At 69.1% G+C, this 51,199-nt stretch carries 47 protein-coding genes; 30 read left to right on the top strand and 17 right to left on the bottom strand.

What is annotated here, in order from left to right:
* Positions 1–102: 102 nt before the first annotated feature.
* The 3 genes from ACWCO2_RS29130 to ACWCO2_RS29140 form a co-directional block, all read right to left on the bottom strand.
* Positions 103–714 carry an SWIM zinc finger family protein gene (locus ACWCO2_RS29130; RefSeq protein WP_450130982.1) on the bottom strand — a complete coding sequence of 204 codons (612 nt, stop codon included), beginning with the start codon at positions 712–714 and terminating at the stop codon, positions 103–105.
* A 135-nt stretch (positions 715–849) separates the two neighbouring features.
* The gene (locus ACWCO2_RS29135; RefSeq protein ID WP_450130983.1) at positions 850–3,597 is read right to left on the bottom strand and encodes a DEAD/DEAH box helicase; all 2,748 of its coding nucleotides are present in this window, start codon (positions 3,595–3,597) and stop codon (positions 850–852) included.
* Positions 3,598–3,869: 272 nt separating this feature from the next.
* Complete coding sequence (locus ACWCO2_RS29140) at positions 3,870–4,193, bottom strand: alpha/beta fold hydrolase (RefSeq protein WP_450130984.1); 324 nt, start codon at positions 4,191–4,193, stop codon at positions 3,870–3,872.
* On the opposite strand from ACWCO2_RS29140, the gene ACWCO2_RS29145 reads away from it, so the two are divergent.
* Positions 4,183–4,272 carry a CGNR zinc finger domain-containing protein gene (locus tag ACWCO2_RS29145; RefSeq protein ID WP_450130985.1) on the top strand — a complete coding sequence of 30 codons (90 nt, stop codon included), beginning with the start codon at positions 4,183–4,185 and terminating at the stop codon, positions 4,270–4,272. The genes ACWCO2_RS29140 and ACWCO2_RS29145 overlap by 11 nt on opposite strands.
* Positions 4,273–4,397: 125 nt before the next feature.
* Here the strand turns inward: ACWCO2_RS29145 and ACWCO2_RS29150 are convergent, their stop codons facing one another.
* The 3 genes from ACWCO2_RS29150 to pruA form a co-directional block, all read right to left on the bottom strand.
* A complete protein-coding gene (locus ACWCO2_RS29150; RefSeq protein ID WP_450130986.1) occupies positions 4,398–5,174 on the bottom strand; it encodes a thioesterase family protein in 777 nt (258 codons plus the stop codon).
* 146 nt (positions 5,175–5,320) lie between these two features.
* The gene (locus ACWCO2_RS29155) at positions 5,321–6,250 is read right to left on the bottom strand and encodes a proline dehydrogenase family protein (protein ID WP_450130987.1); all 930 of its coding nucleotides are present in this window, start codon (positions 6,248–6,250) and stop codon (positions 5,321–5,323) included.
* Between the two features lie 238 nt (positions 6,251–6,488).
* On the bottom strand, positions 6,489–8,117 hold the full coding sequence (gene pruA, locus ACWCO2_RS29160; RefSeq protein WP_450131025.1) for an L-glutamate gamma-semialdehyde dehydrogenase: 1,629 nt from the start codon (positions 8,115–8,117) through the stop codon (positions 6,489–6,491).
* 146 nt (positions 8,118–8,263) lie between these two features.
* Between pruA and ACWCO2_RS29165 the strand changes: the two genes are divergently transcribed.
* The 3 genes from ACWCO2_RS29165 to ACWCO2_RS29175 all read left to right on the top strand — a co-directional run bounded on the left by ACWCO2_RS29165 (position 8,264) and on the right by ACWCO2_RS29175 (position 10,506).
* Entirely contained in the window at positions 8,264–9,916 is a 1,653-nt protein-coding gene (locus ACWCO2_RS29165; RefSeq protein ID WP_450130988.1) for a PucR family transcriptional regulator, read from the top strand.
* Between the two features lie 63 nt (positions 9,917–9,979).
* Entirely contained in the window at positions 9,980–10,405 is a 426-nt protein-coding gene (locus ACWCO2_RS29170; RefSeq protein ID WP_450131026.1) for a DUF5753 domain-containing protein, read from the top strand.
* Positions 10,315–10,506, top strand: a complete 192-nt coding sequence (locus ACWCO2_RS29175) for a Scr1 family TA system antitoxin-like transcriptional regulator (RefSeq protein ID WP_450130989.1) — start codon at positions 10,315–10,317, stop codon at positions 10,504–10,506. Before ACWCO2_RS29170 ends, ACWCO2_RS29175 begins: the two co-directional genes overlap by 91 nt.
* Before the next feature lie 65 nt (positions 10,507–10,571).
* Here ACWCO2_RS29175 and ACWCO2_RS29180 read toward each other — a convergent pair whose 3' ends face one another.
* From ACWCO2_RS29180 to ACWCO2_RS29190, 3 genes are all read right to left on the bottom strand, one after another.
* The gene (locus tag ACWCO2_RS29180; RefSeq protein ID WP_450130990.1) at positions 10,572–11,021 is read right to left on the bottom strand and encodes an SDR family NAD(P)-dependent oxidoreductase; all 450 of its coding nucleotides are present in this window, start codon (positions 11,019–11,021) and stop codon (positions 10,572–10,574) included.
* A gap of 62 nt (positions 11,022–11,083) precedes the next feature.
* Positions 11,084–12,016, bottom strand: coding sequence for a type I pantothenate kinase (coaA, locus tag ACWCO2_RS29185; protein ID WP_450130991.1), 933 nt, complete (start codon positions 12,014–12,016; stop codon positions 11,084–11,086).
* Positions 12,017–12,242: 226 nt separating this feature from the next.
* A complete protein-coding gene (locus ACWCO2_RS29190) occupies positions 12,243–13,688 on the bottom strand; it encodes an amino acid permease (protein ID WP_450130992.1) in 1,446 nt (481 codons plus the stop codon).
* 336 nt (positions 13,689–14,024) lie between these two features.
* Here ACWCO2_RS29190 and ACWCO2_RS29195 point away from each other — a divergent pair, with 336 nt between their 5' ends.
* From ACWCO2_RS29195 to ACWCO2_RS29210, 4 genes are all read left to right on the top strand, one after another.
* Positions 14,025–14,477, top strand: a complete 453-nt coding sequence (locus ACWCO2_RS29195; RefSeq protein WP_450130993.1) for a universal stress protein — start codon at positions 14,025–14,027, stop codon at positions 14,475–14,477.
* A complete protein-coding gene (locus ACWCO2_RS29200; protein WP_450130994.1) occupies positions 14,458–15,435 on the top strand; it encodes an adenylate/guanylate cyclase domain-containing protein in 978 nt (325 codons plus the stop codon). Before ACWCO2_RS29195 ends, ACWCO2_RS29200 begins: the two co-directional genes overlap by 20 nt.
* A gap of 260 nt (positions 15,436–15,695) precedes the next feature.
* Entirely contained in the window at positions 15,696–17,075 is a 1,380-nt protein-coding gene (locus ACWCO2_RS29205) for an FAD-binding oxidoreductase (RefSeq protein WP_450130995.1), read from the top strand.
* 60 nt (positions 17,076–17,135) lie between these two features.
* On the top strand, positions 17,136–18,365 hold the full coding sequence (locus ACWCO2_RS29210) for a class I SAM-dependent methyltransferase (RefSeq protein ID WP_450130996.1): 1,230 nt from the start codon (positions 17,136–17,138) through the stop codon (positions 18,363–18,365).
* Between the two features lie 62 nt (positions 18,366–18,427).
* On the opposite strand, the gene ACWCO2_RS29215 is transcribed toward ACWCO2_RS29210, so the two are convergent.
* Positions 18,428–19,807, bottom strand: a complete 1,380-nt coding sequence (locus tag ACWCO2_RS29215; RefSeq protein WP_450130997.1) for a lipase maturation factor family protein — start codon at positions 19,805–19,807, stop codon at positions 18,428–18,430.
* Between the two features lie 243 nt (positions 19,808–20,050).
* On the opposite strand from ACWCO2_RS29215, the gene ACWCO2_RS29220 reads away from it, so the two are divergent.
* A complete protein-coding gene (locus ACWCO2_RS29220; protein WP_450130998.1) occupies positions 20,051–20,896 on the top strand; it encodes a putative RNA methyltransferase in 846 nt (281 codons plus the stop codon).
* A gap of 75 nt (positions 20,897–20,971) precedes the next feature.
* Here the strand turns inward: ACWCO2_RS29220 and ACWCO2_RS29225 are convergent, their stop codons facing one another.
* The 3 genes from ACWCO2_RS29225 to ACWCO2_RS29235 all read right to left on the bottom strand — a co-directional run bounded on the left by ACWCO2_RS29225 (position 20,972) and on the right by ACWCO2_RS29235 (position 24,747).
* On the bottom strand, positions 20,972–21,436 hold the full coding sequence (locus ACWCO2_RS29225; RefSeq protein WP_450130999.1) for a winged helix-turn-helix transcriptional regulator: 465 nt from the start codon (positions 21,434–21,436) through the stop codon (positions 20,972–20,974).
* 377 nt (positions 21,437–21,813) lie between these two features.
* Positions 21,814–23,277, bottom strand: a complete 1,464-nt coding sequence (locus ACWCO2_RS29230; RefSeq protein WP_450131000.1) for an aldehyde dehydrogenase (NADP(+)) — start codon at positions 23,275–23,277, stop codon at positions 21,814–21,816.
* 120 nt (positions 23,278–23,397) lie between these two features.
* Positions 23,398–24,747, bottom strand: a complete 1,350-nt coding sequence (locus ACWCO2_RS29235) for an FAD-dependent oxidoreductase (protein ID WP_450131001.1) — start codon at positions 24,745–24,747, stop codon at positions 23,398–23,400.
* A 330-nt stretch (positions 24,748–25,077) separates the two neighbouring features.
* Between ACWCO2_RS29235 and ACWCO2_RS29240 the strand changes: the two genes are divergently transcribed.
* From ACWCO2_RS29240 to ACWCO2_RS29255, 4 genes are all read left to right on the top strand, one after another.
* A complete protein-coding gene (locus ACWCO2_RS29240) occupies positions 25,078–25,887 on the top strand; it encodes an SAM-dependent methyltransferase (RefSeq protein ID WP_450131002.1) in 810 nt (269 codons plus the stop codon).
* Between the two features lie 5 nt (positions 25,888–25,892).
* Complete coding sequence (locus ACWCO2_RS29245) at positions 25,893–27,998, top strand: putative bifunctional diguanylate cyclase/phosphodiesterase (protein WP_450131003.1); 2,106 nt, start codon at positions 25,893–25,895, stop codon at positions 27,996–27,998.
* Between the two features lie 142 nt (positions 27,999–28,140).
* Positions 28,141–30,156, top strand: a complete 2,016-nt coding sequence (gene thrS / locus ACWCO2_RS29250; protein ID WP_450131027.1) for a threonine--tRNA ligase — start codon at positions 28,141–28,143, stop codon at positions 30,154–30,156.
* Positions 30,157–30,242: 86 nt separating this feature from the next.
* Positions 30,243–30,722, top strand: coding sequence for an HIT family protein (locus tag ACWCO2_RS29255; protein WP_450131028.1), 480 nt, complete (start codon positions 30,243–30,245; stop codon positions 30,720–30,722).
* A gap of 172 nt (positions 30,723–30,894) precedes the next feature.
* Here ACWCO2_RS29255 and ACWCO2_RS29260 read toward each other — a convergent pair whose 3' ends face one another.
* A complete protein-coding gene (locus ACWCO2_RS29260; RefSeq protein WP_450131004.1) occupies positions 30,895–31,422 on the bottom strand; it encodes a YceI family protein in 528 nt (175 codons plus the stop codon).
* A gap of 225 nt (positions 31,423–31,647) precedes the next feature.
* Between ACWCO2_RS29260 and pgsA the strand changes: the two genes are divergently transcribed.
* The gene (gene pgsA, locus ACWCO2_RS29265; protein WP_450131005.1) at positions 31,648–32,265 is read left to right on the top strand and encodes a phosphatidylinositol phosphate synthase; all 618 of its coding nucleotides are present in this window, start codon (positions 31,648–31,650) and stop codon (positions 32,263–32,265) included.
* Between the two features lie 151 nt (positions 32,266–32,416).
* Here pgsA and ACWCO2_RS29270 read toward each other — a convergent pair whose 3' ends face one another.
* On the bottom strand, positions 32,417–33,169 hold the full coding sequence (locus ACWCO2_RS29270) for a hypothetical protein (protein ID WP_450131006.1): 753 nt from the start codon (positions 33,167–33,169) through the stop codon (positions 32,417–32,419).
* Positions 33,170–33,505: 336 nt separating this feature from the next.
* Complete coding sequence (gene pdxS, locus ACWCO2_RS29275; RefSeq protein ID WP_450131007.1) at positions 33,506–34,423, bottom strand: pyridoxal 5'-phosphate synthase lyase subunit PdxS; 918 nt, start codon at positions 34,421–34,423, stop codon at positions 33,506–33,508.
* A 183-nt stretch (positions 34,424–34,606) separates the two neighbouring features.
* Between pdxS and ACWCO2_RS29280 the strand changes: the two genes are divergently transcribed.
* The 3 genes from ACWCO2_RS29280 (at position 34,607) to ACWCO2_RS29290 (ending at position 38,813) form a co-directional block, all read left to right on the top strand.
* Positions 34,607–35,167 carry a TetR/AcrR family transcriptional regulator gene (locus ACWCO2_RS29280; RefSeq protein WP_450131008.1) on the top strand — a complete coding sequence of 187 codons (561 nt, stop codon included), beginning with the start codon at positions 34,607–34,609 and terminating at the stop codon, positions 35,165–35,167.
* Positions 35,164–36,564 carry an MFS transporter gene (locus ACWCO2_RS29285; RefSeq protein WP_450131009.1) on the top strand — a complete coding sequence of 467 codons (1,401 nt, stop codon included), beginning with the start codon at positions 35,164–35,166 and terminating at the stop codon, positions 36,562–36,564. Before ACWCO2_RS29280 ends, ACWCO2_RS29285 begins: the two co-directional genes overlap by 4 nt.
* A gap of 134 nt (positions 36,565–36,698) precedes the next feature.
* Positions 36,699–38,813: an elongation factor G-like protein EF-G2 gene (locus ACWCO2_RS29290; protein WP_450131010.1), complete on the top strand. Its 2,115-nt coding sequence runs from the start codon at positions 36,699–36,701 to the stop codon at positions 38,811–38,813.
* Positions 38,814–38,875: 62 nt separating this feature from the next.
* On the opposite strand, the gene ACWCO2_RS29295 is transcribed toward ACWCO2_RS29290, so the two are convergent.
* Positions 38,876–39,448 carry a helix-turn-helix domain-containing protein gene (locus ACWCO2_RS29295; protein WP_450131011.1) on the bottom strand — a complete coding sequence of 191 codons (573 nt, stop codon included), beginning with the start codon at positions 39,446–39,448 and terminating at the stop codon, positions 38,876–38,878.
* A 69-nt stretch (positions 39,449–39,517) separates the two neighbouring features.
* Here ACWCO2_RS29295 and ACWCO2_RS29300 point away from each other — a divergent pair, with 69 nt between their 5' ends.
* The 13 genes from ACWCO2_RS29300 to ACWCO2_RS29360 all read left to right on the top strand — a co-directional run bounded on the left by ACWCO2_RS29300 (position 39,518) and on the right by ACWCO2_RS29360 (position 51,090).
* Positions 39,518–40,219: an AzlC family ABC transporter permease gene (locus ACWCO2_RS29300; protein ID WP_450131012.1), complete on the top strand. Its 702-nt coding sequence runs from the start codon at positions 39,518–39,520 to the stop codon at positions 40,217–40,219.
* Positions 40,216–40,527 (top strand): AzlD domain-containing protein, encoded by a 312-nt coding sequence (locus ACWCO2_RS29305; RefSeq protein ID WP_450131013.1) that lies wholly within the window; start codon positions 40,216–40,218, stop codon positions 40,525–40,527. Before ACWCO2_RS29300 ends, ACWCO2_RS29305 begins: the two co-directional genes overlap by 4 nt.
* 142 nt (positions 40,528–40,669) lie before the next feature.
* Positions 40,670–42,094 (top strand): amino acid permease, encoded by a 1,425-nt coding sequence (locus ACWCO2_RS29310; RefSeq protein WP_450131014.1) that lies wholly within the window; start codon positions 40,670–40,672, stop codon positions 42,092–42,094.
* On the top strand, positions 42,091–42,750 hold the full coding sequence (pdxT, locus tag ACWCO2_RS29315) for a pyridoxal 5'-phosphate synthase glutaminase subunit PdxT (RefSeq protein ID WP_450131015.1): 660 nt from the start codon (positions 42,091–42,093) through the stop codon (positions 42,748–42,750). The genes ACWCO2_RS29310 and pdxT overlap by 4 nt, the downstream gene beginning before the upstream one ends.
* A 13-nt stretch (positions 42,751–42,763) precedes the next feature.
* Positions 42,764–43,516 (top strand): YebC/PmpR family DNA-binding transcriptional regulator, encoded by a 753-nt coding sequence (locus ACWCO2_RS29320; protein WP_450131016.1) that lies wholly within the window; start codon positions 42,764–42,766, stop codon positions 43,514–43,516.
* Between the two features lie 88 nt (positions 43,517–43,604).
* Positions 43,605–44,114, top strand: a complete 510-nt coding sequence (locus tag ACWCO2_RS29325) for a DUF4262 domain-containing protein (RefSeq protein ID WP_450131017.1) — start codon at positions 43,605–43,607, stop codon at positions 44,112–44,114.
* A 105-nt stretch (positions 44,115–44,219) separates the two neighbouring features.
* Positions 44,220–44,804: a crossover junction endodeoxyribonuclease RuvC gene (ruvC, locus tag ACWCO2_RS29330; RefSeq protein ID WP_450131018.1), complete on the top strand. Its 585-nt coding sequence runs from the start codon at positions 44,220–44,222 to the stop codon at positions 44,802–44,804.
* 54 nt (positions 44,805–44,858) lie between these two features.
* A complete protein-coding gene (gene ruvA / locus ACWCO2_RS29335; protein WP_450131019.1) occupies positions 44,859–45,455 on the top strand; it encodes a Holliday junction branch migration protein RuvA in 597 nt (198 codons plus the stop codon).
* 221 nt (positions 45,456–45,676) lie between these two features.
* Positions 45,677–46,729: a Holliday junction branch migration DNA helicase RuvB gene (ruvB, locus tag ACWCO2_RS29340; protein WP_450131020.1), complete on the top strand. Its 1,053-nt coding sequence runs from the start codon at positions 45,677–45,679 to the stop codon at positions 46,727–46,729.
* Between the two features lie 334 nt (positions 46,730–47,063).
* Entirely contained in the window at positions 47,064–47,438 is a 375-nt protein-coding gene (gene yajC / locus ACWCO2_RS29345) for a preprotein translocase subunit YajC (protein WP_450131021.1), read from the top strand.
* A gap of 357 nt (positions 47,439–47,795) precedes the next feature.
* A complete protein-coding gene (gene secD, locus ACWCO2_RS29350) occupies positions 47,796–49,367 on the top strand; it encodes a protein translocase subunit SecD (protein ID WP_450131022.1) in 1,572 nt (523 codons plus the stop codon).
* Complete coding sequence (gene secF, locus ACWCO2_RS29355; RefSeq protein WP_450131023.1) at positions 49,364–50,539, top strand: protein translocase subunit SecF; 1,176 nt, start codon at positions 49,364–49,366, stop codon at positions 50,537–50,539. Before secD ends, secF begins: the two co-directional genes overlap by 4 nt.
* Positions 50,536–51,090: an adenine phosphoribosyltransferase gene (locus ACWCO2_RS29360; RefSeq protein ID WP_450131024.1), complete on the top strand. Its 555-nt coding sequence runs from the start codon at positions 50,536–50,538 to the stop codon at positions 51,088–51,090. The genes secF and ACWCO2_RS29360 overlap by 4 nt, the downstream gene beginning before the upstream one ends.
* Positions 51,091–51,199 lie beyond the last annotated feature (109 nt).

Here is a 51,199-nt window from a genome sequence, read left to right on the forward strand (position 1 = left end):
ATAACAACCCCCAATCCGCAACTCCCGTTTCGGTTCTTTGTGTTTCGAGTTCTGAGGTGTGGACTTCCGATCTCGTAGCAGTGTTCGAACACTGCTACGCACTCACGACCCCTCGGCGAGCTCCCAGGCGCGGAGGCGGGCTCGCTGGGCAGCGATGATCAGCTGATGCCAGGTGTGCTCGTCGAGGCCTGGTGCCGGGCCGAGCAGGTGCAGTGCTTCGGGTGTCCGGTCGTCGGGCCGGTGCGGGTGTACCTCGATCGCCGCGAGGTCGCCGCGTGCGGTGAACAGCGCCGACGGGTCCAGCTCCGGGTTGGAGCGCGCCGCGCGGAGGTCTGCGAGGAGCGGGTCGCGGTCGCGGCCGCGCAGCCGGGTCAGCAGGAACGGGTCGTCGTCGAGCCTCGGTGCCAGCACGTAGTGCACGGCTGTCGCGTGCGCGCAGGGTTCGGTGCGGCTGGTGCAGGTGCACGTCGAGTGGAGTTCGCCGGTCTGCGGGAACAGCGACAGGTCCACTTCGCGCAGCGTGTCGTCCACGTCTTCCGGCAGTTCGCCCCGCAGGAGCGCGGCGGCGTGTCGGAGCTGGCCGGCCAGCGCCGTGACCGCGGTTCGCCATTCGGCGTCGGTGAACGCCGGCAGCATCAGCACCACGTCGAGGACCTTGCCGCGTGCGTGCACCTGGGCGCTGACCGACCCAGGAGCGACGACGAGATTCTGCACCGCTCCGTTGCGGGCCAGCGAACGTCCGTGCGGCAGGCGGGGATTCGGGTAGCTGGCACCGAGCGATTCCAGCGCGCGCCGCCAGCGCCGACCCCACCAGGTGGCGCCGAAAGCCGTTGCGTCCGTTCTTCGACATCAGTCCTCCGTGGACAGTTCGACGAGTTCGCGCAGCGCCTCGTCGGTCAGCTCGGTGAGCCAGGATCCGCCGCTGCCGATCACCGAATCGGCCAGCGCTCGCTTCTGCTCCAGCAGTTCGGTGATGCGCTCCTCGAGCGTTCCGTGCACGACCAGCTTGTGGACGTGCACGCTGCGGGACTGGCCGATCCGGTGCGCGCGGTCGGTCGCCTGGTCCTCCACCGCGGGGTTCCACCAGCGGTCGTAGTGCAGGACGTGCGTGGCGCGGGTCAGGTTCAGGCCGGTGCCGCCGGCTTTGAGGCTGATGATGAGCACCGGGGGAGCGGTGCCGTCGTCCTGGAAGGCGTCCACCATCGCCTGCCGCCGCGCGGTGGTCAGCCCGCCGTGCAGGAACGGCACCTCGGGCAGGCCCAGTTCGTCGGCGAGGTGACCGGTCAGCAGCTCGCCCATCACCCGGTACTGGGTGAACACCAGTGCCCGGTCACCGGCGGCGACCACCTCGCCCAGCATCTCGGTGGCGCGGGTGAGCTTGCCGGAGCGCCCGGGCAGCGGGCCGGATTCGCCGAGGTAGTGCGCCGGGTGGTTGCAGATCTGCTTGAGCGCGGTCAGCAGCTTCAGGATGCGGCCGCGCCGACCGATCCCGGTGCCGAAGCCCGCGTCCAGCGAGTCGCGCACCGCCTTCCGGTACAGCGCGGCTTGCTCGTCGGTCAGCGCGCAGGTGACCACCGATTCGACCTTGGGCGGCAGATCGGTGGCGACCTCGGTCTTGCGGCGGCGGAGCAGGAACGGCGCGACGATCGAGCGCAGCCGTTGGGTGGCCTCGGCGTCGTGCCACCGCTCGATCGGGACCGCGAACCGCTCCTTGAAGCGGTTGAAGCCGCCCAGCAGACCAGGGTTGGCGAAGTGCATGATCGACCACAGTTCGGCGAGCCGGTTCTCCACCGGCGTGCCGGTCAGCGCCACCCGGGTGCGGGCGCGCAGCCGACCGGCGGCCTGCGCGGTCTGCCCGGACTGGTTCTTGATCTGCTGCGCCTCGTCCAGCACCACGACTTCCCAGTCCACATCGGACAGAAGTCGGAGGTCGGTGCGCAGCAGGGGATAGGTGGTGATGGCCACGGATCCGGGGGTGAACGCAGCCGGGTCGAGCGGGCGTCGCGGGCCGTGGTGGCGCACCACCGGGAGCTTGGGCGCGAACCGGTGGAGCTCGCGCTGCCAGTTGTCCAGCACCGAGGTCGGGCACACCACCAGTTGCGGCCGGTCCCCGGCGCGGGTAGCCAGCAGCGCGATGGTCTGCAGCGTCTTGCCCAGACCCATGTCGTCGGCGAGCACCGCGCCGAAGCCCAGCTCGGCCATGTTCTGCAACCACGCGGCACCGCGTTGTTGGTAACTGCGCAGCGTCGCATCGACACCGGTCAGCACAGGCTCGGATGTTGGCTCGCCCAGCCGTTCCACCAGCGCCCGCAGTCGGCCACCGGCGGAGACGTCGACCTCGCCGAACTCGGTGGACCGCCGTCCTTCCAATACCGCGGCCAGGGCTTCGGACTCCGAGAACGCCTGGGCTTTCCCAAGCCGGGCACGGACTTCCGCGGCTTCCCGCACATCGACGCTCACCCAGCGACCGTGCCAGCGCACCAGTGGACGGCCCAGCGCGATCAGCTCGTCGAGCTCCTCGGCGCGCAGTACTTCGTCGCCGATCACGGCTTGCCAGCGGAACTCCGCGCCGTCCTCGGCGTGCAGGCGTCCGCGCAGTCGACGGACTCCGGCGAGGTCGGTCGGCACCTTGACGGCGATGCCCGCTGCGGTCAGTTCCGGTCTGGTCGCTAGGAACTCGGCGGCTTGGTTGACGTCCAGACGTGCTTGGGTGGGGCGTTGCTCGAACAGGGCTGCGTCCAGCGGGCGGAAGATGCGCGCGGCTTCGGCCAGGCCTTGCACCAGTGCATCTTGTGGCGAACCGATGGTGGTGCCGGGGAGTTCCAGGGTGGCGTTGCCAGCTGACCAGACGCGTTCGGCGGATACCGAAACCCGTGGATCGGCGGCGGATTGCAGGTGGAAACTCACCATCCAGGGTTCGTCGTCATCGGCGGGGACTTCCAGGTGGAGCTCGAGGTTCCCGCCGAGTGGTTCGACCGGTTCCGACGGCAGTGCTCGGGCCCATTCCTGCAGCGCGGACCGCGTGGCCTCGTCCAGTTGCCCGGTTGGATCCGCGCTGGTCAGCGCGGTGACCCACGCGCCAGCGTCGGTGATCGCCTCGCCACGCGCGCACGTGTCGGCGACGGCGTCACCGAAGGCGGCCAGCATCTCCGGCGCGGTCCACGTCCCGCCGTCGCGGCGCAGCGCGTGCGCGGCCGGAGGCATCGCGCCGGCCAGCGCGGCGAACCGGCTGTCGTGCAGGTTCGCCAGCCGCCAGCACGCCGCCTCGCCGCGCACGTCGGGGACCAGATGTCCGGCGGTGACGTGCTCCAACGCGAGTTTCGCGGCCACGCTCCAGGCGATCAGCGAATCCCCGGGCCGCTGCCACGTGGGCCAGCGGTCCGGGGACGGCAGCGCGGCCAGCGGCGCGAGCGCGTCGACGATCGGCACGACGACGGAGGGCAGATCCGCTGCGGCGACCTTGCCGTCGTCGGGCAGCACGGTGGCCAGGTCGTCCTCCCTGCCGTTCGGGAAGCCGAGTTCGCGCGCCGCTTTCGCCGGATCTGCCGTGCCCCAGAGGGCGAGCTCGGCTTCTCCTGGGCGGAACGTCGCCTGCAATCGGTCTGGAATGCCGGATCGTCGAGCGGAAATGTCAGTCCTCCGTCCAGCGGCCGTCGAAGGGCACAAGACACCCCCGACTGCGATTTCCCCGTGCGCCGAACAGTACCGGCAACAATCCGGAATTTCCAAAAACGCAGTTCACCGAAGCAATTTGACAAATTGCCGGCACTGGTGTCAGTCGCGCACTTGACTTTTTCGCGAGAAGGTGGCCTGACCTGGTGTTTCGCGGAGTCGTGAGTGGCGATGGCGGTTCTAGAACCCATCGCCACTCACGAGTCAGGAACGGCTCTAAAAAATCGGATCAGCTCAGCGGCGGTATCTCGCGGGTTGTCCTCGGCAACGAAGTGCCCGGCACCAGGAACGGTTGCTCGGCGGGCGCCGGGAATGGCCGCGGTGAGTCGATCATCGACCGATGGGGCGAGCCATTCGTCGTGTTCGCCCCACAGCACCAGCGTCGGCCCAGTCCTCGGCCGAGATGCCGACGACCGATGGCAATGGCAGGTAGAAACAGCCCCGCACTCACCCCTGGTCGACGAGCTCGCAGCGCTCGTCGGCCTCGGCCTGCTCGGAGCGCTACGCGCGTTGGGCCACAACCGCTTCCGCCACTGCGCGTCGCCGCACTGCGAAGGTGCGTTCGTCGACACCAGCAAGGCGGGCCGCCGCCGCTACTGAACCCCGGACCTCTGCGGCAACAGGATCAACGTCGCCAACCGCAGAGCCAGACATCGCACGAAGTGACCTCGCGCAAAAAAGGGGCTTCCAAATTTCCCTAAATTTGGAAGCCCCTGGTGGCGGAGCTACTGCGCCAGGGAACGGACGGTGAGCATCTGCTCTGCTCGGCCGACCGGGCCTCGGGTGTCGTGGAGGACCGTGCTGGTGATTCCCCGGCCGTCGTCGCCGAAGACGACCGTGGTGTCCAGGCCGGTCCAGTCGCCCTCCGGCTGGCGGTGGAAGTGGATCGTCAGATCGACGTTGGGGAACATCCACTCCGTCGGGTGCTGGCGGACGGCGATGCCGTTGGCCGTGTCGACGAGCGCGACGTAGGCCGCCACCGGGCTGGCCTGCTCACCCGCGACCAGGTCGTACGAGGTCGATATCCACGCCGCGGTGCGTCCGGGCTGCGGCTCCTCGACCGTGCGGGCGTCCAGCGACGCGATGAACCCGCCGTCCCACAGCGAGCTCATCGTCCAGCGCTCCAGCGTGTCCGGGTGCGGCATCAGTTCGGGCTGGCCACCGGAGACGACGCTGGTGTCCTGCGCCGAGAGGTACCAGACGCGGGCGCGGACCACGGGGCGTCCATCGATGATCGCGGTGGCCTCCACCAGCTCGATGGTGCGGCCCGGGCGCAGCGTCTCCACCTGCACCTCGAACTCGTCGAGGTCGATCTTGCCCAGGATGTCGAAGCTGATCCGGCTGATCAGCAGGCCAGGGCGCGCACCGGAGCACTCGATCGCGTGGACCAGCAGTCCGCCCAGCGGGCTGAAGTGCTGCTCGTCGCTGCGCCACGCGCCGCTGGCGTGGGCGGTCGGCTTGAACCGGTTCGCGTCGAGCCGTTCGAAGTAGCTGGGCTTCAACGAAAATCCCTCTTCCCGCTCGTGGTCATGCCGTTCCAGGGTATTTGCGAGGAAGGCCCGGCCGAACGGGCTGTGTCGATCCCCACGCGAACAGGCCCGGCACCGGAAGGGAACCGCGCCGGGCCTGTTTCGTCGGGGGTGCCGCGTCAGCTCTGGGTGATCAGCGAGCGCAGGAAGAACGCCAGGTTCGCCGGGCGCTCGGCGAGGCGGCGCATGAAGTAGCCGTACCACTCGTCGCCGTAGGCCACGTAGACCCGCAGCTTGCCGCCCTCGGCCGCGATCCGCCGCTGCTCCTCGGCGCGGATGCCGTACAGCATCTGGTACTCGAAGCTGTCCGCGTCGCGCCCGGCCCGCGCCGCCAGGTCGGTGGCGATCGAGACCATCCGCGGGTCGTGGCTGGCCACCATCGGGTAGCCCTCGCCGTTCATCAGGATCTTCAGGCAGCGCACGTAGGAGCGGTCGACCTCGCCTTTGTCCTGGTAGGCCACCGAAGCCGGCTCGGAGTAGGCGCCCTTGCACAGGCGCACCCGCGAACCCTCGGTCGCCAGGTCGCGGCAGTCCTGCTCGGTGCGGTGCAGGTAGGCCTGCAGCACCGCGCCGACCCACGGGAAGTCCACCCGCAGGTCGCGGAGGATGCCCAGGGTGGAGTCGGTGGTGGTGTGGTCCTCCATGTCCAGGGTGACCGTGGTGCCCGCGTCGGCCGCTGCCTCGCAGATCAGCCGCGCGTTGTCCAGCGCGATCTTCTCGCCGTCGCTGGACAGGAACTGGCCCACGGCGGAGAGCTTCACCGACACCTCGGCCCGGTCGGCCAGGCCCTCGGCCTTGAGCACCGAGAGCATCCGCTCGTAGGCGCGGACGGTGTCGTTGGCCTGCTGCGCGTCGAGGGTGTCCTCACCGAGGTGGTCGAGGGTGACGTGCATGCCCTGGTCGCGGAGCGCGCGGGTGGCGGTGACCGCGTCCTCGGGGGTGGTCCCGGCGACGAACCGCTTGACGACCGGCTTGGTCAGCGGGTTGGCCTCGACGAGACGGCGCACGCCCTGGGAACGGGCGGCGGCCAGCAAGGTGCTGCGCAGCATTGCGGCTCTCCTTCTGGTGAAAGGAAGTTCGGGGGGTGGATCTCCTGCCTTCCGCGTTGCCTGCTTGATGCGTGCCGCGGTCCGCCGAGGCCTGAGACCGGCATCGGCGTGGGGTTCGGAGTGAGGGGTCTTGCCAGGGGTGAGGGGCGCCTCGACCGTCCCACCCGTCGCCCGACCGCCGCCCCCCAAAGGAGACGCGGCGCGCCACGGTATTGAACGGGTCGAGGCGCCCGCCACCTCAGCCCATGTGCGGGTAGCCGATCCCGATCGGGGCGTCCCAGGTTTCCTTGATGGCCCGGGGGCTGGTCCAGCGCTGGATGTTCAGCAGCGAACCGGCCTTGTCGTTGGTGCCGGAGGCCCGGCTGCCGCCGAAGGGCTGGCGGGAGACGATCGAGCCGGTGGGCTTGTCGTTGACGTAGAAGTTGCCGGCCGCGCCGCGCAGCTTCTGGTGCGCTTCGTCGATGGCGCTGCGGTCGGTGGAGAACACCGCGCCGGTCAGCGCGTACGGGCTGGAGGCGTCGACGACGTCGAGGATCTCCGAGTACTTGGCGTCGTCGTAGACGTGCACCGCGATGATCGGACCGAAGTACTCGGTGGTGAACACCTCGTCGCTCGGGTCGCTGCAGACCAGCACGGTGGGCTCGACGAAGTAGCCGACCGAGTCGTCGTAGCCGCCGCCGGCCAGGACCTCGATGGTGTCGGTCGCCGCGGCCCGGTCCAGCGCCGCCTTGTGCTTGGCGAAGGCGCGGGCGTCGATCACGGCGCCGCCGAAGTACGAGAAGTCGGTGACGTCGCCGTAGCGGATGCTGCGGGTCAGCTCGGCCAGCTCCTCGCGCAGGCCACCCTCCCAGATGGAGCGCGGCACGTAGGCGCGGGAGGCCGCCGAGCACTTCTGGCCCTGGTACTCGAAGGCGCCGCGGGCGAACGCGGTGGCCAGCGGGGCCGGGTCCGCGGACGGGTGCACGACGATGAAGTCCTTGCCGCCGGTCTCCCCGACGATGCGCGGGTAGCTGCGGTAGGAGTCCAGGTTGTCGCCGACGATCCGCCACAGCTTCTTGAAGGTGGCAGTGGAGCCGGTGAAGTGCAGACCGGCGAAGCCCGGGTCGGTCAGCGCGACGTCGGAGACGGCCTGGCCGTCGCCGGTGACCAGGTTGATCACGCCCTTGGGCAGACCGGCCGCCTCGAACAGCCGCATGGTGAAGTGCGCGGCGAACTGCTGCGAGGGGGTCGGCTTCCACACCACGGTGTTGCCCATCAACGCCGGGGCGGTGGGCAGGTTGCCCGCGATGGCGGTGAAGTTGAACGGGGTGATCGCGGTGACGAAGCCGTCCAGCGGGCGGTAGTCCATCCGGTTCCACTCGCCGGGAACCGACCGCGGCTGCTCGGCGATGATCTGCCGCGCGTAGTGCACGTTGAACCGCAGGAAGTCGATGAACTCGCAGGCGGCGTCGATCTCGGCCTGCTGAGCCGACTTCGACTGGCCCAGCATGGTCGCGGCGTTGATCGTGTCGCGCCACGGGCCGGCCAGCAGGTCGGCCGCGCGCAGCAGCACGGCGGCGCGCTCGTCGAACGAGGTCGCGGCCCACGCCGGGGCGGCGTCCTTGGCGGCCTGCACGGCGGCGGCGACGTCCTCGGCGGTGGCCTGCGCGGCGGTGCCCAGCACGTGCTTGTGGTCGTGCGGCTGGACGACGTCGAACCGGTCGCCACCGGCCATGCGCTGCACGCCACCGATGGTCTGGGTCAGCTCGACCTGCTCGGACTCCAGTTCCGCGACCCGCTTCTGCAGCGACTCGCGCTCCGGCGATCCGGGCGCGTAGCCCTTGACCGGCTCGTTGTACGGAACCGGTACCGAGGTGATGGCGTCCATGGCCAAGTTCGCCTCCTTGTGAGAAGTCGCTGTCGTGCGGAAGACCGCTGTTACTTGGGAGGTTAAGGTTTCGTTAGCCGATGGAGCTTGTCCGATCGGCTATCGTTGTTCACATCGGGTTGTCCAGTTGAACAAGTGGGGTTCGGGTGCGCGAAGTCGAGGTCGATGCGGTCGGCGTCGCCGTGGCCGGAGTGCCATTGCGCCAGCTCCTCATCGCCGTCGGAGAACCCCTGGTCGACGTGCTCGCCGCGCCTCGAGGATTCGACGTCGAGGTCCGTGACGTTGTCATTGTCGACCCGGAAGAGGAGTCCGGCAGCGGTCGAAGCGGCGATTTCGTGCTGGTCATCGGCGCGCGCGGAAGGGCCGCGGTGCGGCTGGTTCGGGCGGCGGCGCGCGAGGGCGCGGTGGCCATCGCGGTGAAGGTCGGCTCCGATTCCGATGTTCGGGTGCTGCGCGACACCGCGATCGACTGCGGCATCGCGCTGCTCGGCGTCCGGCCGGAAGTGCGCTGGGAGCGCCTGGAGTCCTTCGCCCGCTCGGCGATCGACAACGCCCGGCTGACCACCGACGCCGACGTGGGGGAGGCTCTCGGCGACCTGTTCTCGCTGGCCCAGACGGTGGCGACGATGACCGACGGCATCGTGTCGATCGAGGACACCGCGAGCCGGGTGCTGGCCTACTCGCGCTCCGACGACGAGGTCGACGAGCTGCGCCGGCTGTCCATCCTGGGCCGTCAAGGCCCCGAGCCGTACCTGGCGATGCTCCGCGACTGGGGCGTCTACCAGCGGCTTCGCGCGGGCGAGGACGTGGTCCGCATAGACGAGCGGCCTGACCTGGGCATTCGCCGCCGGATGGCGGTGGGCATCCACGCCGGAACCCAGCCGCTCGGCTCGATCTGGGTGCAGGAGAGCACCCGCCCGCTGTCGGAGCGCTCCGAGCGAGCCCTGCTGGGAGCGGCGCGCGTGGCGGCGCTGCAGCTCGTCCGGCAGCGCACCGAGGCCACGGCCGCGCCGCGTTTCCGCGAGAACCTGCTGGCCGGGCTGCTCGACGGTCGCATCGACGCGCAGTCGGTGGCCGACAACATCGGTGCGGATGCGACGAAACCAGCGGTGGTCGTGGTGTTCACCCTGCGCCCGTCGGAACCCATCGCGGACCGCTCCGAGCTGGAGCTGCAACGTGCTGAGATGACCAGTCTGATCTCGGTGCACGCCTCGGCGTACCGTCGCAGCGCGCTGGTCACCACGATCGGCTCGCGGGTGTACGTGCTGCTGCCGGACCTGGCGGAGCGCTCAGCGGGCAACTCGGCGCTGAGCCTGACGCGGGAGATCGTCGTGGCGGCCAAGCAGCACCTGCGGGCGCGGGTGCAGGTGGGCGTCGGCTCGGCGGTGCGGACGCTGGACGAGGTCGCCGGATCGCGCACCGAAGCGGACCGGATCCTCGACGCGATGACGCACGACCTGCACGCGGAGATCGCGACCATCTCCGACGTCCGCGCGCAGGTGGTGATCAGCGAGCTTTTGACCGTCCTGCAAGGAAACGAGCGTTTCCGCGACGCCCGCCTGACGGCCCTGCACGAGCACGACACGGAGCACGGAACGGGCCTGGCGCGCTCGCTGCTGGCCTACCTGGAAACCTTCGGCGACGTCCGAGCGGCCAGCGACCGCCTGCACGTCCACCCCAACACCCTCCGCTACCGAGTCCGCCGAGCAGGCGAGATCACCGGAATCGACCTGGCGAACCCCTCAGAACGCCTCAACGCCCACCTCCAACTCCTCCTCGCCCGCCGCGTCCGCCGCTGAAGCTGGCGATTTCGCGCGAAATCGCCCTCACACCTCGACCAGTTCGAATGGGGCGCCAGCGGGATCCGCGAGTGGGACCTCGGCTACGTACCTGGGCTGCTCCAGACGAGGGCCTATGCGGCGGCGGTGATCAGAGAAGGAATCACTGCAACAGAGCGCCACTTCGACGAGCAGACGAACTTGAGGTTGCAGCGGCAGACCGTGCTCGACCGTGCCGAACATCCCTTGAAGCTCCACACGATCGTTGATGAAGGTGCAGTGCGCCGAAGGGTCGCAAGCAACCAGGTGATGCGCGAACAACTGACGTTCCTCGCCAGCGCGAATGATCATCCACAAATCACGTTGCAGGTCGTTTCGTTCGATGCGGGCACTCATCGAGGGCAGCTCGGATCCTTCCAGTGGCTTGGCTTTCCCGCAGGGACGACCCGGGTGTCGTCTACATCGAGAACCAGAAGGGCGGGCTGTACCTCGAAGAGCCCAGCGAGATAGCTGGCTTTCACGAGGAGTTCGCCCGGTTGGAAGAACGCGCACTTTCACCTGCGGATAAAACGAAGTTCCTTACCGAGCTAGTGGAGGACGCAGAGTCGTGAGCACCCATGCCCCAGACGCCAGCGAGTTACGTGGCGTGACTTGGCGGAAGAGCAGCCGCAGTGGTTCAGGCGGCGGCGTATGTGTCGAGGTCGGCGCGGTGTGGCGCAAGAGCAGCTACAGCGGTCATGGCCGCGTCGAGTTCGCCGAGCGCCCCGTCGCCGCCGCTGCGCGCGTGGTTGCAGACCAGGATGTCGAGGTGCCCGAACTCGGCCGTGACCGCGTCGATGAGCTGCTGCGGCGCGTCGGGCTCGGCAAGATCGCCCCCGGCGTCGGAGACCCGAGCTTCGGGTACCAGCTGTTCCGCGACACCGGCGAGTACAGCGTCGAGATCGTCAGCGCCCCAAGGTTGTTCGGCGTCGTGCGGTCGGTAGTGGTGCAGGAAGACCGAGGCGCCGTAAGCCGCCAACCGCCGCGCGATCGCGTATCCGATACCCCGGCGACGGCTGACCCCGGTCACCAACGCAGTCCGGCCGCGCAGTGGAATCGGGTCGCGTGAAAGATCGGCTGTCTCCACGCGCGGCAGGCTAGGGCGGAAACACGACCGTCGCCACCGAATTGTCCGGACGGCACGGCTCGTCAGAGTTTGCGCAGGCGTACTCGGTTGATCGAGTGGTCGATGTCCTTGCGCAACACCAGGGTTGCTCTGGGGCGGGTGGGGAGGATGTTGTCCACCAGGTTCGGTTCGTTGATCGTGCGCCACAGGTGCTCGGCCTCGGCGCGGGCCTCGGAGTCGGAGAGCTCGGCGAAGTGGTGGAAGTGCGAGTTCGGGTTCGCGAACGCCGTGCCGCGCAGCGCGAGGAAGCGGTCGGTGTACCAGCGGGCGATGTGGTCGGTGTGCGCGTCGACGTAGATGGAGAAGTCGAACAGGTCCGACACCGTCAGGCTCGGCCCGGGCTGCAGGACGTTGAGACCCTCGATGATCAGGATGTCGGGCTGGCGGATCACGTTCTGCTCGTCGGGCAGGATGTCGTAGGCCACGTGCGAGTACACCGGCGCGGCCACCTCCGGGGCGCCGGACTTCACTTCGGTGACGAAGCGCAGCAGCGCGCGGCGGTCGTAGCTCTCCGGGAAGCCTTTGCGGTGCATCAGGCCGCGGCGCACCAGCTCGGCCTTCGGGTAGAGGAAGCCGTCGGTGGTCACCAGGTCCACGCGCGGGTGGTCGGGCCAGCGGGCCAGCAGGGTGCGCAGCAGTCGCGCGGTCGTCGACTTGCCGACCGCGACGCTGCCCGCGATGCCGATCACGAACGGCACCTTGGTGCCGCGGGTCTCGTCGCCGAGGAACGTCGTGGTGGACTCGTGCAGCCGTTGGCGGGCGGCTACCTGCAGGCTGATCAGCCGCGACAGCGGGAGGTAGACGTCGGCGACCTCGGCCAGGTCGACCTGCTCGCCGAGCCCGCGCAGGGCGAGCAGCTCGTCCTCGGTCAGCGGCAGCGGCAGGGAATCTCGCAGTTCCCGCCACTGGTCCCGGTGCAGTTCGACATATGGGCTCAGTTCGCGAACGCGCGTCACAGGCACCCCTCAACGTTGAGGCCCGGCAGGAACTCCGTGCGGAACCCTAAGCGCCAGAACGCCCCTCGCGCTGTGATCCACTCCACGCTGAGACGCACCAAACACGCTTGATCGATCGCGATCTCCCGCCCGTCGGGGCCGGACGGCAGAACGCCGGACCGCGCTGAGGGGGTGGCGCGCGATCCGGCGTTCTGCGGGGGTCCGGCCCGCAGGACCGGGGGTGGGATCAGCTCTCGGTGTTCTCCGGGGCGTTGAGCTTCGACTTGCGGTAGCCGTAGGCGAAGTAGATCACCAGACCGATGGCGAACCAGGCGGCGAAGCGCAGCCAGGTCACCGGGTCCAGGAAGGTGACCAGCCAGATCGAGAACACGATGCCGATGATCGGCACGATCGGCATGCCCGGGCACTTGAAGCCGCGCTTGATGTCGGGCCGCTTGTAGCGCAGCACGATCACCGAGGCGCACACGATCACGAACGCCAGCAGGATGCCGATGTTGGTCAGCTCGGCGGCCTCACCGATCGGCAGCAGACCGGCGATCAGCGCCGAGGCGATGCCGATCAGCCAGGTGAACCGGGTCGGCACCTTGCGCACCGGGTGGGTCTTGGCGAACCACTGCGGCAGCAGGCCGTCGCGGCTCATCGCGTAGCCGACGCGGGTCACGCCGAGCATGAAGGTGAACAGCACGGTCAGGATGCCCAGGATGGCGCCGACCGCGATGATCGCACCGACCACCGGCAGGCCGACGTCGGTGAACGCGGCGGTGAAAGCCGCTTCGCTGTTGATCTGGGTGTACGGGACCATGCCGGTGAGCACCAGGCAGGCCAGCACGTAGAGCACCATCGAGATGGCCAGCGAGTACATGATCGCCTTCGGCATGTGCTTCTGGGCGTCCTTGGACTCCTCTGCCGCGGTGCTCATCGCGTCGTAGCCGAACACCGCGAAGAACACCGTCGCGGCTCCGGCGAACGCGCCGCTGATGCCGAACGGGAAGAACGGGTTGTAGTTGCCCGCGTTGATGTGGAACGCGCCGACGACGATGACGACCAGCACCACGGCGACCTTCAGGTACACCAGCAGCGTCTCGAACCGGGCGGCGCTCTTCATGCCCTGGTTGAGGATGTAGGCGATCAGCAGGCACAGCAGCATCGCGAACAGGTTGATCTTGTAGCTGCCGGGAGGTGCGGCGCCGTCCTCGGTGCCCGGGGCGCCCATCATCCACGCCGGCAGGTCGATGCCGAGGAAGCCGATCAGCTCGTTGAAGTAGCCGGAGATGCCGATGGCCACCACCGCGACGATCGCGGTGTACTCCAGCAGCAGGTCCCAGCCGATCAGCCAGCCCACGACCTCGCCGAGCACGGCATAGCCGTAGGTGTAGGCCGAACCGGCCTTGGGGATCATGCCTGCGAACTCGGCGTAGGAGAACGCGGCGGCCGCGCTGGCGATGCCGGCGATCAGGAACGAGATCAGGACTGCGGGGCCGGCCTTCTCATTGGCCACCGCACCCGCCAGCGAGAAGATCCCGGCGCCGATGATGCCGCCGACGCCGATGGCGGTCAGCTGCCACAACCCGAGCGACTTCTGCAGGCCACCGCCGCCGGTGTCCTCGGTGATGGAGTCGATCGGCTTCCGACGGAATATGCCCCGCCCAGGCTGGAGGTGTGGTGCGGTCACGGTTCTACTCCTGGTGGTTCTTCTTGCGCGAAGGGTTACGTACATGGCGTGATTCGGCCCGGCGAACGTCCCGCGCAACGTCGTCCGTGTCCTGCATCACCGAATGGTTTGCACGTTGTTGGCGAAACCTACGCGTATGCGGCGCGTAATCATGTTGTGGGGTTGGATGAGAGATGGCCACTTCGTTTGGCCGCGACGACAAAACGGCCGGTCGTGGCGTGTAGGTCCGCTCACAGCTGGACGCGCTGCATTGCGAACCGTGACTGGGCGGCATCGCGATCGTTAGGGTTCACGCCGGTGCCAGGCGCAGAATCAGCCAGTGGAAGTAGGAGCGCGATGTCCAGTTACCGCACCGTGGTCGTCGGGACCGACGGCTCGGAGCCCTCGCTGCGCGCGGTGGCCCGCGCGGGAGCCGTCGCAGGCGACTCCGCTGCCCGCTTGATGATCGTCTGCGCCTACTACCCGACGTCGGACCGCGACGTCGAGCACGCGCGCGACGAGCTGGGCGACGAGGCCTTCCAGGTGGTCGGCTCGGCACCGGCCGAGGCCACGCTGCGCGAGGCCACCGACGTCGCCCGCGAAGCGGGGGCGAAGCAGGTGGACAGCTCCGCCTCGGTCGGAGCGCCGATCGGCGTGCTGCTGGCCGCCGCGGAGAAGGAAGCGGCTGACCTGCTGGTCATCGGCAGCCGCGGGTTGAACACGTTGAAGGGGCGGATCCTCGGCTCGGTGCCGTCCGAGGTCTCGCGTCGCGCAGAATGCGATGTGCTCGTTGTCCGAACCACGCGATAAGCCGACCGCGCGCGGCAACCAGATCGAGAGCACCATCCTCGGTGGTGCGGCGCGCTACACCAAGGACCAGGTGGCCGAGGCTGCGGGCGTGCCAGTGCGGCGCGCTGAACAGCTGTGGCAGGCGATGGGCTTCGCCCACGTCGACGACGAGGCGGTCGTGTTCACCGATGCCGACGTCGCCGCGCTGCGCTCGCTGGTGGAGCTGGTCTCGGCCGAGGTGATCCCGCCCGAGCTGGAGTCGGCGGTGGCCCGCTCGCTGGCGCAGACGATGTCCCGGCTGGCCGAGTGGCAGGTCGGCATCTTCAAGTCGCTGCTGGGCGACAAGTTCGCGGTGGACGTGGAGACCACCGCTCAGGTCGCCTCGGTGATCCTGCCGGTGATGGACCGGCTGCAGGACTACGTGTGGCGGCGGCACCTGGCGGCCAGCGCCTCGCGGGAGCTCGCCGAGCGCGATCCGGGCACCGACGAGCGGGTGCAGGTGATCGGCTTCGCCGACCTGGTCGGCTACACCCGGCTGATCCGGGACTTCACCGAGCTGGAGCTGACCCGGCTGATCGACGGCTTCGAGTCGCTGGCCAGCGGTGTGGTCGCGGAGAACCACGGCCGGGTCATCAAGACGGTGGGCGACGAGGTGCTGTTCGTGGCCGACACCGCCGCCGAGGCCGCGGAGATCGCGTTGACGCTCAACGAGGAGATCGCCAAGGACGACCTGCTGCCGCCGCTGCGCATCGGGCTCGCGCAGGGGTCGGTGCTGGCCCGCTTCGGCGACGTCTACGGCTCGACGGTGAACATCGCCAGCCGTCTGACCTCGGTGGCCCGTCCGGCGTCGGTGCTGGTGGATCGCGAGTTGGCGGCGTCGCTGCGGGACCACCCGGACTACCGCCTGATCTCGGTCGGCCCGACCAAGGTCCAGGGCTTCCGCGGGCTCCGCGCCTGGGCACTGCGCCGCTCCGGCTGACCCCTCCGGCGCGCACCTCGGGCAGCTGACGCGCCCCGATGTGCGCGCGAATTCATGCCGCTGGGAGTAGTCCATATGATCGAATTCCAGTGGTGCGTGCTTGCTGCAAGCAAGCACATTTGATATGTCGTGCCAGCCGTCGCCACCTGCGATTTCGTAATCGCCGACGAATGCGTCCGGCGTCGTGCGGGGCGTTGTGCCCCGGTTCGCCGACGGAAATGCGGATGCCCGTCGTCAGTCCCGGCAATAGAGTCGGGGGCATGGCGGATCGGGGAACAGCCGTGACGGGTAGCCATTCCGACGACGTAGCCGCTCTGGTCGCGCAGTACGCGCGACTACCCGCTGGCGCACCGGTGCGCCTGGCCAAACCCACCTCCAACCTGTTCCGGTTCCGCGACCCGTCCGCCGGTCCGGGCCTGGATGTCGGACGCTTCGACCGCGTGCTGGAGGTGGACACCGCTAACCGCACCGCGCAGGTGCAGGGCATGGCGACCTATGAGAGCGTCGTCGACGCGCTGCTGCCGTCCGGGCACATCCCGCTGGTGGTGCCGCAGCTGAAGACGATCACGCTCGGCGGCGCGGTGGCCGGTCTCGGCATCGAATCCACCTCGTTCCGCAGCGGGCTGCCGCACGAATCGGTGCGGGAGATGGAGATCCTCACCGGCTCCGGGGAAGTCGTGCGCGCTCGCGCGGACAACGAGAACGCCGAGCTGCACCGCGGGTTCCCCAACTCCTACGGCACGTTGGGCTACGCGCTGCGGCTGGAGATCGAGCTGGAAAAGGTCCGCCCGTACGTGCGGTTGCAGCACGTCCGGTTCGGCACGGCGCGGGAATGCGCGGACGCCATCGCGCAGATCTGCCGCGACCGCACCTACGACGGGCACCCGGTCGATTTCCTCGACGGCACGGTCTTCAACGCCCGCGAGCAGTACCTGACACTTGGGTCCTATGTGGACGAGGCTCCGTTCACCAGCGACTACACCGGACAGCAGGTCTACTACCGCTCCCTGCCGCAGCGGCGCACCGACTACCTGCGCATCCAGGACTACCTGTGGCGCTGGGACACCGACTGGTTCTGGTGTTCCCGCGCGTTCGGCGCGCAGCACCCGCTGGTGCGTCGGTTCTGGCCGCGGCAGTACCGCCGCTCCGACGTCTATCGCCGCATCGTGGCATGGGACCGCAAGCACGCGGTGACCGACCGGATCGCGGTGCTGCGCGGCCGGGGCGTCAACGAGCCGGTGATCCAAGACGTGGAGATCCCGGTCGACCGGCTGCCGGAGTTCCTGGAGTTCTTCCACCGCGACATCGGCATCTCGCCGGTGTGGCTGTGCCCGGTGCAGCTGCGCGACCGCAAGGGCTGGCCGCTGTACCCGATGGATCCCGATGAGCTGTACGTCAACGTCGGCTTCTGGTCCACCGTGCCGCTGCGCCGGGGCGAAGCGCCGGGACGGCACAACCGGGCGATCGAGCGCGTGGTGACCGAGCTGGACGGACACAAGTCGCTGTACTCCAACTCCTACTACACCGAAGAAGAGTTCTGGCGGCTCTACAACCAGCCCGCCTACGAGCGGCTGAAGGAGCGCTACGACCCGCAGCACCGGCTGCCCGGGCTGTACGAGAAGTGCGTGCGGGAAAGGTGATTTCGGCAAGGACTGGCGCCAGGTTCGCGTAGTCGTCGGAATCAGGAAGGGGATTCGCTGATGGGCTGGGCAGAGGTGTTCGCGCGCGTCCTCGGGGACGGTCCCCCGGTGGAGATCCGTGCCTTCGACGGCAGCCGGACCGGTCCGCCGGGCGCCGAGGTCTGCGTGGAAGTCCGCTCCCCGCTGGCGCTTTCGCACCTGGCGGCGGCTCCCGGTGAGCTCGGGCTGGCCCGCGCCTACGTAACCGGGGCGCTCGAGGTGCACGGCGACATGTACGCGGCGCTGTCGTCCTTCCCGTCGGTGGCGCTGGAGGAGATCCCGCCGAGCTTGCGCCGCGAGCTGCTGGTGAAGCTGGCCGGCCATCGCCTGTGGTGGCCGGTCAAGCCTCCGGCGGTCGAGCACCGGGGGCGCGGCTGGCGGCACTCCAAGCGCCGCGACAGCACGTCGATCTCGTACCACTACGACATGTCCAACCGGTTCTACGAGTGGGTGCTGGGGCCGTCGATGGCCTACACCTGCGCGGTGTACCCGACTGGAACGTCCACTTTGGAGGAAGCGCAGTTCACCAAGCACGACCTGGTGGCGCGCAAGCTCGGACTCCAGGAGGGCATGCGGCTGCTCGACGTGGGCTGCGGCTGGGGCGGCATGGTGATGCACGCGGCCGAGCACTACGGGGTCCGCGCGCTCGGGGTGACGCTGTCCCGGCAGCAGGCGCAGTGGGCGCAGAAGGCCATCGCCGAGCGCGGGCTGGCCGACCTGGCCGAGGTCCGCCACCTGGACTACCGCGACGTCACCGAGACCGGGTTCGACGCGGTCAGCTCGATCGGGCTCACCGAGCACATCGGGCTGGCGCAGCTGCCGTCGTACTTCTCGTTCCTGCGCGACAAGCTGGTGCCAGGCGGGCGGCTGCTCAACCACTGCATCACCCGCCCCGACGGCAGCCACGGTGCGCGGCCGGGCAAGTTCATCAGCCGCTACGTCTTCCCGGACGGAGAGCTCGAACCGGTGGGCACTCTGGTGTCGGCGATGAACGACAACGGTTTCGAGGTCCGTCACGAGGAGAACCTGCGCGAGCACTACGCCCTGACTCTCGCCGGCTGGTGCGAAAACCTCGAGGCGCGCTGGGACGAAGCGGTCGCGGAGGTCGGCCTCGACCGAGCGCGCGTGTGGCGCCTGTACATGGCGGCCTGCCGCCTGGGCTTCGAGCGCAACATCGTCCAGCTCCACCAGGTCCTCGGCGTCCGCCTCGACGACACCAACGCCCACTACCCACTCCGCCCAACCTGGTAACGCCGTCACCCGGGTGGTGTCAATTTCGCGAGAAATTGGCACCACCTCCTCACCCAGGTGGGCTAGGTCAGGTCGTTGAGGGTTAGGGGTGGGATGAAGTCGCCTGCTCGGGTCCGGATCCAGAAGGCTCCGGTCTCTCGGTGTTCGGAGCGGGTGGTGAAGCGGTAGTGGTAGAGGTCCGCTCGGATCAGGAGGGGTGGCTGGTCTGGGAAGGGGTTGTGGCGGAGTAGGAGCAAGACTTGGTCGTCGTTGCGGAGGAGGGCTTCGACCAGGGCCGGCAGCCAGGTGCGGCCGTAGGCGGGGGAGAGGGCGAGGAACCACATCAGCCAGTCCAGGCGGAGGTGGTAGGGCGCGACCTGCGGTGGGCGGCGGTTCGGGTCGCCGGGTTTGCCCTTGAACTCGTACTCCCGCCATTCGGCGTCGACGTCGGCTGCGCCTTGCACGACGACCTCGTAGCGGGTGCGGGTGATGCTGCCGAACGCGCCGTAGGTGTTGCCCAGGTGCAGCTTGTTGAAGCTGCGGTTCATCACCTGGCGCTTGCCGAGCATGTTGCGCACCGGCCAGTAGCTCAGCACCGCGAACACCACCGTCAGCGCCAGCACCAGCATGGCGAACCACGGCGGCAGGCTGGCCGCCGGTCCGGTCCGGGGCAGGCTCATCGCGGAGAACGCGAGCGTGATGGTCAGCAGGTTCAGCCAGGCGAAGTTCCCGCTGAGCATCAACCAGCCCTGCGTCACCACCACGACCAGCCCGGCCGCAGAGGCGACCGGCTGCGGGGCGAACAGCAGGAACGGCACGACCAGTTGCGTGAAGTGGTTGGCCAGCACCTCGGTCTTGTGCAGCGGGCGCGGCAGCCAGTGGAACCAGCGGCTCAGCGGGCCGGGCATCGGCTGGGTCTCGTGGTGAAAGTAGAGCGCGGTGAGGTCGCGCCAGCAGGAATCGCCGCGCATCTTGATCAGCCCGGCGCCGAACTCCACCCGGAACAGCAGCCAGGTCAGCAACCACAGCACCAGCGTCGGCGGCGCGATCTCGGCTGGGCCGAGGAAGATCGCCAGGAATCCGGCCTCCAGCAGCAGCGACTCCCAGCCGAACGAATACCAGACCTGCCCGACGTTGACGATCGACAGGTACAGCGCCCACAGCACCGTCCACAGCACCAGCCAGGCCCACAGCGGTGCCAGATCGGCGAACAGCGCGAGCACGCTGCCGAGGACACCGGCCCAGCAGATGCCGGCGAAGAACCGGTCGGAGTAGTGCAGGTGGAACAGGCTGGGCGAAGTCTGGAACGGGACGTGCGCCAGGAACCGGGGGATGGGCGTCAGGCCGCGTTCGCCGAGCAGTCCCCGGAACTGGCGCAGCGCGCTGACGAACCCCAGCAGGTAGGTGATGGCGAGCAGGTGCGCGACCGCGAACCGCGCGGCCCAGTAGTCGGGGGCTGCCATCCAATCCCACATCGTCCCCACCGTCCCAGCTGTTCGACGGCTTCGCGCAACGCCAGCGCGGGCTCCTAAAACCCGTTGATCCCGGTCTTTGGTTTTGATGCGCCGCCAAGCGCATGGCCCCCCTCGGCGCTGGCACCGCCGCGGGTTCTCAGCGTTCGTCCTGGCGAGCTGAGGTTCCGCTACCGGCACAGCTAGGTAAAACGAGCCCGTCAAGCCAGGGACCCTAGACTTGCACCGCGAACGATGCGGTGGAGGGCTGGTTTGCTGGACGAAGTGGTGGCGGTGCTGGCCTGTCCGCATTGCGGTGCCGATCTGGACCGGACGGGCAACAGCTTGCGCTGCGCGGCGAACCACGTGTTCGACATCGCCCGCCAGGGATACGTGAGCCTGCTGCCCGGCGGCACGAAGGTCGTCGGCGACACGGCGGCGATGGTCGCGGCCCGAGCGGACTTTCTGGCCGCGGGCCACTACGCGCCGATCGCCGACGCGCTGGCCGGAGCGGTGTCCGACCTCGAGGGCTGCGTGGTCGACATCGGCGCCGGGACCGGCTACTACCTGGCCCGTGCCCTGGAAGACTCGGATCGCGTCGGGCTCGCGCTGGACGTTTCGAAGTACGCCTCCCGTCGCGCGGCCAAGGCGCACCCGCGCATGGGCGCAGCGGTCGCCGACGCCTGGCAAACGCTGCCGGTGCGCACGGGTGCGGCGTCGGCGGTGCTGAACGTCTTCGCGCCCCGCAACGCCGCGGAAATGCGCCGGATCCTGCGCCCGGACGGCCGACTCGTGGTGGTCGTGCCGAACGCCGGGCACCTCGCGGACCTGGTCGGAGCGCTCGGCCTGCTCAAGGTCGACGAGCGCAAGCAAGAGCGCCTGACCGAGCAGTTGTCCGACCACTTCGACCTGATCTCGCAGCGGACCTGCGAGTTCCAGCTCTCCCTGACGGAGTCGGAAGCCGAAGAGGTGGTGGCGATGGGCCCCAGCGCCTGGCACGCCGACCCCGAAGCCCTCCGCGCCCGAATCGCGGCCCTCCCGAAGCCCCTCGCCCCGACCGCCTCGGTCGCGATCGCCAGCTACCGCCCCCGCACCGCCTGATCAGTTTTGCCAAAAACTGCCCGGCCTCCTGCGTCCGGTGTGGATGGACAGTTATGAGCAAAACCGACTCCGGCATCAGCGCCGCCGGGCGAAGACCGACTCCCTTCCTTCCGGGCGCGGGATGCCCAGGTGCTGCTCGCGCAGCTCGTCCATGAACTCCTCCCACAGCTCGGGGCCGCCGCGTTCCAGCAGCTCAGCGCGGATGGACAGCTCGCGCGTCACCGGCAGGTGGCGGCGTCCCCACGCACCGAGGTGGGCCAGCACGGGGACGAGCTGGATCGCGGGCTCGGTGAGGCTGTAGATCACCTTCTGCTTGTGGGTGGGGTCGGCGGCCTTGGACACCAGGCCGTGCTCGGTGAGGCGCTGCAACCGCGCGGAGAGGATGTTCGAGGCGATCCCTTCCTCGGAGCTGTTCAGCAGCTCGCGGAAGTGCCTGCGGTTGCCGAACATCAGGTCGCGGATGACGACCAGCGACCACTTGTCGCCGAGCACTTCGACGGCGAGGTTGATCGGACACCCCGAACGGTGCTCGTCCTTCACCGGAACCTCCCACTTCCGACGGAAACTGCTTGCATTATGCCTCCGGCCGGCGGTAGCTCGCCCATCATTCGATTGCAAAGTGCAACCAGATCTGTAGGAGTCATGAGCGCCAAGGTCGTGTGCGACGTCGCCGTCTCCGCCGACGGGTATCGTCTCAGTCCGCCCGGCTTCCCTCGTCGCCCGTATCACGTACCGAACCGCGAACTGAACAAATCCGCCCTTTCTGGTCACGCCTGTATTGCGCCCCGGACGATCTGGAACGGTGCTGACCTCGGGGGAGTGAATTCAAGGTGGACTCCGGGCTGGTGATCAAGCGGTCCCTTCGCCCGCCTGGTTTGCCGACGGGCGAAGGGCTGCGAATCCGGTGTGGTCCGGCGTCAGTTCGGGGTGTGTTTGGTTTGGGGGATGTTCCAGGGGTTTTCGTCGCGGAGGGGTTCTGGGAGGAGATTTTGCGGGACGTTCTGGTAGGTCACCGGGCGGAGGAAGCGGTCGATGGAGGCCGTGCCCACCGAGGTGAAGCGGGCGTCCGTCGTGGCCGGGTACGGGCCGCCGTGCTGCATCGCGGGGGAGACCGCGACACCGGTCGGCCAGCCGTTGAACAGGAGTCGGCCGGCCCGGTCGCGTAGGCGGTTCACCAGGCTTGCGGCGAACTCTGAATCGGAATCCTCGGCGTGCAGGGTCGCCGTGAGGTTGCCCTCGAACGCCTCGGCCGCGCGCCGCGCCTCGTCTTCGGAGGCGTAAGTGACCACAATGGACAGCGGGCCGAAAACCTCCTCCAGCAAGGCTTCTCGGTTGGCCAGCAGAGTGTTGACATCGGTGGTCAGCAGCGTCGGCACAGCGCCGTCGTCGACGCTGCCGTCGGCGAGCACCCGCACGCCCGCCACCTCGGTGACCGCAGCGCGGCGCGTGCAGTAGCCCTCGTGCAGCCGCTCGTTGAGCAGCTTGTGCGCCGCCACCGCCTTCGACTCCTCGGCCAGCACCTCGTCCAGGCCGTGGTCGGCGGGCAGGAACAGCAGCCCCGGCTTGGTGCACAGCTGGCCCGCGTTGCCCGAGTACGACGTCACGTAGCCCTTGGCGATCTCCTCGCCGCGCGCTCGGACGGCGTTGGGAGTGGCGAAGACCGGGTTGAGGCTGCCCAGCTCGCCGAAGAACGGGATCGGCGTCGGACGCGAGTTGGCGATGTCGAACAGCGCGCGACCCGCCGGCACCGAGCCGGTGAACGCCGCCGCCTTGATCCGGGGATCCTGCAACGCCGCGGTCCCGGTCTCGAATCCCAGCACCACCTGGAAAACCCCGTCAGGGGCACCGGATTCGGCCAGTGCACCGGTGATGATCTCGCCGGTGCGCACGGACAACTGCGGGTGTCCCGGGTGCGCCTTGAGCACCACCGGGCACCCGGCGGCCAGCGCCGACGCGGTGTCGCCACCGGCGACGGAGAAGGCGAACGGGAAGTTGCTCGCGGCGAACACCAGCACCGGGCCCACCGGAACCAGCACGCGGCGCAGATCCGGCTTGGCGCCCAAGGGGAACTCGGCGTCCGCTCTGTCCACAGTGGCCTGGAGGTAGCCTCCGTCGTCGAGGACCTCGGCGAACAGGCGCAGCTGGAAGGTGGTGCGCTTGAGCTCGCCGGTCAGGCGCCCCTCGCTGAGGTTGGACTCGGCCATGGCCAGCGGGACGAGCGCGCCCGCCGCGGCGTCGAGCGCGTCGGCTACCGCGCGGATCTGCCGGGCGCGGGCGGCGGGGGACTGCGCACCGAACGCTTCGGCGGCGTCGGCGGCCTGCTGCAGGACGGTGTCGAGTTCGGCTCGGGTGGTGTCCGGGATCGCGGTCAACGTGCCCATCCTTTGCGCGATGCGAGTGGCGTCTCCCAACACCGTAATGCGCCCGCGCGCTCTCCCGGAGCAGTGAAGGGCACCTTCTGGCCGCACAGCTGCCTGAAGGTGCCCTTCACCTCGAAAAATTCACTCCGAGCGGGAGATCTGGACCATCTCGTCGCGCGGCACGACCTTGACGCGCTCGCGGCCCTGGGCCTCGCCCAGCGCCTTCTCGTGGGTGTCCAGGCGACCCCAGCCCTCCCACGTCGTGTACTCCACGCCGCGCTCCTCGAGCAGGCGCAGAATGCTCTCGCTCGACGGATCCTCGGCCTGCGGCATCGACTCCAGGTCGGAGAGCAGGTTGTTGATCGTCTCCAGCGCGTCGCCCTTGGTGTGGCCGATCAGGCCCACCGGACCGCGCTTGATCCAGCCCGTGGTGTAGACGCCGGGCATGTGCTCGCCGTCCAGGTCCAGCACCCGGCCGCCCTCGTTGGTCACCACGCCGGCGGCGTGGTCGAACGGGATGTCGGCCAGCGGCGAGCTCAGGTAGCCCACCGCGCGGTAGACCTGCTGCGCCGGGTAGGTCTCGTACTCGCCGGTGCCGCGCACGTTGCCGTCGCCGGTGAGCTCCATGACCTCGACCTTGAAGCCCTCGACGCGGTCGGTGCCCTGAACCTCGACCGGGGCGCGCAGGAAGTGCAGGTGCAGCCGTCGCGCGGTGTCGTTCTTCGGGTCGCGCAGCGCCCAGTCCTGCAGCGTCTTGACGATCGTCTTCACCTGGTTGTTGGTGCGGATCGCCGCCTCGCTGGCCTCGTCGAGCTCGAAGCCTTCGGGGTGCACGATGACCTCGACGTCGTCCTGGTGGTCGAGCTCGCGCAGCTCCAGCGGGGTGAACTTGGCCTGCGCCGGACCGCGCCGGGCGAACAGGTGCACGTCGGTGACCTGCGAGTCCTTCAGGCCGCGGTGCACGTTGTCCGGGATCTCGGTGCTCAGCAGGTCGTCGGCCTGCTTGGCCAGCACGCGGGCGACGTCCAGCGCCACGTTCCCGGCGCCGATCACCGCGACCTGCTCGCCGTCGAGCGTCCAGTCCCGAGGAGCCTCCGGGTAGCCGTCGTACCAGTAGACGAAGTCGGCGGCGCCGAAGCTGTGCGGCAGGTCGATGCCCGGGATGTTCAGCGGGCGGTCCTTGTCCGCGCCAGTGGCGAAGATGACCGCGTCGTAGTGATGCCGCAGGTCGTCCAGCTTGACGTCCACGCCGTAGTCGATGTGCCCGAGGAAGCGGATCTCCGGCTTCTCCAGCACCCGGTGCAGGGCGCTGACGATGCCCTTGATGCGCGGGTGGTCGGGGGCCACGCCGTAGCGGATCAGACCGTAGGGCGCGGGCATCCGGTCCAGCAGGTCGATCTCGACCGGGGTCTCGGACTTGGTCAGGATGTCGGCCGCGTACACCCCGGCCGGTCCAGCGCCGACGATCGCTACCCGCAGTGGGCGAGTCATTCCATCTCCTCCTACCCCGAACGGTCCTCGACCCGGAGTGCTCGCTGACTGGCCCATCACGAGTGGGCCTGGTGGACGTCCACCAAGACTCTTCAAGCTTAGGTACCCCTTACCCCAGATCTCGCCATGCGGGCGGTGACAATGCTCATATCGGAGCCGAGTTCTCCCCGGTGCCAACGCTGAGTGCGTGACTCGATGCGCCGGGTGACAGTAGGATCCCCGCTTGATCAACATGTGATCACCGTTCCGGTCGCGGTGGATACCTCGCTCGATGGATGTGCAGAGACGACCTCGATGGCCGGGCGGAGCAACGGCTGGAGGTCTAGCGAGATGCAGGAGCGGTCGGACTGGATCCCGGAAGGCGTTGACCTGGCGAAGCCCAGCGCGGCCAGGTGCTACGACTTCTACTTGGGCGGCGCGCACAACTTCGAAGCCGATCGCGAACTCGGACGCCAGGTCATGAAGGTGGTGCCCAACGTCCAGGAAGTCGCGGTGAACAACCGGGCCTTCCTGCGGCGCGCGGTGCGCTACTGCCTGGACCAGGGCATCCGGCAGTTCCTGGACATTGGATCCGGCATCCCGACCGCGGGCAACGTGCACGAGATCGTCCACTCCGCCGCCCCGGAAGCCCGCGTGGTCTACGTGGACAACGAGCCGGTCGCGGTCGCGCACAGTCGCACCATCCTGGGCGACAACGAGCGGGCCACCGTCGTGCACGCCGACCTGCTCGACGTCGAAGGTGTCCTGGACGCGCCGGAAACGCAGGCGATGCTCGACTTCTCGCAGCCGATCGCCGTCATGATGGTCGCGCTGGTGCACTTCGTGCCGGAGGGCAAGAAGCCCCGCGACGTGATCCGCCGCTACTACGAGCGGCTGCCCGCGGGCAGCTACCTCGGCTTCTCCCACGTCACCGGAGACCACTACCCGGAGGGTGTGCAGGGCCTGGTGAAGCTGTACGAGAACAGCTCCAACCCGGTCACGCTGCGGACCCGCGACGAGGTCGCCGCGATGATCGACGACTTCGAGATCATCGAGCCGGGCGTGGTCTACGTGCCGAACTGGCGGCCGGACACCCCGGAGGACGCCTGGGAGAGCCCGGAGCGATCGATCGTCTACGGCGCTGTCGGGCGCAAGGCGTGACGTTAATGCCCGATCCGGACGACGACGGAGGGCCCGAACACGACGAGCTGGTCAAGGAGTGGACCCGCCGGGTCATCCACACCAGCTACATCGCGATGGGGCGCCCCGAAATCGAGACCTTCCTGGCGAAGTGCCTGGACGACGTGCTGGCCGCGCTCGACGGCGGACCGCTGGAATCCGCCGTCGGCGTCGGCCGGCGGTTGGTCGACGTGCACTTCACCAACGCCGAGGCGCTGTCCGGCACGCTGCAGCACCTGGCGACCGCGCTGCCCGCCGTTCACGGCGTCGATCCGGCGCGGCTGGTCGAGGTGCTCAGCGGGCTGGCCGCGGGCTACGCCGGGGCGCTGCGCGAGCAGACCCTGGGCGAGCAGGAAGTGATACAGCGCGCGGTTTCAGCGGCCCGCGACGCCGCGGAGGAGGCCCTGCGGGCCAGCGAAGCGCGGTCCCGCGCCGTGGTCACCTCGTCCGCGACGGGCATCGCCATCGTCCGGTTGGACGGCAGCATCGACGAGACCAACGCCGCGATGCGGCGGATCTTCCGGCGCAGCGACGCCGAACTGGTCGACAGCACCATCTTCGAACTCGCCGACCCCGAGTGGGTGGCGGACCTGCACGCCGCCAACGACGGCCTGGTCGGTGCGAGCAACGACCAGTACCAGCTCGACACCCGGTTCACCGCGCCGGACGGCTCGCACACGTGGACCCAGCTGTCGGCGTCGTTGGTCCGCGACTCGCACGGCGAACCGGACTACCAGGTGGTGCTCTACGAGGACATCACCGACCGGCACATGCTCCAGGAGCAGTTCCGCCGCCAGGCCGTGCACGACCCGCTGACCGGCCTGGCGAACCGGACCCAGCTGCAGACCAGCCTGGACAAGGCGCTGGAGGAAACCCGCCCAGGTCGGCGGGTCGGGCTCTGCTACTTCGACCTGGACGGGTTCAAGGCGGTCAACGACAGCCTCGGCCACCCGATCGGCGACCAGCTGCTGCGCACCGTCGCCCAACGCCTGCAGGCCGCGGCGCGCGGGGCGCTGGCCGCGCGGATGGGCGGTGACGAGTTCATCGTCCTGGTGCCCGACTCGACCGGGGCCGCTGATCTGGTGGCCATGGTCGACGACCTGCTGGACGAGATCACCAGCCCCACGCGCATCGGCGCGCACGAGCTCCGCGCCTCGGCCAGCGTCGGGATCGTGGAGCGCCCGGTCGTCGAAACCGACGCCGAGTCGCTGCTGCGCGACGCCGACATCACCCTCTACCGGGCCAAGCAGGAAGGCCGGGCGCAGTGGACGCTGTACGACCCGGAGCGCAACGCGGCGACGCGGAACCGGTTCAAGCTCTCCGCCGAACTGCCCGCCGCGATCGACCAGTACGAGCTGTTCGTCGAGTACGAACCCATCATCGAACTGGCGAGCGGACGCTACATCGGAGCCGCCTCCAGCATCCGCTGGGACCACCCGGAGTTCGGCGAGCTCGGCGAGGAGCGGTTCCTGGAGCTGGCCGAGGAGACCGGGCTGATCACCCGGCTCGGCAGCTGGGCGCTGGAGCAGGTCTGCGAGCACGCCGCGCGCTGGGTGGAGCACCTGGGCTCGAAGGCCCCGGCCGCCGCGGTGCGCCTCACGCCGCGGCACACCCGAGACCCCGCGCTGATCGCCGACGTGCACCGCATCCTGCGCAAGACCGGGCTGCCGCCCGATTACCTGGCGTTCGGGCTGCCCGAGTCCACGCTGTTCGACGGTCAGGGCGACGCGGTGGACACGGTGGGCATCTTCTCCGACATGGGGCTGCGGCTGTGCGTCTACGAGTTCGGCGAGAACTACGCCCGGATGCCGCGGCTGAAGGGCCTGCCGTTGCGGATGGCGCGGATCGAGGGCCCGCACCTGGACAGCTTCGTCGACCCCGACGGCCCTGCCCCGCTGGACCGGCACCTCGTGGTCGCCGCCTGCGACGCGGCCGACCTGCTGGGCCTGCCGGTCAGCGCGGCCGGTGTGCGCGACCAGCTGCAGGCCCAGCGCCTGCAGGAGCTCGGGGTGTCGCTGGCGATGGGGCCGTTCACCGGTGGTCTGGTCTCGGCGTCGGAGCTGGCCGAACTCGTCCAGGAGCAGTCGGGCTGACGTGGGCAGGTGGTGGCGGGAAACAGTCCGCGACCAGCCGATAGCATCGGAATGCGAAGCGTATCCGCGCCGGTCGGAGGACCGGCCCAGCTGAGGAGTGATCGTGTCCGTACAGCCTTCCCAAGCCCAGCAAGCTCTCCGGGTGAAGGTTCCGGCGGGCACTACCGCGGGTGCGGCTGTGGCCGAGGCCGGGCTGCCGTCCAAGGGCCCGGACGCTGTCGTGGTGGTCCGCGACGGCGAGGGCGACCTGCGCGACCTGGCCTGGGCGCCGGAGTCCGACGTCGAGGTGGAGGCGGTCGCCGCTGACACCGAGGAGGGGCGCAGCGTCATCCGCCACTCCGCCGCGCACGTGCTCGCGCAGGCGGTGCAGAACCTGTTCCCGGACGCGAAGCTGGGCATCGGCCCGCCGGTCAAGGACGGCTTCTACTACGACTTCGACGTGGACCGCCCGTTCACCCCGGAGGACCTGCAGGCGCTGGAGAAGCGCATGAAGCAGATCGTCAAGTCCGGGCAGAAGTTCTCGCGCCGCCGCCTGGACTCGGTCGAGGCTGCGAAGGAGGAGCTGGCCAGCGAGCCCTACAAGCTGGAGCTGGTCGACATCAAGTCCGATGTGGACACCAGCGAGGTGATGGAGGTCGGCGGCGGCGAGCTGACCGTCTACGACAACACCGACCGGCACGGCGAGGTCGTCTGGGGCGACCTGTGCCGCGGCCCGCACGTGCCGCACACCCGGTTCATCCCGGCGTTCAAGCTGATGCGGGTGGCCGCCGCGTACTGGCGGGGCAACCAGAACAACCAGCAGCTGCAGCGGATCTACGGCACCGCCTGGGAGTCCAAGGACAAGCTCGAGGAGCACCTGGAGCTGCTGGCCGAGGCCGAGCGCCGCGACCACCGCAGGCTCGGCGCCGAGCTCGACCTGTTCTCCTTCCCGGAGGAGATCGGCTCCGGGCTGCCGGTGTTCCACCCCAAGGGCGGCATCATCCGCCGCGAGCTGGAGGACTACTCCCGCAAGCGGCACGAGCAGGCCGGCTACGAGTTCGTCAACACCCCGCACGTCACCAAGGACACGCTGTTCAAGACCTCCGGTCACCTCGACTGGTACCAGGACGGCATGTTCCCGGCGATGCACCTCGACGAGGAGCGCGACGCCAACGGTGAGCTGCGCAAGCCGGGCGTCGACTACTACCTCAAGCCGATGAACTGCCCGTTCCACAACCTGATCTTCCGCTCCCGCGGGCGCTCCTACCGGGAGCTGCCGCTGCGGCTGTTCGAGTTCGGCTCGGTCTACCGGTACGAGAAGTCCGGCGTGGTGCACGGCCTGACCCGGGTGCGCGGCATGACGCAGGACGACGCGCACATCTACTGCATGCCCGACCAGCTGCAGGACGAGCTGAAGTCGCTGCTGGGCTTCGTGCTGGACCTGCTGCGCGACTACGGCCTGGACGACTTCTACCTCGAGCTGTCCACTCGCAACGACGAGAAGTACGTCGGCGACGACGAGAGCTGGGAGGTCGCCACCGAGGCGCTGCGCAGCGCGGCAGAGGACTCCGGACTCGAGCTGGTGCCGGACCCGGGCGGCGCGGCCTTCTACGGCCCGAAGATCTCCGTGCAGGCCAAGGACGCGTTGGGCCGCAGCTGGCAGATGTCGACCATCCAGGTCGACTACCACCTGCCGGAGCGGTTCAACCTCGAGTACACCTCGCCGGACGGCAGCAAGCAGCGGCCGATCAAGATCCACCGGGCGCTGTTCGGCTCCATCGAGCGGTTCTTCGGCGTGCTCACCGAGCACTACGCGGGCGCCTTCCCGGCCTGGCTCGCGCCGGTGCAGGCAGTCGGCATCCCGATCGCCGACGAGCACGCCGAGCACCTGCAGCGGGTGGCGAAGTCGTTGCGCGACAAGGGGATCCGCGTCGACATCGACACCAGCGACGACCGGATGCAGAAGAAGATCCGCAACCACACCACGCAGAAGGTGCCGTTCCTGCTGCTGGCCGGTGGCAAGGACGTGGAGGCCGACGCGGTGTCGTTCCGGTTCCGCGACGGCACCCAGATCAACGGGGTGCCGGTGGACACCGCGGTCAACGCGCTGGTCGACTGGGTGCAGCGCCGCGAAAACGCCTCGCCGACCGCGGAGAACTTCCAAGCGGGGACGGCGTGAGCGTCGAACCCGAGGGAGTCGAGCTGACCGAGCAGCACGGGGTCGGGGTCCAGGACGCCCTGCAGCGGCTGTGGACCCCGCACCGGATGGCCTACATCCAGGGCGAGGGCAAGCCGGACGGCGACGACAGCGACGGCTGCCCGTTCTGCCGCCTGCTGGAATCCGGCCGCCCGGACTCCGAGACGCTGATCGTGGCGCGCGGCGAGCTGGTCTTCGCGATCCTGAACCTGTACCCGTACAACCCGGGGCACCTGATGGTGCTGCCGTACCGGCACGTGGCGGACTACACGGAGCTGACCGCGGCGGAGACGGTGGCGGTCGCGGAGTACACCCAGCACGCGATGCGGGTGATCCGCCAGGTGTCGGCGCCGCACGGGTTCAACATCGGGCTCAACCAGGGCCCGGTGGCGGGCGCGGGCATCGCGGCGCACCTGCACCAGCACGTGGTGCCGCGGTGGGGCGGTGACTCGAACTTCATGCCGGTCATCGGCCACACCAAGGTCCTCCCGCAGCTCCTCGGCGAGACCCGCCAGCTCCTCGCCGACGCCTGGACCGAAGCGGACTGATCCGTCCCGGTGGATCACAGTTTCAAATTGCAACTGCAGGTTTCAGTCGCGACTGAACACAGTTTCAATTGAAACTGTGATCCGCCGTGGCTGGGATTTACAGTTTCAATTGAAACTGTAAAAACGAAGGGCCGGGGACTCGTGCAGTCCCCGGCCCCTTTCGCGTTCGCGGTCAGCCGCGGAGCCTGGCCTCGATGTCGAGGGTGATGGTGATCTTCTCGCCGACCATGGCGCCACCGGCGGGCCCCACGCCGAAGTCGGTGCGGTTGAGGACCACCTTCGCGGACAGGCCCAGCAGGCCGTCCTCGGTGAAGCCGCCCAGCTCGGTCTCCAGCGACACCGGCTTGGTCACGCCGTGCAGGGTGAACTCGCCGTCGATGACGAAGTCCTCGCCGTCCTGGCGGACCCCGGTGGAGCGGAACGTGGCGGTCGGGAACTGCTCGACGTCCAGGAAGTCGCCGTTGCGCACGTGCGCGTCGCGGTCGGCGTTGCCGGTGTCGACCGAGGTGGTGTCGATGGTCGCGGTGACCGAGGACTCCAGCGGGTCGGCCGCGGTGACGATCTCGCCCTGGAAGCTGCCGAAGCGGCCGCGGGACTTGCCCACGCCCATGTGCCGCACGGTGAACTGGATGTCCGAGTGGACGCTGTCGATGTCCCAGGTGCCCGCGACGTAGCCCGGAATCTGCTCGGTGGCCGTCATGTTGTCTCCAAAGGTGTGGCGGTGCGAGTCTGCCTCGAACTCCAACGGTGGCTCACCGCGGTCGGGCGCCTCGTCACAGGGAGTTCGAGCAGCTTCAACACTCTTGAACCTTCAATGATTCCGCGCTGTGGTGGGGATCACCGGTTGACGTGGGGCCAGTGCCTCTGATCAGCGCGGGCTAGTCTGCTGGAAAACGACAAGCACAGGCGGCTGACCACTCAAGCAATGCTCAACATCTTCGCGCGGGCCTCGTTGTCCCGACTGACCAACCCGATCGGTGCTGGCCTGGTCCGGCTCGGTCTGTCACCGAACGCGGTGACGCTGACCGGGACGATCGCCAGCATCGCGGCTGCGCTGTGGTTCTTCCCGCGCGGCGAGCTGTTCGTGGGCACCCTCGTGGTCGCGGTGTTCTTGCTCTTCGACATCCTCGACGGCGCGATGGCCCGCGCCGGAGGCCGAGCCTCGCAGTTCGGCGGAGTGCTCGACGCGAGCTGCGACCGCCTCGTCGACGGAGCTCTGTTCGGAGCCTTGGTGTGGTGGGCCCTGGTGGTCGACGTGAACCACGCGCGCGGCCTGGGTTTCCTGATCTGCCTGGTCAGCGCCCAGGTGATCTCCTACGTCAAAGCCCGAGCAGAAGCCAACGGCCTCAACGCCGACGGCGGCCTGGCCGAACGAGCCGAACGCTTCCTGGTGATCCTCGTCGGCACGGGCCTGCACGGCCTAGGCGTCCCCTATGTCCTGGACGTGGCGATCTGGCTCCTGGCCCTCCTGAGCCTGATCACCATCACCCAACGCCTCATCACGGTCCACCGCTCCGCCCGCACCCAGTCCGAGAACGACTGATCGCCCGGCCAGTCCTCCGCGATTGAGGTTTTTCCAACCTCATCCTGCGTGGCGGTACCGGTGACGGAACCTCAGACGCCGTCTGGCTGCGGGATCGGCGCTTTTCGTTATGACCAACGGTGTGCGGCTTCCGCGGGACTGAACTCGGGTTTCAGGTCCAGCGCAGGGGCCAGGCGAAGCGGCGGTCGACGGTCCAGGTCAGGGTGGAGTCGAGGGATCGCGGGTCGTCGTGGTCCTCGATGCGGTCGACGAGCTGGTCGTCCTCGATGCCGAGCCACGATTCGGGCGCGTTCTCGTCGGAAAGATCGTCCTCCTCGAATTCGTCGCTCGGGAAGGTGAATTCGCCGAGCACCTCGCCGGTCTGCACAGCGACGAAGCGCAGCGTCGTCACCCCCACCGCGATCAGCACGTCGTCGGCTCCCCACAGCAGGCCACCGGTGCCGCCGGGAACGTCCAGGGTCTGCAGGAGCTCAGGAGTGTCGGCGAGCGAGTAGACCTCGACGGTGCCAGTCGTGGTGAGGGCTGCGGCCCGGTCGCCGTCCGGCGCCCAGCACCACGCCGGAGCGTCGGTGGCCTCCCACCTCGGGAGCGTGATGTCGAGCTGATACCGGTGCTCGCCGCCGTCGTAGATGATCACGGCTGGTCGCGCGCCCGCATCATTGCCGTCGCGGATGGCCACGGCGAGCCGGGCCAGCACGCCGCGTTGGCCCCAGTGCAGCGTGGATGCGCCCAGGTGTTCGGGGAAGGTCGCGAGGGGCTTGCCGGTCAAGCCATCCCGAATGACCAACTCCCCGTGCAGGTGGGCGAGGAACCGCCCGTCGGTGCTCCACGTGGCGGGCATGCCGACCGTGCTGAGGCGCAGGCAGTCACCGGCCTGCGCGATCCAGGTCAGCTGCCGGGGCACGGCGTCGATCGAAAACGCTTCGCCGAGACGGTTCTGCCCGTAGATCCGGGTCCCGTCGCTCGGAGGAGGCCCGCCGGTTCGGCTGACGACCCGGTCGAAGCCGCGTTGAGATGATCTTGGAAGTCCATGCCCGCCGGGAGACTAGCCACCCAAACCGACACACCTGCGTTCCTGGAACCGCTACAAGCCTGCTGCGTGCTCGGGCACGGGGTCAGTCCACAGGCGTCGGCGTGTCGTGTCCCGACACGCCGACAGCACGCGATTTCCATTGAAATCGGATGTCCAATTTCAATGGAAATCGCGTGTCTGCCGGTCGGGTTCAGCGGTGGGGTGGGGTCACCAGCCGCGCTGGGCGTAGCGCTGCTGCTCGGAGAGGTCGTCGAGGTTGATGCCGACCATCGCCTCGCCGAGGCCGCGGGAGACCTTCGCGATCACGTCCGGGTCGTCGTAGAAGGTCGTCGCCTTGACGATCGCCTCGGCGCGCTTGGCCGGGTCACCGGACTTGAAGATGCCGGAGCCGACGAACACACCCTCCGCGCCCAGCTGGCGCATCATCGCCGCATCCGCCGGGGTCGCGATGCCGCCCGCGGTGAACAGCACCACCGGGAGCTTGCCGGTCCGGGCGATCTCCTGGACCAGCTGCACCGGCGCGCGCAGCTCCTTCGCCGCGACGTAGAGCTCGTCGTCGTCGAGCACCGACAGGCGTCGGATGTCGGCGCGGATCTGGCGCATGTGCCGCGTCGCCTCGACCACGTTGCCGGTGCCGGCCTCGCCCTTGGAGCGGATCATCGCCGCGCCCTCGGAGATCCGACGCAGCGCCTCACCGAGGTTGGTCGCACCGCACACGAACGGCACGGTGAACGCCCACTTGTCGATGTGGTTCACCTCGTCGGCCGGGGTCAGCACCTCCGACTCGTCGACGTAGTCCACGCCCAGCGACTGCAGGACCTGTGCCTCGACGAAGTGCCCGATCCGGGCCTTGGCCATCACCGGGATCGACACCGAGTTCACGATGCCGTCGATCATGTCCGGGTCGGACATCCGGGCCACGCCGCCCTGCACGCGGATGTCGGCCGGCACCCGCTCCAGCGCCATCACTGCGACCGCACCCGCGGCCTCGGCGATCTTCGCCTGCTCCGGTGTGACCACGTCCATGATCACGCCGCCCTTGAGCATCTCGGCCATGCCGCGTTTGACCCCGTCGGTCCCGGTCTGGGCGTTGCGGGTGGTGTCCTTGGCGTCGACGGTAGTCACCTTTCGGCCTTCCTTCGTGCGGTCCTCTGCCGCCATCAGCCTAAGAACGAACTGGACCAGCAACACGGTCCACTAAACCAGTTTTTGACTAGTCCACTTTTCCGGCGGGAGTTCGGTGTGGGGGTGGTCACTTCGGGTTTGTAAGTAGTTAGTAACTAGTAACTTAAGGGCATGGTTGCGCGGATGAGTGGGGCTGAGCGTCGGGCTCAGGTCTTGGGGATCGCGGCGGAGGAGTTCGCCGAGCACGGGTTGCACGGTGCTTCGATCGAGGCGATCGCCCGGGATGCGGGGATCACGCAGGCTTACGTCTTCCGGATGTTCGGGACGAAGAAGGCGTTGTTCTTGGAGCTCGTTCGCGCGGCGTTCGACCGGTTGAGCGACGGGATGCGGGACGCTGCCGGGAGCAGGAGCGGCTTGGACGCGCTGTCGGCCATGGGGGCGCAGTACTACGACCTCCTCGCCGATCGCACGAACTTGCTGCTGCAGCTCCAGGGCTTCGCCGCGTGCGGCGACGAGGAGGTGCGCGAGGCCGTGCAGTCGTGCTTCGCGCGGATGTGGGACACGACCGCGGGCGTCACCGGCCTCGAACCGGTGACGGTGAAGTCGTTCCTCGCGTTCGGGATGCTCTTGAACGCCGGGGCGGCGATGGACGTCGAGCACGTCGACGAGACGTGGGCCGAGGGGGTTCGCACCCGGATCAACGCGGGCCTGTTCGAGCACATCACGGCGGCGAAGAACCGATGAGCGCCGGGGTGGACGACCGCGCCGACGCCCCGGATCGCGAGGCTCGCCGTCTCGGGTCCGCGCTCGTCGCCGTTGCGCTGATGGGCGCCGTCATCGGGAGTGTTGGTGCTCCGCTCATCACGGCGGTCGCGACGGGTCTGCACGTGCCGCTCGAAGCCGCGCAGTGGACCTTGACGATCACGCTGTTCACCGGCGCGATCGCCGGCCCCGTCCTCGGCAGGCTCGGTACCGGCCCGCACCGGCGGGCCACGATCCTGGTCACCCTCGTCCTCGTCACGATCGGCGGCGCGCTGACCGCGCTACCGCTGCCCTTCGCGGCTCTGGTGATCGGACGCGGGCTGCAGGGGCTCGGGTTGGCTGTGGTGGCGCTGCTCATGAGCGTCGCCCGTGCCCACCTGCCCGCGGAACGCTCCGCCTCGACGATCGCCGCCCTGTCCGTCGCTTCGACCGTGGGGATCGGAGTCGGCTACCCGGTGATCAGCCTGCTCGACCAGCTCGCCGGACTCCGCGCCGCGTACGCGCTCGGATTCGTGGTGTCCGCCGCTGCGCTCGTCATCGCATGGCGCGTGCTCCCGCCGGAAACCCCGGGCGCACGGCCGCAGATCGACGTGATCGGAGCGGTCCTGCTCGGTCTGGGAACGCTCGGCGTCCTGCTGGTCATCGCAGAGCCCGTGCCGTGGGCCAATTCCTGGGTGGGTGCGGGCATCCTCGTCGCCGCAGTCGCGATCCTCGCGGTGTGGGCGGTCGTCGAACTCCGGAGCGCCGCGCCGCTGGTCGACCTCCGGTTGCTCGGCCAGGGGCCCGTGGTCCGGGCGAACGCCGCCATGCTCATCGCGGGTGTCGGCATGTACCTGCTGTTCAGCCTCCTCACCCGCTACGTGCAGACCCCTGCGGACGCGCGCTACGGATTCGCCCTCCCCGGCGTTGCGGCAGGGGCTGCCCTCATTCCCTTCTCCCTCTTCGGTTTCGTCGCGGGCAAGGTCCTTCCCGGCCTCGCCGGCCGCATCGCGCCGCGAGGGGCCTACGTGATCTCCGCGGCTGCCGTGATGATCGCCGCGGTGGTGTTCGCGGCGGCCACCGGTTCGCTCGTCGTCGTCCTGATCGCCATGGCGGTCCTCGGCTTCGGAGTCGGCGGGGTCTCCGCGGTCATGCCCAAGCTCGTCCTCGTCGGCGTTCCCCAGGCCGAGACCGCCAGCGTGCTCTCCATCAACCAGATCGTCCGCAGCATCGGCTTCAGCATCGGCAGCGCTCTCGCCGGATTCCTCCTCGCCGCCGCCACGCCCGGCGGTGCTCTGCTGCCAGCGCAGGACGGCTACGTCACGGCCGCGCTCTGGTCGCTGCCGCCGCTCGTGGCTAGCGCGCTCATCGTCACCGGCAAACGTCGAGCTACCCGCTGAAACCGCTGCTTCGTCGCTCGTTCGGTGGGCTTGCCGGGTGACTGGCTCCGGGGTTGTGGCGACCTTGCACGGCGTGGGCGTCGGGTGTGTGATCGGAGACACAGCCAGTTGTCGGGAGCGTGCAGGGAGTACTCATGGGCACCAAGCAGAGCGGCACAGTAGGAGGGCCGGTCGTCCCGGCCCCTTCAGATCCCGCCAAGATCCGCAATGTCGTGCTGGTCGGGCCTTCGGCGGCAGGCAAGACGACGCTGGCCGAAGCGATGCTGTCGGCCACCGCGACGATTCCCCGGTCGGGCGCGGTCACCGAGGGCACCACCGTGTGCGACCACGAACCCGCCTCGATCGAGCAGCAGCGGTCCATCGGCCTGGCCGTGGCGCCGATCCAGCACGGCGACATCAAGATCAACCTCATCGACACCCCCGGCTACGCCGACTTCATCGGGGAGCTGCGGGCCGGCCTGCGCGCCGCCGACGCCGCGCTGTTCGTGGTCGCGGCGGCCGAGGGCGTCGACCCGGCGACGCGAGCGATCTGGCAGGAGTGCGCGGCCGTCGGGATGCCCCGCGCGGTGCTCATCGCCCGCCTGGACCAGCCGCGCGCCGACTTCGACACCGCGCTGCTGGCCTGCCAGGACGCCTTCGGCGGGGGAGTGCTGCCGCTGTACCTGCCGCATCGCGGGGCCGGTGGCGAGGTGACCGGGTTGGTCGGGCTCGTGACCGAGAGCGTCTACGAGTCCGGCGAGCAGCGGACGGCCGACGATGCCCTGCGGGCGCAGATCGATCAGCAGCGCGGCGAGCTCATCGAGGCGATCATCGCCGAGAGCGAGGACGAGTCGCTGATGGACCGCTACCTCAACGGCGAGCGCATCGACGAGGACACGCTCATCTCCGACCTGGAGACGGCGGTGGCCAAAGGCGGTCTGCACCCGGTGCTGCCGGTGTGCGCGATGGCCGACATCGGTGTGCCCGAGGTGCTCGACGGCATCGTCCGCGGCTTCCCGTCACCACTGGAGCACGCGCTGCCGGAGTTCACCGACCCGCATGGGCGCAACCCGCGCGCACTCACCCCAGATCCGGAGGGACCCCTGGCGGCCGAGGTGGTGCACACCTCGGTCGATTCCTACGTGGGGCGGGTTTCGCTGGCGCGCGTGTTCTCCGGAACGATGCGTCCGGAGCGCCCGGTGCACGTCTCCGGCCACGGCATGGCCGAGCGCGGGCACCCCGACCACGACGAGGACGAGCGCGTGGCGCACCTGTACTCGCCGCTGGGCGCGAACCTGCGCGAGATGTCGCACTGCATCGCCGGTGACCTGTGCGCGCTGACCAAGATCGGCTCGGCCGAAACCGGGGACACCCTCTCGGACCCGTCCGACCCGCTGCTGCTCACACCGTGGCCGATGCCCGAGCCGCTGCTGCCTATCGCGGTCACCGCGCACACCCGCAGCGATGAGGACGCGCTGGCCCGCAACCTCAACCGTCTCATCGCCGCCGATCCCAGCCTGCGGCTGGAGCGCGACAGCGAGACCCACCAGCTGGTGCTGTGGTGCATGGGTGAAGCGCACGCCGACGTGGTCCTGCAGCGGTTGCGCGAGGGCGGCGCGGAGGTCGACACGGTGCCGGTGAAGGTGCCGCTGCGGCAGACCTTCGTCCAGTCCGCCAAGGGGCACGGCAGGCATGTCAAGCAGTCCGGCGGGCACGGCCAGTACGCGGTGTGCGACATCGAGGTGGAGCCGCTGCCGCGCGGATCGGGTGTGGAGTTCGTCGATCGAGTGGTCGGCGGGGCCGTGCCGCGCCAGTTCATCCCCAGCGTCGAGAAGGGCGTGCGAGCGCAGGTCGAGAAGGGCATCAACGAGGGCGCCCCGCTGGTGGACCTGCGGATCACGCTGGTCGACGGCAAGGCGCACAGCGTCGATTCCTCCGACGCGGCGTTCCAAGCGGCCGGTTCGCTGGCCCTGAAGGCCGCCGCCGAGCAGGCCGGGCTGGTCACTCTGGAACCCGTCGACGAGGTGGCGGTGCACATCCCGGACGAGCACCTCGGCGCGGTGCTGGGCGACCTGTCGAGCCGTCGGGGCAAGGTGGTCGGGACCGAACCGGAGGATGGCGGCTGGACGGTGGTGCGCGCGCACGTGCCCGCCAGCGAACTGGTCCGCTACACGGTCAACGTCCGCTCCCTGACCTCGGGCAGCGCGACCTACACCCGCCGCTTCGAGAACTACGAACCCATGCCAGAGCACCTACTCACCCGAAAGTGACCAACCACAATCCGGGTGAACGTCAATTTCGCGCGAAATTGGCGCTTCGTCGCCCGGCCGGGTTAGCGGTGCTCCATGACGAGGACTGCTGTGGTGTTGGGGGCGAGGGCTTCGTAGAGGTGGGGGACGTCGCCGGAGAAGGAGACGTAGTCGCCGACCTCGAGTTCGACCGGGCCGTCCTCCGGGCCTGCGCGGAGGCGGCCTCCGGTGAGGATCACGTGCTCGACCGAGCCGGGGATGTGGGCGTCCGCGTGGCGGATGCCGCCCGGCTCGAGTTCGAGCACGTAGAGGTCCCGGCGCGCGCCCGATTCGCCGGATGACAGCAGGGCGGCGCCGTAAGAGGTCGTCTGCTCGGACCGGACGATCGGCACCTGGCCGGCGCGGACCACGCGGATCTGCGGCGTCGGCGGGTCGACGAGTCGGCTGAAGGGCACGCCCAGGGCCACGCCGAGCGCCCACAGGGTTTCGACGCTGGGGTTGCCGGTGCCGGATTCCAGCTGGGAGAGCGTGGATTTCGCGATTCCGGCGCGTTTGGCGAGCTCGGTCAGGGTCAGTCCCGTGCGTTCGCGCTCCCGACGCAGGGACATGGCGATGGTTTCCAGCGGCGCGGCCGGGGTGTTCTCGGTCTCACTCATGGCTGTTCGCTCTGTCGGTCCTAGAATTCGGTTTGACGAACGCTCTCGTCATTGTTCATGCTAGCGAACGTGAGTACGGTTCAGCGAACGCGAGCGGGATTCTGGCGGGACGCGCTGGTGCGCGACGTCCTTTCGATGACGCTGGCGATGGCCATCGTGGGGGCCTCACTCGGCGCGATCGCGGTGAGCAAGGGCGTCCCGCTGTGGATGGTCACGCTGATGGGCGCGGTGGTGTTCGCCGGCGGGTCGGAATTCATGGTGATCGGCCTGATCAGCGCGGGTGCGGCACCGGTCACTGCGGTGCTCGGCGGACTCATGCTCAACGCTCGCCACCTGCCGTTCGGCCTAGCGATCGGCGGACTGTTCGGTCGCAGCTGGTCGAATCGCCTGATCGGCAGCCACCTCATGGTCGACGAGTCCGTGGCGTTCGCGATGGCGCAGAAGACCGAGGCGGAGAAGAAGCGCGCCTACTGGCTCACCGGCATCGCGCTGTACAGCGCTTGGGCTCCGTCGGTGTTCCTCGGTGGCCTGCTCGGCCAGGGCGTCGGCGACCCGGGCGCCTTCGGGCTCGACGCCGCGATGCCCGCCGCGCTGCTCGCGCTGATCATGCCCTCGCTTCGCGAGCACCGGACCCTGCGCGCTGTCGCGGTGGGTGCCCTGATCGCGGTGCTCACGACCCCGGTGCTACCGGAAGGTCTGCCCGTGATGGTCGCGCTCGTCGGGCTGGCCGCGGCGCTGCCGCTGCCGAAGAAGCTGGAGGAGGCCCGATGACGCTCGGAGTGGTCTTCGCGCTGGCCGCCGGGACGTACGCGATGCGCCTGGCCGGACCGCTGCTGCGCGGGCGGCTGCGGATCTCGCCGCAGTGGGAGCAGCTGATGTCGATCTCCGCGATCGTGCTGCTCGGTGCGTTCGTGGCCACCAGTGCGGTGTTCGAGTCCGGTGGTTTCGCCGGATGGGCCCGATTCGTCGGTGTTGCGGTCGGTGGAGTGCTGGCCTGGCGGCGTGCGCCGTTCGTGCTCGTGGTGGCCGCCGCAGCGGCGACCACGGCTCTGTTGCGCCTGGTGGGGCTGGCTTTGTGAGCTGCCGTTAACCCCGGCGTTGATCTTCGGACGCCACTGTTTAAGGTCCTCCGTGTCCCATCCGGCGTAATCACACTCACACGCCGGGGTGAACGCATTGAGTCCGGACATTTCCGGCTCCCGCCACGGAGGACCACACCCCATGGTCGCCACACCCGACACCTTCGACCGCGGCACCGAAGAGGGCTACGCGAAGGGGCTCAAGAACCGGCACGTCCAGATGATCGCCATGGGCGGGGCCATCGGTGTCGGCCTGTTCCTCGGAGCTGGCGGCCGGATGGCCCAGGCCGGACCGGCTCTGGTCGTGTCCTACCTGCTGTGCGGCATCGCGGCGTTCTTCGTGATGCGCGCCCTCGGCGAGCTCGTGCTGTACCGGCCGGTGGCGGGCAGCTTCGTGGAATACGCCCGCGAGTTCATCGGACCGTGGGCCGGATTCGCCGCCGGCTGGCTGTACTTCCTGAACTGGGCGGGCTCCGGCATCGCCGAGATCACCGCGGCCGGCATCTACATCGGGAAGTGGTTCCCGGCCTTCCCGCAGTGGATCACCGCGCTGATCTGCCTGGCCGTGCTGCTGGTGGTCAACCTGCTGTCGGTGAAGCTGTTCGGCGAACTGGAGTTCTGGTTCGCGGTGATCAAGGTGCTGGCCATCGTCACCTTCCTGTTCGTCGGCCTGGCCCTCGTGGTCACCGGCGCCGAGGTCGGCGGCACCACCGCCGGTACGCACAACCTCGTCGACCACGGCGGGTTCACGCCCAACGGGCTGCCCGTGGTGCTGATGAGCATGCAGGGCGTCATGTTCGCCTACGCCTCGATGGAGATGGCCGGTATCGCCGCTGGTGAGACCGCCGACCCGGCCAAGATCATGCCGCGCGCCATCAACGGTGTGGTGTGGCGGATCGCGGTCTTCTACATCGGCTCGGTGCTGCTGCTGGCGATGGTGCTGCCGTGGACGTCCTACAACGGAGACCAGAGCCCGTTCGTGACCGTCTTCTCCAGCCTCGGCATCCCGTGGGCCGGCGACATCATGAACTTCGTGGTGCTCACCGCCGCCCTGTCCAGCTGCAACTCCGGCCTGTACGCGACCGGCCGGATCCTGCGCTCGCTGGGCATGCGCGGCGAGGCACCCTCGTTCACCGAGCGGATGAACGACCGCCGCGCGCCCTACGGTGCGGTGCTGTTCACCGGCGCGGTGTTCCTGATCGGCGTGCTGCTCAACTACGTGGTCCCGAAGGACGCCTTCGACATCGCCACCTCGATCGCCTCGCTGGGCGTCATCGCTACCTGGTCGGCGCTGCTGATCGCGCAGGCCCGCCTGCGCAAGCGCGCCCTGCGCGGCGAGCTGGTCCGCCCGTCCTACCGGATGCCCGGCGCGCCCTACACCAACTGGATCGTCCTGGTGTTCCTGCTGGGCATCGTGGTGCTGGCGGCCTTCTCCGACGAGCTCGCGGTGCGCGCCTCGTTCTACGCGGTGCCGGTTGTAGTGATCGCGCTGTTCGTCGGCTGGCGGCTGGTCCGCAGGTCCCGGTCTTCGATTGTCGAGGAGAGTGCAGGACAATCGGAGATGTGACGAACCCCGTGATCGGTGTCCTGGCCCTGCAGGGCGGCGTGGCCGAACACCTGGCCGCGCTCGAGCGCTGCGGGGCCGACGCGCGCCCGGTGCGCCGCGCCGAAGAGCTCGCCGAGGTGGACGGAATCGTCCTGCCCGGCGGGGAGTCCACCACGATGACCCGGCTGCTCGACACCTTCGAGCTCTACGAGCCGCTGCGCGAGCGGCTCGCCGCCGGGTTGCCCGCCTACGGCTCGTGCGCCGGGATGATCATGCTCTCGCGCGAGGTCGTGGACCAGGACCCGGACCTGCCCGCGGTTCGGCCGCTGGGAGCCCTGGACGTGGTCGTGCGGCGCAACGCCTTCGGGCGCCAGGTCGATTCCTTCGAGGCCGACCTGGACTTCACCGGAATTCCGGACGGCCCGGTGCACGCGGTGTTCATCCGGGCACCCTGGGTGGAGAAGGTGGGCGCGGAGGTCGAGGTGCTGGCCGAGGTCCGGGAAAATCCGGACAGCTCCGAGCGGTCGGCCGCCGTCGGTAGGATCGTCGCGATTCAGCAGGGACCGGTGCTCGCCACCGCTTTCCACCCGGAGCTGGTGGGCGGGGACGAACGCGTGCACCGCTATTTCGTACAGATCGTCCGCGCGCGGCTGAACGCGGCAGCGCAGGCGAAGTAAAGACGGAGGAGAGATGAGCGGCCACTCGAAGTGGGCCACCACCAAGCACAAGAAGGCCGCCCTCGACGCCAAGCGCGGCAAGCTCTTCGCGAAGCTGATCAAGAACGTCGAGGTTGCCGCCCGCACCGGCGGGGGCGATCCCGACGGCAACCCGACCCTGTACGACGCCATCCAGAAGGCGCGCAAGAACTCCGTGCCGATGGACAACATCGAGCGCGCCCGCAAGCGCGGCGCAGGTGAGGAAGCCGGTGGCGCCGACTGGCAGACGATCATGTACGAGGGTTACGGGCCCAACGGTGTCGCAGTGCTGGTCGAGTGCCTGACCGACAACCGGAACCGCGCCGCGGGCGAGGTGCGCACCGCGATGACCCGCAACGGCGGCTCGATGGCCGACGCGGGCTCGGTGGCCTACCTGTTCACCCGCCGGGGCGTCGTGCTGCTGCCGAAGAACGGGCTGAGCGAGGACGACGTGCTCTCGGCGGTGCTCGAGGCCGGTGCCGAGGAGATCAACGACCTGGGCGAGAGCTACGAGATCCTCTCCGACCCGGCCGACATGGTCGAGGTGCGCAAGGCGCTGCAGGCCGCCGACATCGAGTACGACTCGGCGGAGACCAACTTCCTCGCGGCGGTGAACGTCGAACTGGACGCCGAAGGCGCGCGCAAGATCTTCAAGCTGATCGACGCGCTGGAGGACTGCGACGACGTGCAGAACGTCTTCGCGGCCTTCGACGTCGACGACGCGGTGCTCGAAGAGGTCAACGCGTAAGTCTCGTCGTTGACACCAGGAGTGTCCGAACCGCTCCCGTCGGTGCCTCTCGTGGGCGCTGGCGGGAGCGGTTTTCTTCGCAGGCACAATGGCGATCGTGGCTGAGACGGATGAAGAACTGCGCCGGTGGATGGTCGACACCGCTGAGAAGCACGGCGCAGCGGTGATGCACGTGCCCGGCGACGAGCGCGGTGCGCAGTACGCCTTCTCGGTCGGCGCGTGGCGGCGCTTCGGCAAGCCCGAGGTCGTGGTGATCGGGCTGCCCGAGGAAGTGGCGAACGCGGTGGTCAACACCTACGTGCAGCAGGTCGGCCAGGGCGAGCGGTTCGTGCCCGGGAGGCTCTACGACGGCTTCCTGAAGGGCTGCCCGGTGACCTTCGAGAAGGTCGCCCTGCAGCACTACCCGGAGTACCTGGGCAGCGCGTTCCTGGTCTACAGCGGACCGGACTTCCCGGCGGTGCAGCTGATCGTCTCCAGCCCGGAGGGCGCGAAGTTCCCCTGGCAGCCGGACGCTCCCGGTGGGTTCCGCGAGTACCAGCCGGTCCTGACCGACAGCGGCCTCCCGGAGAGCTGGACCCCGGGCACCGACGGCCCCTGATTCACCCGGGTGGGGGATGTGGTTCGCGTGTCGGTGCGGAGGGCTGTCGTCGCGGTTCGATAAGGTTTCGAACGAGTGTTCAGGCCGAGTTGGGCAGGTGACATCGTGCGCGTGCTGGGAATCGACCCCGGACTGACCCGCTGCGGGCTCGGCGTGGTCGACGGCGGCCGGGGACGGTCGGTTTCGCCCGTCGCCGTCGGTGTCGCGCGCACCCCGTCGGAGGACGAACTGCCGTCCCGGCTGCGTGCGGTGGCCGACGAGGTGGAGCGGTGGATGGACCGCCACCAGCCCGAGGTGGTGGCCATCGAGCGGGTGTTCAGCCAGCACAACGTGAGCACCGTGATGGGTACCGCGCAGGTCTCCGGCGTCGTGGCGCTGCTGGCCGCGCGCCGCGACCTGCCGGTCGCGTTCCACACGCCCAGCGAGGTCAAGGCCGCCATCAGCGGTTCCGGCCGGGCGGACAAGAAGCAGATCACCGCCATGATCACCAAGATCCTGGGGCTGGCTGAAGCGCCCAAGCCTGCCGACGCCGCCGACGCCCTGGCGCTGGCCGTCTGCCACCTGTGGCGCGCGCCGATGGCCAACCGCCTGGCCCAGGCCGAGGCCAAGGCGGCCGAACTCGCCCGCAACCACAAGGCCCGGCTCAAAGCCGCCGCGAAAGCCGCTGGGGGACGCGATGCACGCAGCTGACGCGCGGTGCGCAACGATGCCGGGGATTCCGGCACGAGTAGGAGGTGTTGACCGATGATCTCCACGGTGCGAGGTCCGGTGCTGTCCATCGGACTGGACCACGCCGTGATCGAAGTCGGTGGCGTGGGCATGGCCGTGCACGCCACCCCGGTCACGCTGGCCGGGCTGCGGCGGGGCGAGGAGTTCCGGTTGTGGACCTCGCTGATCGTGCGCGAGGACTCGCTGACCCTCTACGGCTTCGCCGAAGCCGAATCCCGCGATCTGTTCGTCCTGCTGCAGACGGCGTCCGGGGTCGGTCCGCGCCTTGCGCTGGCCGCGCTCGCGGTGCTCTCGCCGGACCAGCTCTGCCACGCCCTGGCCGACGGCAACCTGACGGTGCTCACCCAGGTGCCGGGCATCGGCAAGAAGAGCGCCGAGCGCTTGATCCTGGAGTTGCGCGACAAGGTCGGTGCGGTGGCCGGGGTTGCCGAGCCGGCTGCCGCGGTGGACCACGGCCGGGTGCGTACGGAGGTCTCCGAAGCACTGGTGAGCCTGGGCTTCTCGGCCAAGCAAGCCGAGCAGAGCGTCGAGACCGTGCTGGCCTCGGGCAACGGCGACCTGGACACCTCCGCGGTGCTGCGCAAGGCGCTGGCCACGCTCGGGCCGAAGTGAGTGCCTGTCGGCGTATGTCGTCCGCGCTTGTGGAAGCGGCGGCTTGGACAACCTGCGCAGGGCAACCACCGGCGGGTTCTGAGAGGTTTTCTGGCGAGGACGGCCCCTCTGTCGTGTATTGGTCATACATCAGGAGGGGCACCCGCAGTCCAGGGGACCTCTCAGGTTCCGCTGAGCGACCACTCAAGCAACGCAACCACCAACAAGCTCTGAGGTCGTAGATGCACGAGGACGACGAGGCCGACTGGTCCAGCGACGGCGTCTCGCTGGCCGCGCACCAGAACCCGTCCGACCAGGACGTCGAGATGACGCTGCGGCCGCGCAAGCTCAGCGAGTTCGTCGGCCAGGCCCGGGTGCGCGAGCAGCTGGAGCTGGTGCTGCACGGTGCGCTCAGGCGCGGCGATCAGCCGGACCACGTGCTGTTCTCCGGCCCGCCCGGACTGGGCAAGACCAGCCTGTCGATGATCATCGCCACCGAGCTGGGCTCGGCGATCCGGGTCACCTCCGGTCCGGCCCTGGAACGGCCTGGTGACCTGGCGGCGATGCTGTCCAACCTCGCCGAGGGCGACGTGCTGTTCATCGACGAGATCCACCGGATCGCCCGCCCCGCCGAGGAGATGCTCTACCTGGCGATGGAGGACTACCGGGTGGACATCGTGGTCGGCAAGGGGCCCGGCGCCACCAGCATCCCGCTGGAACTGGCGCCGTTCACGCTGGTCGGAGCCACCACCCGGTCCGGCGCGCTGACCGGTCCGCTGCGCGACCGCTTCGGCTTCACCGCGCACATGGAGTTCTACGCGCCGGAGGAGCTGGAACTCGTCGTGCGCCGCGCGGCGGGGATCCTCGGCGTGGACCTGCGCGACGACGGCGCCGTCGAGATCGCCGGCCGCTCGCGCGGCACACCGCGCATCGCCAACCGGCTGCTGCGCCGGGTCCGCGACTTCGCGGAGGTGCGCGCCGACGGTGCGGTGACCCGCGAGGTCGCGCGGGCCGCGCTGGAGGTCTACGACGTCGACGAGCTAGGCCTGGACCGGTTGGACCGGGCGGTGCTGAGCGCGCTGATCAACTCCTTCCGCGGCGGCCCGGTGGGGATCTCCACGCTCGCGGTCGCGGTGGGGGAGGAGGCGAGCACGGTGGAGGAGGTCTGCGAGCCCTACCTGGTGCGCGCCGGGCTGCTGGCGCGAACGCCGCGCGGGCGGGTGGCGACCGCGGCGGCCTGGCACCACCTGGGGCTCGTTCCGCCGGAGCACGCGCCCGGGCTCTTCGACGAGTGATCGAATGGTGATAAAACGCCGATACGGTGTGCGAGAACTGAAAAGAACCGGATCTGAACGAGCACCAAGTGTCGACGACCGGTGCCACGAGCCGGGGTGCTCGTCCGCGATCGACGCGTGACGTTATCCTCCTGACGTCTCGTTCGGTGCCGATCGGACGGGTCGTGCGCGGCTGCGGCTCGCGCGGACCTGCCCTGGCGGGCCGCGGTGGTCCTCCCAACAGCGGGAGCCCGTCGACCCGAGTTGACCTGGCACACTGGGGCTTGAACATCCGAACAATTCGGGCGCAGTACTGCGAGGGCTGGGCCCCGAAGCGTCCGCTGAACGGAGCACGATGGACCTCAACTCCCTGATTCTTCCGCTGCTGATCGTCCTGCTGGCGGTGCCGCTGTTCCTGCAGGCCCGCAAGCAGAAGCGCGCGATGGCGGAGCAGCAGAAGCTGCAGAACTCGATCGCCCCCGGCGACCGCGTGATGACCACCTCCGGTGTGTTCGGCACCGTCGTGGCCACCAGCGACGACTCCATCGACCTGGAGCTGGCGCCGGGCATGACCACCACCTGGGTGCGTCAGGCGGTCCGCGAGAAGGTCGAGACCGAGGGCGCCCCGGAGGCCGCGGAGGTCAAGGACGAGACCCCGGCCGAGGCCCAGGTCGAGACCGAGTCGAAGGCCGAGATCGCCGAGCCGATCGAGCAGCAGAAGATCAACTGACGACGGGCAGGAGTCCGCACCGGGGCCGACCGCGGCCCCGCGTGGCGGGCGTGGCCCAACGGGTAGCGACGCGGGCACCGGAGAAGCGCTTCCGGGCCCGCGTTCGTGCGTAGCAGCTGATCTACGTACGGTCGCCACCCGGTGCGGTGTCGCCCGCGCCGGGCCTGTCAGACTGAACGGTGGTGCTTCTGGCCTCCGCGGCCGGGCGCCCGAACCACCCGCGGGTTCTCAGACGTTCTCTCGGGGGACGACGGCTGTGCTGTCCGACCGCGAGAGGGCGGCCGAGGTTTCGCCGGGTGCGCGACTGAGCACGACGACATGTGCACCGCTTCGAGACCGGACAGGAGAACGAACGCCGTGGCACCTCCGGCCGGGCAGATCCGCCCAGGGCGTTATCTCGCGATCTTCGCATTGATCGTGGTCGCCCTGTATTCGCTGGTGTTCTTCACCGGTGACGGCAAGCCGTACCCCAAGCTCGGGATCGACCTCCAGGGCGGCACCCGGGTTACGCTCACCGCGCGCACCCTGGACGGTCAGCCGCCCAGCAACGAGGCCCTGGCGCAGGCCCGCGAGATCATCGAGACTCGCGTCAACGGCATGGGAGTCAGCGGGTCCGAGGTCACCCAGGACGGCAGCAACCTGGTCATCACGGTGCCCGGCGAGGGCAGCGAGCAGGCCAAGCAGCTGGGCCAGACTGCCGAGCTGAACTTCCGCAAGGTCACCACCTCGGTTCCGGTGCAGGCCCTGCCGCCGGCGGGCACCGCGCCGCAGGCCGCGCACCAGCAGCAGGGCGACCAGCCCAGTGACCAGAAGCGCCAGATCGAGGAGGCCAAGCGCACCCGGCAGAGCACTGACCCGAACGTGCAGATCCAGGCGCTGCAGGCGCTGGACTGCGCGGTCGACGACCCGCTGCGCGGCAACGACGACCCGAAGCTGCCGCTGGTGACCTGCGACCGCGAAGGCGCGTTCAAGTACGTCCTGGAGCCGTCGTTCCTGCCGGGCCGCGAGGTCGCCACCGCGCAGGCGGTCCCGCCGAACCCGCAGCAGGGTGAGCCGGGCTGGACGGTGTCGCTGGACTTCAAGCGCGAGGGCGCCAAGATCTGGGCCGACTTCACCTCCGCCAACGTCGGCCAGCAGGCCGCGTTCGTGCTGGACAGCGAGGTCGTCTCGGCGCCGCAGATCCAGGCCGCGTTGCTCGGCGGCAACGCGCAGATCACCGGCAATTTCAACCAGCAGAGCGCGACCGAGCTGGCGGACATCCTCAAGTACGGTTCGCTGCCGCTGGCCTTCGACCAGTCCGAGGCCGAGACGGTCTCGGCGACGCTCGGTGTGGCTTCGATGGAGGCCGGGCTGATCGCCGGTGGCATCGGCCTGCTGCTGGTTGCGGTGTACTGCCTGCTCTATTACCGGCTGCTGGGCATCCTGACGATCCTGTCGCTGGTGCTCTCCGGCGGCGTTGTCTACGGCGCGCTGGTGCTGCTGGGCCGCTGGGTGGGCTTCACCCTCGACCTGGCCGGTATCGCCGGTTTCATCATCGCCATCGGCATCACCGCCGACTCGTTCATCGTGTTCTTCGAAAGGCTCAAGGACGAGATCCGCGAAGGCCGCACCTTCCGGTCGGCCGTGCCGCGGGCGTGGACCCGGGCCCGGCGCACGATCCTGTCCGCCGACGCGGTCAGCTTCCTGGCCGCCGCGGTGCTCTACGTGCTCGCCGTCGGCCAGGTGAAGGGCTTCGCGTTCACGCTGGGCATGTCCACCGTGCTGGACCTCGTCGTGGTCTTCCTGGTCACCCACCCGCTGGTGGTGCTGGCCTCGAAGAGCAAGTTCCTGTCCAAGCCGTCGGTCTCCGGCCTGGGTGCGGTGCAACGCCTCGGCAACCAGAACCGAGCCGCCCGCAAGGCCGCCGCGACCACCGCCAAGGAGGCGTGAAGGTGACGACTCCAGGTACCGAAGGCACCCGCCGCGAGAGCGTCTTCCACCGCCTCTACGTCGGCACCGGGGCTTTCGACATCGTCGGCAAGCGCGCCCGGTGGTACATCTCGCTGGGCCTGCTGGTGCTGGTGTGCATCGGTTCGATCGGGTTCAAGGGCTTCAACCTCGGGATCGACTTCGAGGGCGGCACGAAGCTGCAGATGCCAGCGGTCGGCGTGCAGGGCCCGATCGAGACCAACCAGGTGCAGGACGCGTTCCGGGAGGCCGTGGGCCGCCCGGCGGAGACGGTGCAGATCGTTGGCTCCGGCGCCAGCCAGACCATCCAGATCCGCAGCGAGACGCTGGACGTCGAGCAGGTCCAGGCGGTCAAGCAGACGCTGTTCACCAAGCTGCAGCCGCTGAACGCGCAGGGGCAGCCGAGCGAGCAGGTGATCAGCGACAGCGCCGTCAGCGGCACCTGGGGTGGTGAGATCACCCAGCAGGCGATGATCGCGCTCGGCGTGTTCCTGGTGCTGGTCACCATCTTCCTGGCGTTCTACTTCGAGAAGTGGATGGCGGTGGCGGCGCTGATCGCGTTGCTGCACGACGTCGTGGTGACCGCGGGCATCTACTCGCTGACCGGCTTCGAGGTCACGCCCAGCACGGTGATCGGTCTGCTGACCATCCTCGGCTTCTCGCTGTACGACACCGTGGTGGTCTTCGACAAGGTCAAGGAGAACACCCGCGGTCTGCTCGGACTGACCCGCCGCACCTACCCAGAGGCGGCGAACCTGGCGGTCAACCAGACGCTGATGCGCTCCATCAACACCTCGGTCGTCGCGCTGCTGCCGGTGCTCGGGCTGCTGGTGGTCGGTGCCGGGATGCTCGGCGTCGGCATGCTGCGCGACCTGGCGCTGGTCCAGCTTGTCGGCATGATCACCGGCGTCGTCTCGTCGATCCTGCTGGCCACCCCGCTGCTGGTGGACTTCAAGATGCGCGAGCCGAAGTACCGCGAGCACGCGGCCAAGGTGCAGCAGCGCCGCGAGCGCGCTGCGGCCAAGGCCGCCGGTGAAGAGGTGCCGGGGGAAGCTCCGAAGCAAGCGGTCGCGGCCGGTGCGGGCACGGCGAAGCGGCCGACGAGCCGCCCGGCGGGCAAGTCCGGTCGTCCCACCGGGAAGCGGCGCCGATGACCGAGCAGACGGCGGTCGAGGTCACCGACACCTCCGACCTGGCGCTCCGGCGCGCGGCGGAACTGATCCGCGAGGTGCCGGACTTCCCGGAGCCGGGCGTGCTGTTCCGCGACATCAGCCCGATGCTGGCCGACAGTGCCGGGCTGAGCGCCGTGGTCTCGGCGCTGGGCCGGGACTGCGAGTTCGATGTGGTCGCCGGGGTGGAAGCCCGCGGGTTCCTGGTGGGGGCCGCGGTCGCGCAGGCCTACGGCACCGGCGTGATCGGGCTGCGCAAGCCCGGCAAGCTGCCGGTGGTCGCCGACCGGGTCAGCTACACGCTGGAGTACGGCCAGGCAACCTTGGAGCTGCCCGCAGACACGCTCCGTGCGGGGCAGCGCGTGCTGATCGTGGACGACGTGCTCGCCACCGGCGGCACGCTGGGCGCGGCCTGCCGACTGGTGCGGCAGGCCGGTGCGGAGGTTTCGGCAGCGGCGGTGGTCCTCGAGCTCACCGCGCTGGAAGGCCGCGACAAGATCATGGGCGAGGAAGTCCGAGCACTCCTCCAGGCCTGATACCCGAGGCCGCGATTTCCATTGAGGTTTTTCCAGGCTCGTTTTGCGTGGCGGTGCGGGTGGCGGAACCTCAGGCGCCGCCTGGCTGCGGGATCCCGTTTTTATGTAT

It is taken from the genome of Saccharopolyspora sp. NPDC002376 (assembly GCF_053593195.1).

Bases quoted from the DNA above. Each gene is read 5' to 3' on its own strand.
- ACWCO2_RS29230 (WP_450131000.1), bottom strand. From the start codon at position 23,277: ATGGGCACGTTGACCGCGATCCCGGACACCACCCGAGCCGAACTCGAC.
- pgsA (WP_450131005.1), top strand. From the start codon at position 31,648: ATGCTCAACATCTTCGCGCGGGCCTCGTTGTCCCGACTGACCAACCCG.
- ACWCO2_RS29220 (WP_450130998.1), top strand. From the start codon at position 20,051: ATGCGGTGGAGGGCTGGTTTGCTGGACGAAGTGGTGGCGGTGCTGGCC.
- ACWCO2_RS29155 (WP_450130987.1), bottom strand. From the start codon at position 6,250: ATGCTGCGCAGCACCTTGCTGGCCGCCGCCCGTTCCCAGGGCGTGCGC.
- ACWCO2_RS29210 (WP_450130996.1), top strand. From the start codon at position 17,136: ATGGGCTGGGCAGAGGTGTTCGCGCGCGTCCTCGGGGACGGTCCCCCG.
- ACWCO2_RS29195 (WP_450130993.1), top strand. From the start codon at position 14,025: ATGTCCAGTTACCGCACCGTGGTCGTCGGGACCGACGGCTCGGAGCCC.
- ACWCO2_RS29290 (WP_450131010.1), top strand. From the start codon at position 36,699: ATGGGCACCAAGCAGAGCGGCACAGTAGGAGGGCCGGTCGTCCCGGCC.
- ACWCO2_RS29240 (WP_450131002.1), top strand. From the start codon at position 25,078: ATGCAGGAGCGGTCGGACTGGATCCCGGAAGGCGTTGACCTGGCGAAG.
- ACWCO2_RS29295 (WP_450131011.1), bottom strand. From the start codon at position 39,448: ATGAGTGAGACCGAGAACACCCCGGCCGCGCCGCTGGAAACCATCGCC.
- ruvA (WP_450131019.1), top strand. From the start codon at position 44,859: ATGATCTCCACGGTGCGAGGTCCGGTGCTGTCCATCGGACTGGACCAC.
- ACWCO2_RS29235 (WP_450131001.1), bottom strand. From the start codon at position 24,747: ATGACTCGCCCACTGCGGGTAGCGATCGTCGGCGCTGGACCGGCCGGG.
- yajC (WP_450131021.1), top strand. From the start codon at position 47,064: ATGGACCTCAACTCCCTGATTCTTCCGCTGCTGATCGTCCTGCTGGCG.
- pruA (WP_450131025.1), bottom strand. From the start codon at position 8,117: ATGGACGCCATCACCTCGGTACCGGTTCCGTACAACGAGCCGGTCAAG.
- ACWCO2_RS29245 (WP_450131003.1), top strand. From the start codon at position 25,893: ATGCCCGATCCGGACGACGACGGAGGGCCCGAACACGACGAGCTGGTC.
- ACWCO2_RS29320 (WP_450131016.1), top strand. From the start codon at position 42,764: ATGAGCGGCCACTCGAAGTGGGCCACCACCAAGCACAAGAAGGCCGCC.
- ACWCO2_RS29260 (WP_450131004.1), bottom strand. From the start codon at position 31,422: ATGACGGCCACCGAGCAGATTCCGGGCTACGTCGCGGGCACCTGGGAC.
- ACWCO2_RS29205 (WP_450130995.1), top strand. From the start codon at position 15,696: ATGGCGGATCGGGGAACAGCCGTGACGGGTAGCCATTCCGACGACGTA.
- ACWCO2_RS29305 (WP_450131013.1), top strand. From the start codon at position 40,216: ATGACGCTCGGAGTGGTCTTCGCGCTGGCCGCCGGGACGTACGCGATG.
- ACWCO2_RS29310 (WP_450131014.1), top strand. From the start codon at position 40,670: ATGGTCGCCACACCCGACACCTTCGACCGCGGCACCGAAGAGGGCTAC.
- ACWCO2_RS29255 (WP_450131028.1), top strand. From the start codon at position 30,243: ATGGCCTACATCCAGGGCGAGGGCAAGCCGGACGGCGACGACAGCGAC.
- ACWCO2_RS29215 (WP_450130997.1), bottom strand. From the start codon at position 19,807: ATGGCAGCCCCCGACTACTGGGCCGCGCGGTTCGCGGTCGCGCACCTG.
- ACWCO2_RS29325 (WP_450131017.1), top strand. From the start codon at position 43,605: ATGGCGATCGTGGCTGAGACGGATGAAGAACTGCGCCGGTGGATGGTC.
- ruvB (WP_450131020.1), top strand. From the start codon at position 45,677: ATGCACGAGGACGACGAGGCCGACTGGTCCAGCGACGGCGTCTCGCTG.
- ACWCO2_RS29280 (WP_450131008.1), top strand. From the start codon at position 34,607: ATGAGTGGGGCTGAGCGTCGGGCTCAGGTCTTGGGGATCGCGGCGGAG.
- ACWCO2_RS29285 (WP_450131009.1), top strand. From the start codon at position 35,164: ATGAGCGCCGGGGTGGACGACCGCGCCGACGCCCCGGATCGCGAGGCT.
- ACWCO2_RS29360 (WP_450131024.1), top strand. From the start codon at position 50,536: ATGACCGAGCAGACGGCGGTCGAGGTCACCGACACCTCCGACCTGGCG.